Raw genomic sequence first — 57,671 nt, forward strand, 5'->3', positions numbered from 1 at the left:
ATCGACACCGAGCCTCTACAAGGTGAACCAGGCGGACAGCCAGCTATGGATGTTGAGCCTAATGAGAAGCCGGAAGCAAATCAGGGACAGCCGGAAGCCTCCGCCGAAGACGAGTTCTTTTCACAGGACGATTCACAGCAAAGCAAAGCGGCTTCCACCGAACCGGAAGAATTACTCGCTGTTAATCTCGGAGATCAAGCCGAAGTTTATGTTGATGCAAATGCGGCAGTCCGGAAGCAAATGCTGGTCAAACTCTCCAGCGGCTGGGGTGTCACTCAGTCCGACATGGAACGGTTGACGAGCAAAGGTTACGGACAGTGGACAAAGCAGGATCGCATCAAACTGCTTGAAGCTTATGTCCGAGTAGCAACAGGCGACTCCCCGGCTGACGTTTTCCCGACAAGCTAAACAAATCATCTACTCCTCACTTCACTATATAACGGGGGCGGCTTAGGTCGCCCCAAGGAAAGTCACGAAATGAAAATCAATATGACTATAGACCTTGGAGATCTTGGATTTGATGAAGACCTGTCTGTTGAAGAAATCCTTACTGATGAAATTAAAAAATCTCTTGTAAAGGAAGTAGCCAATAAATTCGGAGGAAAAGGGATCAGTGAATTAGTTTTTAAGCTTTCAGAACAGGTCGCAACTCAAGTTGAAAGCAACATGAGAAACAAAGCCGAATCTTTCATGTCCGAAGACATTGCACTCACAGACAAATGGGGAAAAGCCACCTTTATTGGTTCCACCGAAGATCTCATGCGGCTTAAATTTGATGAAGCTGTTTTATTCCCAGTTAACGGAAATGGAGTCAGGCTCGAAATGTGTTCTACAGCAGGAGCCGAAACTTGGATTCAGTGGAAGGTTAGAACGAGTGTAGAAGAACTCCTCAAGCATGAAATTTATAGTGCCAAAGAGATTATTTCCCGAGAGATAAAGGGAGAACTCCAGGACACGTTGGAAAGCTATAAAGACGGACTTCTTAAAAAAGAAGTTACCACCGCAGTTGAAAGAATATTGGCCCCATCTAACTAAGTCATGCTTAAACCTGGAACCCGCGTACAGATCAAGCCAACGGCCCGAAGACCAGGCTATTTAGCACAGGTTGACCGCCAAGATCCGCGCGGGTTCTGGATAGGATTTAAAATTCACAACGGGCGCATGAATAGAACAAGGCTCTGCATAATTAGACCTAAAAATGTAGCAGCCTTATTAACCGAAGCCGGACTCCGGTGTGTATTTGAGGAAGTGTTATGAGTAAATCCCCTGAAAAAGTTAGAATACCCGGAACAGGATACGAAATGGACCGTGATGGTCGCTGCCTTCGTAGAGTTGCATCCCCTGGCTATCCGGTTGGATACCAAAAAACACCGAGAAAAGAAGGCAACCAGTTTTGTTACACTTTCAGCCCTTCAGTATTTGGGAGTGCAAAAAAATTATACATAAAGCTGTTTAAAGAAGAACCTCCAAAGGGGTTTGGAAAGCTCCCGCATTACAATCAATTATCAAAAGAAGCCGCCGCGAATAACGAGAAACTTCTTACAAGGTTTACCCGTCCAGATAAATCCGAAACAATTGTAGCCCCAAGAATTTACACGAACCAACAAAGGCCGATTAAACGCATTTCATGTCTGCATAAAGATGAAGAATACATAGCCGCACTTAACTGTCGCCGTACAGGAATGACCACTAGCCACTGCCCGTTAGGTTAAGGAGAATAACCATGATGTTTAAAGTTGAAAAAGAAGAAGTCACACCAGAACAAAGAACACAAACTTTAAAAACCGCAATATATATCCACCTGGCTGCGCTTGTAGTGTTTGTTTTAGGAATTATTTTTAACAACGAAATTGTAACATATCCATTTATCGCAATAGAGTGGGCAGCGTTTTTTGTAGCAGCAGCCACACTGCCAAAGCCATCAAACGGGCTCTCTGTGGAGGAGAAACGAGCCGCAAGGATAATCGACAGCATTACCTTCATCGTTCTGATTTGTTGCTCGGCATGGTGGACACTGTTTGCTTTTAGCGGAAGCTGGATTTTTGGCACTCTAAGAGAAAAGAAGGAGGTGGGGAATGTCTAAATCTAAAATTCACCCAATCCCTTTCAACATCGAAATGGTCCGCGCGATCATGGACGGGCGTAAGACTCAGACCCGAAGACTTGTAATGCCCCAGCCAGAATGGGGGGATAGTAACGGACTGAGCTGTGCAGGATGGGCATGGCGTTCAAAAAACGAAGAATTGTCTAGTTGGCCTGACATCAACAGATTTAGCAACGCATTGAAAAAATGTGCTCCTTATCAAGTTGGCGACATTCTCTGGGTGCGGGAACCAGCAAAAGTTGTCCAAGTCAACGATTATGCTCCAGACGGTATGTCCCTTGTTATTAGATATCTCGCTGACAATGAAATTGCACAGGTAGAAGTTCCGGCAAGAATGTCTGAAATGTGGGAGATAAAGTATCGAGATAAATGGCCTGTTCCCGCATGGGTTGAAAAGTTCCAAGGTATCCCCAACGGCATATTCAAAGAGGCTTGCCGCACTTGGCGCAAGGTTACGGGTGTTCGTGTTGAGCGGTTGCAGGATATCAGCGGATTAGACGTTCTTGCCGAAGGCATTAATTCTCTTGTTCATCCAAACGCAAATTATTTTGAAGCAAGCCAGCATGATGCGTTTGAACGGATTTGGGACTCACTCGCCAAACCCGGAACACAATGGGCTGATGATCCGTGGGTGTGGGTTTATTGTTACGAGCCGTGTGGGATGCCGGAGGGGTTTCTTGATGCTTAACCTAACCCACACAGAACTAACCATACGTGCTGAAAAATGGCTGATCAACTCAGTAGGCTGCAACTTCGCTTTCCGCGAACTTGGATCATTCAGTTCTGAAATTCCCGATGCTATCGGCTGGCGTGAAGGATGGGTGTCTCACCTTGTTGAATGTAAAACCTCTCGTTCTGACTTCTTGTCTGACAATAAGAAGTGGCATCGCCGGAACCCTGATATGGGCATGGGCAGGTATCGCTATATGATGTGTCCCAAAGACATGATCAAGCCTGAAGAAGTGCCGGAAGGTTGGGGACTGCTCTACGTCCTTCCTAAAACTATCCGCAAAGTGAAAAAGGCTGAGACTCAAAAGAACAACCATAAAGCCGAAATGACCTTGCTTGTTTCCGCTCTGCGCCGTGTTCACCTGCGCGGGGATCTAGGCAAGATTTATGATTATGGGACGCTTGCGGAGGCAGTAAATGCTTAATCTCCTCCCCTTGTCCGGCTATCACAATACAGCCCCTGAAATAATTGTCGACTTGTTCGCGGGTGGTGGCGGAGCCAGTGCCGGAATGTCAATGGCCCTTGGGCGTGATCCGGACGCGGCAATCAATCATAACCCGCTGGCAGTGGCAATGCACACTGTAAACCATCCCGATACCGTCCATTTCACCGAAGATGTTTGGTCCGTTTCTCCCTCATGGGTGACGATGGGCCGTCCTGTTGGCTTACTTTGGGCCTCCCCTGATTGCACACATTTCAGCAAAGCCAAAGGCGGCGCGCCTAAACGTGATGATCGTATTCGTTCGTTAGCTTTAGTGCTTGTTGACAAATGGATTCCCGAGACTCACCCGCGCACCATCATCATGGAAAACGTGGAAGAGTTTACAACGTGGGGGCCGCTTAACTCCGTAACCAAACAGCCTATAAAATCTCAAGCTGGTGATACTTTCAGATATTTTATTCGCCGTTTGCGTCGTGCCGGCTATCGAGTCGAATGGAAGGAGTTACGCGCTTGTGACTATGGAGCCCCGACGATCCGCAAAAGGTTTTTCCTGATTGCCAAGAGAGCAGGTCAGCATATCGTCTGGCCTGAACCGACTCACGGCGATCCTAATAGCGCGGCTGTAAAATCCGGCAAACTTAAGCCTTGGAAAACGGCGGCGGATTGTATTGATTTCTCTTTGCCCTGCCCGTCAATTTTTGAGTCGAGCGCGGAGATTAAAGATAAGTACGGAATACAAGCAAGACGACCTCTTGCTGATAACACACTGCGCCGAATTGCAAAAGGCATTCAGAAATATGTATTCGATGCCGCTGATCCGTTCTTACTCACTTACTATGGACCAAAGACAGAAAACGATTTCAGAGGGCAGAATATTAATGAACCTCTCAGAACTCAGACCACTGAGAATAGGCACGCCTTGATTCAGCCGTTTCTTACTGAACATGCAAACGCATCGAGTCAACGGAACTTTGCGGCGGATTCTCCGCTGCGGACTCAGTGCGCGCAGGTCAAAGGTGGTCATTTTGCGCTGGTGTCTGCTTTCCTTGCAAAGCATTTCACCGGAGTTGTCGGCGCGCCCTTGGATGCTCCAGCCCCTACAGTTACAACTCGTGACCACAATTCGCTTGTGACAGCACATATTGAACGGTCTTTCAGTTGTTCAAGAGGTAATTCCGTTACGGCTCCGCTCGGTACAGTGACAGCCAATGGTGGTGGCAAATGCGCCCTTGTTGCTTCAAATCTCGTAAAAATGCGGGGAAAGAATATCGGCAGTGCCGTTGATACCCCGTTGCATACCGTTTCCGCTGGCGGGTTACATCATGCCGAAGTTCGCGCCTTTCTCTGTAAATATTACGGTCAGGGAGTCGGACAAGATTTAAGAAAGCCGATTCATACGGTCACAAGTAAAGAACATTTCGGACTGATCACGATTGCCGGACAAGATTACACAATAGCCGACATAGGAATGCGGATGCTTACGCCTCTTGAACTATTCAGGGCGCAAGGCTTCCCGGGCAGCTACATAATTGATCGCACTCCAGACGACAAGAAATTAACAAAAACCGACCAAGTGCGAATGTGCGGAAACTCAGTCTGCCCACCAATGGCGGCGGCTCTTGTTGCGGCTAATTGTGCGGATATGGTTCGGGTTGCGGAGGTGGTTAATGGGTAACGCCCACCTCCACCGCCAATTAATCAAACTAGGTGACATGATGGGCGACGGACTGCACCACGAGCCGGGCGGAAAGTGGATTGAGCGGGAATACCGGAAGATTTTAAAAGCTCTCGGTATTTTGCCCAAAACCAAAAGGCGCAACAATTCGAAAAAGATAAACGAATTGATGGTTGAGCGCACTGCGGCAGTCAAATGTCAATGCGGCGGAGAGTTAAAGCAAACTCGTTCCGGCTCTATGATCGGAGCGTGTGCGGAATGCGGGAATAAATACAAACTTTTGATTAGTAAACGTAAGAGTAAAACCAAGGGGACATTAAAATGAAAGAGCTTCAAGCTGTTATCAACGACAAAGTCAAAGCCATGATTTCTGATGGAACAATCGAAAAAACAATTGAAACCAGCGTTGAAAAGGCCGTCACTTCTGCTCTGGAAAGCCAGTTCGAATTTTATGGCTCCATCACTAAGCAGATTAAAGAGGCTATAGAAAACGGGCTTCGCATAAACACGAAAGACCTTCCTTTTGACTCATACAACGAGCAAATGCTTTCAGCCATAAAGGTCAAACTCGGTAACATGTTTCACGGTCAGGCATATGAGCATTTTTTGGGTCAAATTGACGACTTGCTGAAACCAGCTCCAACGGAACTTCCTCTTGACGATCTTCTCAAAGACATAGCCGCAATGTGGAAAACAGATGAACCGTGGAACGCTGACGATCTTGACGAATATATGACCGTGGAAATTAAACAGTGGGAACACTCAAGCCGCCTCGACGAAGACTGGACTATAAAGCTGTGGAAGAAAGAAAAAAGTTTTGTAGGTTCAGCTAGTGAAGATGTAAGATTATTCATACTTGGCAACAAAATACGCATCAGCTCAAACCACTGTTACAACCCCACCCGTTTCGACCCCGCAGAAGCGTATATTTTCAAACTCTACGCCGCCGGAACCACTATCACCGGCATAGCTGATTGTGATCCTGATGAGCTGGATCTTATCCTTAAAGACGAAGAATTTTAATTCCGCTGCGGCGGTGGGAGAATAAAATCATGAACTACATACCAAACCTAATGGATATAAACTTTTCAGTCCCGGCCCAACCTCTAAAAATTTTCAAGGGCTGGAAAGAGAAAACTTCTATCACTGCTCATGCAGCATGCTTCATTCATAAATCTGGACTAATTGTCTTTTCATCCGTTGACGACCTTCAGGACGGTGAAGGAAATGAATCTAAGTGGGTTCACTTGTCTTGTAGCCGCAAGGATCGCTTGCCCACATGGGACGATCTAAAAGGCGTGAAAAAAATGTTTCTCGGTGATGAGAAGGAAGCTTTACAAGTTTTCCCAAAGACTGAGGACTACGTGAATTTGCATCCATTTTGCTTGCATTTATGGGCACAGGAGCAGGAATAATGCTATTCTGCCTAACCCTAGTCTTCGCATTAGTCGGCATCGAGTGCTTTGTTCAAGCAACGATGTTAAATTCAAAAAACTTTGCGAGGTTCGGAACCGTTTTAGTTTTCTTGGCGGCTGTGTTTCTTGGGATTAGTTTTTTAATGGAGAAAGCTGGATTATGCTGATGACAATAACTGAAGTGGCGGATCTTCTCAGGACTACCCCCGGAGCTGCCCGGACTACTCTGGATAATTTAAAGCTCTGCCCTGTCAACTTAGGACAGGGCAGAGGAAAAGGGCTGCGGTGGTATCGCTCTGAAATACTTACAGCTTTAGACGACTCACGTAAAAGCACAACTCCCAAAAAAAGACCACCTAAAACGACTTCTCCTTTTTCCGGTAAAAGTATGTCTCAATTAATGGAGGAATTGACAAGCCCTCAGATGTCACAGTAGTTAGTAATAATGGCTATCAAGAAATTACAAAACAGGGCAAAACCATACCGCGTATACTGGCGAAATCCGTATTCAAAAAAAATTGAAACTACGCATTTTGAAACATCCAGAGAAGCAGAAGAACACGATAGCAAAGTAAAACATTGGCTCAAGTTTGAGCCGCAAAGATTCGCACCAGCAGAAGAATTGCCCGCCTCAGAAATAACCGTTGAATACATAGTATGGGCTTACCTGCAAGATCGGCAGTTAAAGCCTAAATCCCTGCGTGACACTATTTATCATCTGAAAAAAGTCCTGCCAGCAATTGGACACGTCTATATTTCTCAATTAGCAAAATCACATATGCGTGACCTGGTTAAATACCTCCGAGATCACGGATTAAAACCTAATGGTATTAACCGTAAAGTCAGCATCATTAAAGCCGCCCTAAACTGGGCCGAGAATGAAGAACTCATTGAGTTGAACCCGGTCAGAAATTTTTCATGTCCCAGAGGAACAGACGATCAAGTTCCGCCTCCGACACCTCACGAACTCAAAACAATTTTACAGGTAGCCCCTCATCACCTTCAACGAGTAATTATTCTGGGCTTGGCCTTCGGGGTGCGTGTTGGGGAGTCTGAGCTATTCAAGCTCACATGGGACGATGTTGATTTTCACACATGGAATTTGCGAGTGTGGAGTGCTGAAAAAAATAAAAACGCCCAATGGCGAGAGTTGCACATAAAAGAGTCTCTCCGCGCACTACTCAAGGATTGGCGTGAGCAGGATCGGGAAATTGGAACCCTTCATCTTATCAACTGGAAGGGCAAGCCTGTCACCACGATTAAAAGATCGTGGAAAACAGCCCTAAAAGCTGCTGGAATAACCCGCCGTATTCGCCCTTATGATCTGCGCCATGCTCATGCAACTGAAGCGCTTGCAAACGGAGCCGACATAAAAGCTCTTGCTGAAAATATGGGACACACAGACACATCAATGATCCACAAACACTATCAGCATGTGCTTATTAAACAGCGTAACGCCGCGTTAGAATCAGTTCCCGATTTGGTAATACTATCCGGTAATACAAAGGAAGGGGTTTTGGGGGATTTTAGTATTACCACGGAAGATAAAATTCAATAATTACAACATATAATAATAAGACCGCCGCCTTCGGGACGCAGAGACCGTGGGTTCGAATCCCGCCATCCCGACCAGATATTTCAAGGGCTTACGAAGGCAACTTCGTAAACCCTTTTATTTTTGCGAACCTATTGCTAACAACTAACAGGTCTGCATCAACACGTTCAATAAATTAAAAAGGAACTAAAAATGGAAATGGAGCTGACACCTATTTTTGTAGGATTTACCTTGGGTATATTATCATACGCTGTTACTAAATTATATGTCGATCCCATACTCAAATTTAGAAGTGTACTTTATCAAATTGACTCTACTTTATTCTATTATGCAAATTGCAAATTTTTAATTTCTGAAAAGGTAATCTCTGACAACAATCTAAGGGAAAATGAGAATAACAAAGTCAAAGAAGGCAAAAAAGAATTGCGTAAACAGGTAGGGAGATTAAGAGCTTCGTATCATGAAACTTGTTTCCTTTATAAATGGTGGCTGATTTTTTTTAAAATTGACCCAATAAAGACAAGCACTCTATTACTTCAATTTTCAAATACCCTAGAACCTACAAGCATAGACCATGAAACAAAAATCAGAAAGATGTTAAAAATACACCGGCTATAATTTTGTAACCTCTAAATAATGCTTAGATATCTTTTGCTTCAAGATAAAATGTCAAATCAAGTTACAACTTCTACAGTTAAGTGCCCGTCAACGACTATGAAAGTTTACCAGCTTGTATTGCAACGGGCTAAACGAGATGCGATGAAATCTTTGCCATCGTTGACTAAGGGAGACTAGGAGCTAAGCGTTAACAATAAAATTTTAGTATAATCTTTTTCAATTACGTCACGCATTTCATCCTTGCTAAGTTGCTCGCCACTAAGAAGTCCTCCGTAAGTAAAAATTCCCATTCTATAACTGTGCAAATTTATAACAAACAGAAAAACCTCTCTTGAAAAAAAATCCTCGATAAAATCATTGTTTTTATGCAAAAATTCTACCTCTTCTTCTTCTGGATCTCTATCTTCCATCACAGCTTTTGCAAACGATAAAATAGCCTCTTTTAATTTATTCTTTAATAAATGCTTCTCTCTTCTATATTTTTCCTCTTCTATGAGAACCTGTCTTTCAATAATTTTATTTTGTTGCTCTACTACTTTTTTTTGAGCACCCTGTATCCTATAAGTAAAAAAAGCTAAAATGGCAGTCAAGGTAGCAACAACAAGCGTTACACCATCACCAATCGAAAACGAGAAATTCCATTCTAAAACATTCCACGCTTTTTCAAATCCGTCCCAACTCAGCATTTAAATTCCCTTCTAAAATTTTGGTTTTATTACTAGCAAAATCAGAGATATACCAATGCAAATCAAAAGGGAATAATCGTGCCTAAATTTGGTAGCACAAACCGTAGCACAGTTTAGACTCATAAATATTTGAAATTATTAATCGACATTCACGTTCGGGACGCAGAAACCATGGATTTGAATCCCGCCATCCCGACCAGATATTTCAAGGGTTTACGGTTTAGGCTGTAAACCCTTTTTTACGTCCCCTACCTGCGCCGCCGTATACTGCCGATAAACAGCAAGGGCCATACAACTAAGCGGCAATGCCATAACCAGCCCGAGAAATCCGAGAAGCTTTCCCCACACTGACAGCGACAGCAGAATCATCCATGGTGATAGTCCAAGGCTTTCACCTTGAAGTTTTGGTACAAGCACAGCGTCCTGAATTATCTGCACTACCGCGAACACAGCCGCGACTCCGGCGAACCCGCCCCATAAATTTCCTCCGGTTGCAAGCGCACTTAATCCAGCGAACAGGAATGCAGGCACAAGCCCTGCTATTTGCAGATATGGCACCATATTAAGCAAACCTATGAGCAGACCTAACAATATTGCCAAGGGTAAATCTATGAGCATAAATCCTGCTGAAAACAGACACCCGATAATAAGCGCAATAAGTGCCTGCGTGCGGAAATAGCGATTTGTGATATTGGTAAATTCATCGACGAAAGAAGAGACCCGGGTACGATATTTTTCCGGCAAATGGGAACGCCAACTGCGAAGCTTCTCATAATCAGCCAGCAAAAAAACAAGATAGAGAATAATCACAAACACACCGGCAAGCGCGGCAAACACTTGCGCGGAGCCACTTACCAGATTCCAGATTCCGGGCAGGGCTTTCTGCGCTGCGGCATGAAGCATATTTGCCACACCGGATTCACTCAAAAATTGACGAACATCATCCTGTTGAGCAAGATCGGTCAAAAACTTCCAAATGTCTGCGGGTAGATATTCAGCAGCACGCTTTGCCGCAGCCGAATCATTAACAAGAATAGCAAACAACTTTCCGATATGACTCAGCTCCGAACCCACCATACTCATGGCTAAACATAAAAGTTTTCCTACAGGCACAATTATTACTGTCAGTGTTACGACCACCGCCGCCATCCTGTTTTTAATGATCCGGCCGGTCAATTCAACAAGCGGATTAAGCAAATATGCCAGAGTCAAAGCAACCGCAAACGGTAGCAGGACATCACTCAAAGAGGAAAGTAGAAGAACGGTAAGCCAGATAGAACCGGCCGCCAATGCCAGTCTGAACACGCGGTCAAAAGTGTACGGGATATCGTTTTGCGGCATTGATTACTTTCCTTTTTTTAAATTAGATTCCCGCCCATGCCGCAACTCATGAAGTCTTCTACCGGCACGATCAATCTCAGCACCCAGCGAGCGGATGTTCCAGATAAAAGCCGAGATATTGTTACGCCTTTCAAGCGGAACATCTTCAAAGTCACCACGAATTCGGGCATCACCGACAGTACGTATAAAATCGTTTACGGCCTTTTCAAAATCAGGAACAGGTTTACACTCATCGGGATGTAAAGCGTAACATTCAAGCCACGCATAATGATCCTGCGTCACCTGCAAAATATTTTTCATCCCATCAGCTATAGGTGAAAGCGGCCCGCCATAACCTCTGCGGATAATTGTCGACATGGCGGTCAGCAATCTGTGCATACGTGTAAAAACCCGTATTAAACGGGTAAGATTGTCACGTTGCCACCCCCGCAGCCCCGGTTCTGCCGCAGCCTCTCTAAATATCTCAGAACATTGATCAAGTTTTATAGAAGCATCAATACGAGTTGATACAAGATCACTTTCACTGACGCTGTCGTGAAGATATGAATCAGTCAGCTTTTCAAAATGAACCGCTTGTGTATGAACCAGTTCAAACATTTTTTTGCGCAGATTTTTACGCGCCATATTCGGCCACACCCCGAAAGAGGCCGCTATTCCGATTCCGACCCCGAGGACAGTATCAAGAATTCTTTCAAGCCCGAATTGCCACCCGTCGGTAAAAAGCATGCCAAGCAATAAAATAATTCCGGCTGTCAGGGCACATGAAAAAGCAGTATAGCTAAAAACCCGTAACAAAATAACTAGAAAAAAAGAAAGAGCAATCAGCGAAAGAAGCACAGTGTTAGCTGGATTCAAAAAAAGAATCCCCACCCCGAGCGCCGCTCCCAGCACAGTCCCCCACAATCTCCGCCAGCCGATACGCAATGTTCCGCCGACGGAAGGCCGCATCACAACAATGACACTTACAGGGAGCCATATTGCATGGCGTAAATCTAAAAATTTTGAGGCAACTACCGCTATGGTGATCGCTAAAGCAGCTCGTACCGCATGCTGAAACGGGATCGAATCCAGACGGAATTCCTGACGCAAGGTTCCAAATATGGCTTTAAACATTATTTGCCACCGCCTCTACAAACCCGGCACATCTCCTCGAATTCAAAACAGAGATTTCGGAGACCGTATAAAGCACCCCAAGCTTCAAGAAATTCGTCGCGCAACCCTTCGTCTTTTTTATACGCCCCCAAATCCAGCAACTCTCGCTCCAGTTCAGCAATTCCCGTATTTATCTCAGACAAATCCACGCCACCTTTTCCCGTAGAAAGATTAGCGGCAAGCACATCAAAAACAATGGAACTTTTCAAAGCGAGCTGTGAAAATTTTAAACGAAGCCCTGAAAAAATAGGACTATGCTCTGCAAACCGCCGACTGTTAGCAAGCCCGACAACAGCCTCGAGCATTCTGATAAGTAAAGCATACAAGGCGGACGGCCCTTCATATTTGCCCAGCTCTTTTACGGGATCAACATTCATAGCTTCCATGAACCTCCTGTAGCGCCTCAGCGAAGCAACAGATCTTTCATGAATCTCAGACAATTCTTCTTGATCCTTTTTGCCGCCGAGAGAACCGGCCACGCATCTGAAATAATCACCTATATCTGTTAAAGCCAAACCTCCGGCTTTAGACAAAACCTTTTCAGGACGCATGGGCCATAAATGAAAAAGAAAAAGGTAAGAAATGGTACTTCCGTAAAGCACATATCCTGAGCGGCAAAGCCCGATAATAATCGTCTCGGGAGAATTTAAAGCAATAAGATTAACGATAAGCACGCCTATTCCGATTGTCGCAGCGGACACTCCGACAACAGGTATAAAAAATACCAAAAAAGCCAGAATAAAAAGGTACACTTCCGAGATTATGGAATAGTTGGCGATAAAAGTAGAGACAGGCACAAGGCAGGCAACAATCAAGCAAAGCGTAGCCGCAACAATTTTGCGTTTTTTCAAAGTACTACCGGCCCTGAAAAGAACTACTATCACAGAACCGTAGACACACCATGGAAGAAATTGCCCTGTCACGCCCGAAAAATAAGCAATGGCAAGAGCCACGACGCACGCAACAACAGACTTAGCCGCATACCGTGTGATAAACAGACCAGGATCAATAGGCCGGATAAAAACTCTATAAAAGTCTGATATTACTTTATTCATTAATGATGCTATTAAAACAGCAAACCATTAACTGCAAGCACACAAAACAAGACGCCTGCGGAATAATCCACAGGCGTCTCTACTTTCAGTTCCGGCTCGTTACCGGTTTCCCCGGGAGGAGATATCTATAACAGCTTGTCTAAAAACTCGCTGATTCTCGGATGCAAAACCTTAGAAGAAAAGAATTCATCAGGAGTTCCCTTTGCAATAAAATCTCCCTGTTCCATAAAAATTACCGTATCCGCAACTTCGCGTGCAAATCCCATATTATGGGTGACGATTACCATAGTCATTCCTTCGTTTGCAAGCGACCGTATTGTGTCGAAAACTTCTCCGACAAGTTCAGGATCAAGCGCAGACGTAGGTTCGTCAAAAAGCATCATCTTGGGCTGCATTGCAAGCGCGCGGGCAATGGCGACACGCTGTTTTTGTCCGCCTGAAAGAGTCACTGGATAAACATCCGAGCGATCAGGAAGACCTACTTTATCAAGCATTTTATAAGCTGTATCTTTTGCTTCGGCTTTGCTTTTTTTCAATACAGTTATCTGCCCTTCCATCACATTCTGAAGAACTGTCATGTGCGGGAAAAGATTGAACTGCTGAAAAACCATGCCGATTTCAGAGCGTAAAGCACAAAGCTTTTTTTGAGAATCAAGTACTAGTTTATCGCCACGGGTTACATATCCACAAGGCTCTTTCTCAAATAAAATTTCACCGGAATCAATAGTTTCTAAAAAGTTCATTGTCCGTAAAAGAGTGGATTTGCCAGACCCGCTTGGCCCGACAATAACCACCTTCTCTCCGCGCTTAATTTTAAGGTCGATATGATTGACCGCAGTGAGAGATCCGAAAGATTTAACAACCTGTTTTAATTCTAAAATGGTTTCCATTTAACGCCTTTCGTATACCCCCACCTTGTATTCGAGTTTCTCGAAAGCAAAGGTGAACACGGTTGTAAAAATAAGATAAATAAATGCAGCAAGAACAAGCACAGTAATATTAAAATATGCGTTGAACATCTGGTCTGCCGCACGCATAAGCTCTACCATCGCAATGGTTGAAACAAGTGCTGTATCCTTGATGAGTGCAATAAATTCATTGGCAAACGGAGGAATGATTCTCTTATAAGTCTGAGGAATTATAACCCGGCGCATAGTCTGGGAGTAGGTCATTCCAAGAGCTTTAGCTGCTTCGGTCTGTCCATGATCAATTGATTCAATTCCAGCCCGGATGATTTCAGCAAGATATGCGGAATAGTTAATTCCCAGACCGATCAAGGCTGAAACAAGCGGGGATAAGGTAATCCCCATCGCCGGCAAACCGTAATAAATAAAGAAAAGTTGTAAAAGAAGCGGTGTGCCGCGAAAAAACCAGATAATAAACCAGCTTATGCCGGAAAAAGGCTGAATCTTGCTTATCTTACCCAGCGCAATGAGTAGTCCGCCGATAGGCGAAACTAACATTGTAAAAAATACGAGCACAAGCGTCATGGTCGCACCCTTAAGCAGCGACGGCAAAAAGCGCAGGCAGTCATCGACAACCTGACGCCATTGCGGACGGATAGACCTATCCACAGATGCTATAAAATTTTTAGCTTCAATATTATCGGGATAAACCGCAATAATCTCTTCGCTGTATTTTTTAGCCTTGCTCAGATCTTCAAGGGAAAAATTAAGCCGCGCAAGCTGCATGCGGGAATATACAAACTCACCGTCATCACCTTCCGGTCCGGGAGCAGGAATTTGCTCAAACAAAACCTGTGCCTGATCAATATGACCAAGCGACAGAGCATCACGCGCCTGTTTAAGAATCGCGTCGGACTTTTCTCCGGCCTCTGAAACAGCCGTAACCGTAAGGAGGGTAAACAAGAGAAAGAGCGAGGCCAAAAAAGCCCCGCTCTTTCCGAATTTATTATCTAAAGTAATCATTTTTTACCATTTAGCAGGATTGGTAATATCTTCACCGAACCACTTGCGGGAGATTTTACCCATTGTTCCGTCAGCAACCATTTCATCAATGGTAGACTGAACTTTTTCTTCAAGGGATTTATCATTCATGCGAAAAGCAATACCGAAAGGTTCGCTGGAAATGAATCCGGGCAGACCCATGTATTTTCCGGGACGGGTGGACATGTAATAACGGCCTGCAATGTTATCAACAACAACAGCAGAAATACGACCGGCTTCGAGGTCGAGGAATGCTTTAGGGTTGGTGTCATATTCACGAATTTCAACAGGAGCAGGTTTCAGACTCTTTGCAGCTTCCAAAGCAGGGGAACCTTTCTGAACACCAACGATTTTGCCACCGAGTTCTTTGGAAGACTTTACTTCTTTGTTACCCATAGCAACAACTGCAATCTGTCCGTCCATGATGTAAGGCTTTGAAAAAAGAACCTTAGCCTGACGTTCAGCAGTGATAGTCATACCATTCCAGATACAGTCAAATTTATTTGAATTGAGAGAGTGAATAACTCCGTCCCATGCGGTAGGCTGCCATACAATCTTGAGTCCGAGGCGCTTTCCGACTTCTTCTGCCGCATCAATATCAAAGCCGACAAGTTTGCCGTCATCAAGACGGAAACCCATTGGAGGGAAAGCATCATCAAGCCCGATTGCGAGCTTTCCGCTATCCTTAACTTTGTTCCATGAATCATCAGAAGCCTGAGCCATGACTGCGAAGGCCAACATCATAGCAACCATAAGAATTACTAATAATCTTTTCATGTTCACTCCTCAAAAATTTATTACGTTCCACATGATCAGGATAATTAAAAACATATCAAAAACACTTTCTATGTCTTTTTTAACAATCCTGAAGAGATGAACCAAATATCTTATGAACCATGAACATGCAAGGCTGAACAGGTGCAAAAAAACAACTTCGTTATATTTATAAGATTAAAATCACATTTTTTACTTAATTATTCCATCTGCACCATCAAAATACATTCCTTTTTACCAAATCAAGTAAAAAACTGGTTTTCCTTGTTAAAGCAGTTGCTAATCTTTTCAGCCGTGTGATAACTTATATACAACTTATATTCCCACTAGATATAATAAGGAGATTACACATGCCCAATCTTACTTCGTGGGGAAGCCGGGAAATAGAAAAACTTAAAAATGATATGGATAGACTCTTTGACAGTCTATGTGTGGATTACGGCATCCCTTCAGTTTGCGGAATAATTGACTGCACCCCCAGAACTGAAATGAAAGAACAGAATGAAACACTTGTGGTAAGAACCACCATGCCCGGTTTTCAGGCTGAAGATCTGGGAGTTTCTGTAACTGAAACGACTATGACTATTTCCGGTGAAAAAAAGGTTACCTTCCAAGGCGGCCGAAAAACCAACCATTTTAAAAAGACTATCCCACTTCCATGCCGGGTCGATCCGGAAAATGTAAGAGCCACATTTAAGGATGGAGTACTGGAAATAGTACTGCTCAAGTGCATCATTAAACCGCAAAAAACAATCTTCATAACCGCTGAATAGAATTCAATACGGAGATCAGTATGACTTCTACCCTTGAAAGCAGAGAACTCAAGCAGGAACAACTCCGATGGACCCTTGTTCCCGAAGAGCTACCCTTCAACTCGACAAAAGACCTTGAAGTAGACGAAGAGATCATCGGACAAAGCCGTGGCGTCGAAGCTTTTAAATTCGGAATGGGCATGCCCCTGAAAGGATATAATATTTTTGTAACCGGCCCGGCAGGAACCGGTAAACAGGCAACTGTCAAAAAACTTCTCAAGGACTTATCTAAATCAGATAAAAGCCCGGATGACCTTCTCTACGTAAATAATTTTAAAGCAACTGAATCGCCTATCCTTATCCGCATGGCAGCAGGCGAAGGTTCTGTTTTTAAAAAAGATATCCACGACTTTTTAGAAAATATCAAACGTGAAGTTCCTCAATTATTTGAAAGTCAGGAATACATCGCACGTAAAAATGAAATTATCGAGCTGCATGAAAAGCAGACCAGAGAATTCTTTCAAGGAATCGAAGATAAAGTGAAAGATTCCGGACTGGTCATTGTAAACATGCAAATGGGCCCCTTTCAACGCCCGGACGTAGTGCCGTTAGTTGACGGGGAACCGATGCGGATGATTCAGCTGGAAGAAAAGGTTGAAAAAGGGCGTTTTCCGCGTGAAGAATTTGACAGACTGAAAGAAAAACAAAAAGAGCTGAAAGATGATGTAGACAACATACTGCTACAAGTCCGCAAACTTCAAAAAGAGGTGAAAAAGAAAAGCGAAGAAGTAGACAAGATGATGTTCATGACTCTGGCTCAAGACCTGATCAGCTCGCTACAAGAAAAATATCCTGACGAAAAAATATGTAAACATTTTGATGATATGCTTGAGCATATGAGCGACGATCTTGAATCATTAAGAATGATCGGTAAAAAACCGCAACCGGGTGAAGGTGGAATGATGTTTATGCCGCCACAGGCAGAAGCTATTCTTCATCCTTATCAGGTAAATTTACTAGTGGACAACTCTGAACAAACCAGTCCTCCCGTAATTTTTGAAACCTACCCTACTTATCGGAACCTGTTCGGATCAATTGAAAGAGTGATGGACCGACACGGTGGATGGCGCACTGACTTTACGAAAATTCAGGCGGGTTCATTTATTAAGGCGAACGGCGGCTATCTGGTCATCAACCTCATGGATTCCATTGTGGAACCGGGAGTATGGCCCACCCTAAAACGATCGCTTAAAACTGAAAAAATAGAAATTCAGACCTTTGACCCTTATTACTTCATATCTCCGTCAGGGCTGAAACCTGAACCGATTGAAATGGACGTTAAAGTTGTTGTTCTAGGCGAACCGCACCTTTACCAATTGCTTCGTCATTATGACCCCGATGTTTCAAAAATATTCAAAGTAAGAGCAGATTTTGAAACATCTATGGACCTTGATAATGACGCGGTTACCGCTGTTTCAAGCTTCGTAAGCAATATGGTTAAAAAAGATAAACTGATGGATTTTGACCGCTCAGGTGTGGCCGCCATTATCGAACAATCAGTGCGAATGTCGGGACGGCAAGAAAAAATATCAACATCGTTTCCTTTGCTGGCAGACCTTATGGGAGAAGCAAACTACTTTGCAGGACGCAACGGATCAACATTCGTAACCTCTGACCATGTAGATAAAGCTATCAATGCCCACAGAAAACGCTCCAACCAAATGGAAGAGCGGCTTCAGGAAATGATCGACCGCGGTAGTATTTATGTTGATACCGACGGCGCAAAAGTCGGTCAGGTTAATGGACTGGCTGTATATTCACTCGGCGATTATTCCTTCGGAAAACCATCGCGAATCACAGCTGTGACCGCCATGGGTAAAGGAGGAATTATAAACATTGAGCGTGAGTCTGATATGTCCGGCCCCACTCATAACAAAGGAATATTCATTTTATCCGGCTTCTTAAGACAAAAATTCGCACAGGATAAACCTCTATCTCTCACCGCAAGTATCGCTTTTGAACAATCATATGGCGGAATTGACGGTGACTCAGCATCCTCAACCGAACTTTATGCCCTGCTCTCAAGTCTGGCAGATGTCCCCCTCCGTCAGGACATTGCTGTCACAGGTTCAGTTAATCAGAAAGGAGAAGTTCAGCCGATCGGCGGCGTGAACCAAAAAATTGAAGGGTTCTATCTGTGCTGCAAGCATGCAGGATTAACAGGCAAACAGGGAGTAATGATCCCCGAACCTAATGTTAAAGATCTTATGCTACGTAAAGACGTTGTCGAAGCCGTCAAAGAAGGCAAGTTCCACATCTGGTCGGTTGAAAACATCGCGCAGGGGGTTGAAATTCTGACTGGAATTCCAGCAGGAGAAAGCGATCCTGAAAATGGATATCCCGCTGATTCGATCTATGGCAAAGCTAACACCCGCTTGATTGATCTTGCCGAAGGACTAAAAAAATTCAACGCCCCAGATGATGAATCTAAAGAAAAGAAACTGTCTTCGGGTGGATGTTGTTCGGGATAAACCCGGCTCTTAAATTATATCTGATACAAATAAAGAGCCGCAGGTCAAATAAAGCCCTGCGGCTCTTTACCATACTGTCCTTCTAATCTATCTTGCCGATTCATCAGTAAAAAAAGGAATATAATATGCCAGATAAAACAGTTGGAATCGTTGCGGCTATGGAGCAGGAAGCAAAAGCTATTTGCCCTGTATCAGAAAAGAGTATGCTTGGAAGATTTGAACTGCTTTCAGGGATTTTACCGGGCGGAAATCTCTTTATGTGCATAATCTCAGGAATAGGAACTGAGCGGGCTGCGGAGGCGGCAAATCTACTTGCACAAAAAAAACCGAACCTGATACTCAGTGCCGGAGTTTCAGGAGGACTGGCTCGCGGAACATCTGCTGGAGATCTTTTAGCGGCTTCCACAATTCACTCAGAAATACCTGAGATTGAACCCTGGCATGAATCTGAACAGGATGCTGATACTCGTAAAGAACTCCTGCCGGCCTATAGACGAATTCCTTCCGGCCCCATGGTTACAGCCGCAGCTCCAGTGATGACACAACAAGAAAAGACTTCGCTCCACGACAAAACAGGAGCTCTTGCCGCAGATATGGAAAGCATTGCCGTGGCACAAGTTGCCGCAAAAGAAGGAATACCCTTCGCCTGTATTCGCGCTGTCAGTGACGCATCAACCAGAGCAATTCCAGCCGAATCTTTAAACGGAGTTACAGCCGACGGCAAAACACAACTGACTCCGATTTTAAAAGCAATTGCAAACCGCCCTTCCCTGATCCTTGAACTGATACCGATGGGAATGGATTATTCCAAGGCTCTTAAAAGCCTCGGTAAAATTTTTGTGTGAAAAAGAAGAAGAGCCTCCGGCGGCTTGAACCTTTTTGGGAAAAGTGTTCAAGACTCCCAAAACTTTTTAATAGGTTAGAAAGTCTAATAAAAAGAAACCTGTAATTACTACTTCAAATAAAAAATCCTCTCAAGCTTAGCTCCAGAGGATTTTTTTAATTAAAGTTAGCCCTTTGGCCGTCGGAGACAATTTAATCTAAATTTAAGCCCCTAAGAGCAAGCATTGCTCCTTTAATAGGACGCTTTACTGAATCGGCAACAGAGGTTGGTTCAAATCCGCAATGCACCATGCAGTTTGCACAGCGAGGATCGTTACCCACTCCGTATTTATCCCAATCAGTCTGTTCCATAAGTTCCTTGTAAGTTGGAACAAATCCGTCTTCAAGCAGATAGCAGGGACGCTGCCAACCATGCACGGAACGACAAGGATTTCCCCAAGGGGAACAGGAATAATCCTGATTTCCGGCGAGGAAATCGAGATAAAAGCTGCTGTGGCTGAAATCCCATTTTTTCCCTTTGCCGAGTCTAAAAATTTCGCGAAAAAGTTTTTTGCTCTGGTCACGAGTAAGGAAACTGTCCTGATCGGCTGCGGCTTCATAGCTGAACGCGGCTGAAAGAGTCATTCCATCAACACCAAGTCCGGTGAGGAAATCAAAGAACGCAGCTGCATTTTCAGGGGTCTGCCCACCGAAAAGAGTGGTATTCGTATTAACTCTGAACCCTTTGGATTTAAGCAATTTAATTGATCTGATTGCGGACTGGAATACGCCCTGCTTGCAGACAATATTATCATGCACTTCTTCCAAACCATCGAGGTGGATATTGAAAGTAAGATATGGACTAGGCTTAAACTGATTGATGCGTTCAGGAATAAGAATTCCGTTGGTGCAAAGATATACAAACTTTTTACGCCTGACTAATTCTTTGACAATAGCAGGAATTTCAGGATGCAGAAGAGGTTCGCCACCAGGGATTGAAACAATCGGTGCGCCGCATTCTTCAACTGCAGCTATACACTCGTCAAAAGACAAACGCTGGTTTAAAACTGATGCAGGCTGATTAATTTTTCCGCATCCTTTGCAACGCAAGTTGCACTGGAACAAAGGCTCCAGCATAAGAACCAACGGATAATGTTTATTCCCCTTAAGTGTCTGTGAAAGAATATATTTCCCAAGTCGAGCTATCTGTATTGCAGGAATTGCCAAAGTCCTATCCTCTTTGCCGCCCTAAAAACGGCGGGTTTATTATTTTTTAGCAGCAGGTGCTTTTTGACATGCGCCTACTAACTTCTCATATGTATCTGTTTTTAATGATTTCTTATCAAAACCTTTACTCTTTAAAGCCTGTGAAAAATGAGCACACGCTTTAGCTTTTTCACCATCTTCAAGCAAAGCAGCGCCGTATCCAAGGTGATTCAAATAAAAGTCAGGACTAATTTTTACAGCTTTCTCAAAATGAACTAAAGACTTACCGATATTTCCTACACTTAGTGGAGGAGAAGGAGCTTCTAAATAAAGCTCACCCAGCATACGGTCAGGTCCACCGAAATCAACTTCGGGAGAAAGCTTTTCAGCCAACAGTGCTTCTTGCTCCAAGACAGGCACAAGGTCAAGCCCACGCAAGGGCGAAAGTTGCGCCTCTTTACCAGCTAAAAACGCAGAAATATAATGTCCCACTCCGCTTTTAGGATTTTTCTTAAGATATGTATCGATAACTTTTCGCCCGGCAATAGCATCATCAGTTTTAGTAACTGTTCCACTTTCAAGCAACCAAGCATAACAAATTGCAGATTCAAGATTATCCGCATCCTTACTGCTGGCAGCAAGTGATTCAGCTTGTTTTAGGGTGCATGATTTCCAAAGAGAAACATCTTTTGTTTTATACTCAATCGTTGGGACTGTGGCAGTTGCACCGGTTTGAGCTGCACAACTGCAGATAAAACATCCTAAAATTGCGATCATCACGATGCGAAAGGATAAAATCATTTAAGCTCCTTATCAGCAGGTCCGAATCCGTTAGTCTGCAAAAGTTTCAGTAAACTTGCAGCCGCAGGATCGTCTTTCATATCAAGCAAAATCGCCTGAAGTCGAAAAGAATCATCAGTCACCTTGCCGAACCATACCACAGGACTGTTAGGAAGTTTCCCCGATTCGTAAACAACCTTCACACCGGAAAAACGATCCGTTCCGCTAAGCACCGAATACTGAACTGCGTTCAGACATACTCCGGCAGCCTTCCCTTTATTAACCCAGCGCAATTTACTGAGAGGCCTTGATGTCCCTTCAATTACGAGCTGATTTTCAACTTCATCTTTTTTAAAAAGGATTTTGCGGGATTCAGGAGTATAAAGCATAGAACCGAAAACAGTCCCTTTAATATCTTTCACAGAGTCCGGCCCGTCACACGGAGCCAGAATTCTCCAGACATCTTTATCAAGTCCCTGCGGCAAAGTGGATGCAATAGGGGTCATTATATATTTATCTGAGTAGCTAGTGAAAAACGTTAATCCACAAATACCCCATATCGGTTTATTCTCATCAAGATATTTAAGAGCAGGTTCCAATTCATTAAAATAAACACCGGTTGCAGGCTTACCAAGTTTTTCGGAAACATACTCTGCAAGTGAATCCATTACCGGCTGAGCATCTGCGGATGTTCCGGGCTGACCAGGCTCAATAATGACAAATTTAAATGATTCAGCCGCGCCAGCAGAAGAGACAGCACCCGCAACAGATAAAATCAAAATAAAAGTAATCGCTAATATTTTTCTTAACATTATAGATTTTTTCTCCCCTTAAACTGTTCGATCAGTCTGAAAACAGCAGGCAATATGACCATACATCCGACCATACAAGTTGCAGAGCCGACAACCATGATTCCGCCGAGGGAAGCAAGCCCTCTGTGATGAGCCAAAAGCAACCCGCCGAAACCAATCATTGTGGTACAAAAACTTAAGCCCACAGCAACAGGAGTACTCGTGTCGTAGAGTCGTTCACCTTTTGCAAGTTCTTTCCATCTGGCAAGAAAATGAACTCCGCCGTCTACTCCAATGGCGATAAGAACAGGGATCGCAAAGAAATTAGCTAAATTAAAACTTAATCCCGTCCCCCCCATCACTTCAAGTAACCAGAAAATACCTACAATCAAAGGAATAAGAGTAAGCAATACATAGCTTACACTGAATGAAGTAAAAAATAAAATTATTGATACCAATACAATTGTAAGCACGGCGGCTTCGGTGAATGTGTCACGCATAAGCAGTGAAGATTCAAGGACAACAACCGGAACGCCCGTAACTTCCGGATCAATTTTTCTAAGGTCCGCGACAAAAGATTTCAACAACTCAAAATCCCAGACATTGCCCACAGCAGCAATTTTAACCATAAAACTGCCGTCTCTACCTATATATAAAGAACGCAAATGTTCCGGCAGGTCGTCAGATTTTACAGAACGAACTTCTAAAATTTCTTTAATCCATTTGAATGAAGACGAAAGCTCACTTACCAAACGGGTCTGAATCGGCACAAGATTTTGAACAGCCGATGGATTTTTATCTATCAAAGCTATACAGGACGAAGCCTTATCCAAAAGATCTGAAACAAGCTGCAATTCTTCTTTCGCTCCGGCAGAAAACAACTTTTCCTCTATACCTTCGAGCGAATCCGTCAACTTTTCAAGTGAGCCTGAAACCTGATCAGACACAAGCGCCACAGGAGGTGCATTAAAATCCATGCCGTCTAAATACTTAGCTTCACCACGAAGAATCTGAGCCTTTTCCTTTTGACCTTCAGGCAAAAAATTCAAAATAGAATCAATCCTGCCCACCGAAGGAATATTTTTCAGTTGCTGCGTAAGAGCTGTAACGCTTTCTAGATCGGGCCTTGTCATAACCGCGAACCAAGTAGATTCGTCAGAGTCATTAATTAATTTATGTTCATACTCAACGGATTCAAGACCTTTTGCTTGAAGATCAAGCAGATTGTAATTAAATCCGGCATTCTTCAACCCCGGATAGGCAAGTGCCGACAATATCAAAGCGACAGCAAGAACTGATTTCGGGCGTGAAATAACCTTATCCATAAAGGGCATGGTCGCCATACGCGGATGAGATGAAGGGAAAAGATTACGTCTTCCGGCAATAAGCAAAAGTGATGGAAGAACCGTCAGCATGGAAATAAGACAGAAAATGATTCCGGTTCCACCAATAAGTCCAAGCTCGGCCAGCCCCACGAATTCCTGTCCTAACACGGCATAAAAAGCACATACGGAGGTTATTCCGCCAAGAAGAACACCCGGACCGGTATGCATCAATGATTCTTCAACCGCGTCTTCAGGCGAAAGGCCCGCAGCCGTACCCTCAACATATCGTAGAACAACATGAATACCGAAATCCACACCGATTCCGACGAGAACAAGCGCGAAAACAATAGATAAAAGATTAAGACTTCCCAGCGTTACCAGAGCAAATCCGAAAGTCCACGCCATGGCGCAAAAAAGGGAAAACATAACCAGCGCAGGCCTGAGCCAGCCATGAAGAACTATCATAAACAACAGCCCCACCAGCAGAACAGAGACAATTGAGGCAAGAGTCATATCGTCATTAGTGGTGATCATTTCATCAGCCGAAAGAACAGGCCGTCCGGTAAGTCCGGCGCTGACCTCTGGAAATTCTTCACGGGTCTGATTCAGAGAATCACGAACAACTTTAAGAGCCTGACCAATAACAGACATTGCCGCAAAATCTTTTTTAGGCAGAATACGCATGATCAGGAGTTTGCCGTTGCGGGTATAAAAATACTGCATTCCGGCTTTATCCAAATTCAACACAGGACCGGAATTTTCAGATAAAACAGTTCCCTTATTAAGGACACTTTCCATTTTTCCGACCAGCGAATCCAAAGCCCCCACCATGGGAATGAGCATTTCAGGATCAGCGGCTCCGCCCATATCTTTTTTACCGCTGAGCAGTTCCGCATTCATATCCAGAAACTTTGCCAGCCCCGGCCCATTGAACCATTCATTACCAAGCGGCCCTATATTGCGGGCAAGCTTAACAAAATCACGCAGTTCATCTTCCGAAGCAAACATCAATACGCCCGGCCCCATATCCCTTGCGGACATGGCATAATGAACTTCTCTAATTACATTAGGCTTTCCTTCAAGCTTCGATGCAAGAGATGAGGCAAAAAGAGCAGCCTGCTCCTTACCCTTATCTGTCCCGCCGGTCTCAATGACCACGAACATATATTCCTGATCGCCGAAATTCTTAATCTGCTCAAGATTTCGCTTCTGAAAAGGAAGGTCATGAGAAAGTAAATTATCCTGATCACTGTCCAGCTTAAGATACAAAGCGGAAGAAACTCCGCAAATAATAGCTAGAACAAGACCGCATATGACTATTGTTCCGGGGCAGGTGCGAACCATGCGCCAAATAACAAGAATCAAAAAATTCTGAATTTTTTTGAATATATCCACAGAAAATACGCCCGAAACTTTATAAAATATTCGGGTCTTTTCAATATGTTGAGAAGCGTCGGAAGCAGCTTTTAAACGAAGCTCAGACTACTAAGAAGTACGGGCTGTACGAATCCCCAGATCTTTAACGGTTTTCCAGCCTGAACCTGTGATTTTATGAGCTTCTTTCAGCACCGAGTCCATTGCTGCGAGAAACTTGTCTACGTCATCATCATTAATCATTAGCGGCGGAAGAATTTTAACAGTATCAAGACCGTGCCCGGCAACCTGACTTAAAATATCATGCTTCTCAAGCAACGGCATGGTTATCATCTGACAGAACAAATCATCATTCATTTTATGAAGCAGCTTCCAGCTTGCTTTAAGAGCCAAAGACTTTGGTTCGCCGAACTGCATCCCGATCATAAGTCCTTTTCCGCGAACTTCGGTCAACATTTCATACTTTTCAGCAAGTTCCCGCATTCCTTTAATAATACGCTCACCCAGTCTGTCAGCATTCTCTGAAAGTTTTTCCTGTTCAATTATTTCAATTGTTGCCAGTCCGGCTGCCATAGCAAGATCGTTCTGACCAAAAGTATTTGAATGAGCAAAACATCTTTCCATTGAATCAAAAATTTTAGCATGTATAGCACGGGTGGTAATAACAGCTCCAACAGGAATATAACCACCGGAAAGAGCTTTAGAAATTACCAATATATCAGGCTTAACACCCCAGTGGTCTACTGCGAACATTTTACCGGTTCGACCCATTCCGCACTGAACTTCGTCGGCAATCATCAAAGTGCCGTAACGATCACATAATTCACGCGCGCCTTGAAGATATCCATCTTCGGGCACAAAAACGCCCTTGCCCTGAACTGTTTCAAAGATAAAAGCACCGACATCACCACCGGAAAGAGCTTTCTCAAGAGCATCTAAATCATTAAAAGGAACTCCTGAACAGTCCGGCAGTAAAGGTTCATTTCTACCCCTGAACTCTTTATTACCATTCACAGAAAGCGCACCGAGAGTCAGTCCATGAAAAGCATGTTCACAATGAACGAGTTTATGGCGCCCTGTGGCCTGTCTCGCAAATTTAAGAGCTCCTTCAACCCCTTCCGTTCCGGAATTGGTAAAAAAGACAGCTTCAAGGTCGCCCGGAGCTAACTCAGCAAGCTTTTCAGCAAGCATTCCCGACAGCACTCCCAAATCCATTTGAACAAGACTGGCTGTTTTAGCATCAATAGTTTCATGCAGAACCTCAGCAACATGAGGGTGATTACGACCTATATTGTAAACTCCGAATCCCGCGAGAAAATCCAAAACTTTCTTTCCCTTTGCATCTGTCAGATACGCACCTTCGGCAGACACGTAATTCCGGTCATATCCAATTACTTCCAGAACCCTGACGAATTGAGGGTTAACATATTTACGATGAAGATCGTAAGACTCTGTAATTCTTGATTTATATTTACTAACAATATCAGAAATCATCGTTTTAAACTCCACTATAATTTTACTGTCATTTATTCTGTTTAAAGAGAATTATGGAAAATACTCTGCTTGCTCTCCGCGGTCAATGGCTTGCCACTAATTTTGATGCTTGACAACAAAGTTGCCAAAACCGCCTTTGACCTGTAGATTTATGCATATCATAACGACCTATAAAACAGGCTTAAATAAAAATCGCTGCCTGCAAAGGAGGCTACAAATAATGAGTAAAGTAGTAAGGGCTGAAACAGCCGGTTTTTGTATGGGAGTCGACCTTGCTCTCAACAAATTGGACTCACTAATTGAAAACAAGGACCGCGGATCTATCTATATTTTAGGACCGATCATTCACAACCCGCAGGTACTTGAAGAATATGAAAAAAAAGGCGTAATAACTGCCAATTCAGCTGACGAAATCCCCAGAGGATCTTTTGCTGTAATCAGAGCACACGGAGTTCCGCAAAACGTTGAAGAAGAACTTCGCGAAAGAGGCATAAACGTAATAGACGCAACATGCCCGAAAGTAAAAAAAGCACAGCTCCTTATTAAGCGTAACACTACTGACGGACGCATCCTCCTGCTTTACGGTGAAGACAGCCATCCTGAAGTTAAAGGACTTTTAAGCTATGCCCCCTCCGGCACGTGTCTCTTCGACAGCACAGAAGAGCTCAAATCTATCGAGTTGGATCCTTCAAAAAAATACTGTCTTGCAGCACAAACCACTCAAGACCGTATTATTTATGACGAAATAATTCAATACCTTGAAAGTAAAGGGCTTGATGTAATTGTGCTTAACTCCATATGTGACGCAACCCGCCAGCGGCAGGAAGAAGCTATAGCACTCTCCAGCAAAGTCGATCACATGATAGTTGTCGGCGGACGCATCAGCGGCAACACCCGCAGATTAGTTCAGGTTGTTGAAGCAACCGGAACAAAGTGTACTCATGTAGAAATAGCCGAAGAACTCCCCCTTAATGGGCTTAAAAATTTCAAAACAATAGGACTCACAGCCGGAGCTTCTACTCCCAAAAGGCTTGTCGACAGCATTCAGCAGATTCTTGAAGAGCTTTAATTAAGACCTATTTATTTCTACCTGTTAACAACAAAACAGCCCGCAATTTATATTAAAAATTGCGGGCTGTTTTAGTAACAATTTAAATTCAAACGGTTCTATACATCCCGCCCCTTATCAATCACTGCGGAATTCCATGTATAGTTTTTAAATCCCTGCTTAAAAAACAGGGAATATAAAACCGGACACAAAATCAGAGTCAGCACAGTAGCAAACATCAAACCGGACATAATGCAGTTTGCCATCGGCCGCCACATTTCGCCCCCTTGTAACGAGAGCGGAACCATTCCGATAATCGTAGTCGTCGCGGTCATAATAATCGGCCTTGCTCTTTCAAGGGAGGCAAGCACGATTGAATCAGCTAATTCAATACCCTTACCACGCTGCATTTCGATTCTATCTATCAACATAATCGCATTGTTAACAATAATTCCAAGCAGACTGATCATTCCCAGCATTGGCATAAATCCGAAAGGAGAATTAGTGAGAATCATCCCCGGCGTAATTCCGCACATCATGGGCGGCAACGTCAGAAGGATGATAAGCGGCCTTCTGAACGAGTTAAACTGAAAGATAAGGACAAGAACAAGCAGCCCCATTGCCAGAGGCATGTTGGCGTTAATTGATTCCTGACTCTCCTGACTCTTTTCAAACTCGCCGCCGTAACTGACCGAATATCCCATTGGCCATTCGGAAGATTTCATCATTTTTTCTATCTTCGGACGCACAGCATCAAGCGTTTGCAATGCGAAATATCCATCATACAGATCGGCCTTAACTGTCATTGTCCGAGTCTGATCTCTGCGGCGAATATCAGAAGGCTGCCAAACCAGTTCAGATGTGGCTATCTGACTGAGCGGTACACTTCTGCCGTCCTGATATGAATAGACATTTATACTTTCAAGCTTATCAAGTCTGTTACGAAAAGAATCTTCACTTCTAAGTACAATCGGAATATTAACATCACCCTCGCGATACGTAGAAGCCTGATAGCCGCTCATGCCTGATTGAAGGCTCATTGCGACATCAAAACTTGAAAGTCCTGCTTCACGCGCCTTATTCTGATCAACATCAACCACCATCTTTTTAGCCCACTGCCCCCAGTCATCCCAAATACGGGCAACTCCGGGAGTAGCTTCCAGCAAGAACTCAATCTTATCTCTTAATGCGTACAATGTTTTTTGATCTGGCCCGGAGATACGAATCTGAACAGGCGCTCCGACAGGTGGGCCGTTCATCAATTTTTTAAGGCTGAAATCTGCATCAGGGTAATTGCTTTTAAGTTCCGTGCGAGTTCTGGCTATAAGCTTATCCACATCTTCAATGGCTCTGGTGTTAACAATAAAAGTTGCCAGATTGTCATTGCGCTGTTCGAGGTTAAGCGGCAGATACCACCTTGGACCACCATGACCTATAAAGGTTCCGATACTATCCACCCCTTCATCTGCGAGCAGATACTTCTCAAGCTTTGCAACTTCCTCAGCTGTAGTGCTTATATCCGAACCGAAAGGCTGCCAGAAATCTATTGTAAACTGCGCTCTTTCATTAGGCGGAAAAAACATTTTCGGAACAAATTGAAATCCCCAGAAAGCAGCGATACATCCGACCAGCACCAGAGAAAGAAAAGCCGTGCGATGTTTTAGACAGAACAATAGTAAACTTCTGTAGACGTTATACATACGACCTGAAAATGTCTGAATTACTACTTTGGGCTTGAGTACATAAAAACAAAGCATGGGGATCATGGTCATGGATAAGGCCCATGAACATAACAGGGTCAATGTAACAACCACAAAAAGAGAAAAACAATATTCCCCAACCGTACTTTCAGCGAGCGGAATGGGAAGAAACGCAAAAATAGTAGTCAGAGAAGCGGCAAGAAGCGGCATCCAGAGTTCTGAAACAGCTCCGATAACAGCCTTCATTCGATCTTCGCCAGCCGCAAGCTTTACCAGAATAGCCTCTGAAACGACTACTCCGTTATCAACTAAAATCCCCAGTGATATTATCAAAGAAGCAATTGATATTCTTTGTAAAGCCACATCAAAAAACGGCATCAATGCTATACATCCGAGCATGGCCATCGGGACCAGCGACCCCGCAACAAGGCCAGTCCTGAATCCTGCAAATGCGAGAATAACTAAAACTACAAACAGAAAAGATTCAAGTAGATTGATCATAAAATTGTTAACAGCCGTTTCTACATATTCCGGCTGATACACGACAATATTATAATTCATGCCGTGATACAGATTCGCTGAAAGCTGATCAAGCTTTGCTGTGACTCTCTTGCCCAACTCCATGATATTATTGCCGTCTGCCATTGAAACGGCAAGCATAATGGCGGGAGCACCGTTATAACGGCTCATTACAGACGGCGGATCGGCAAAACCTCTGGAAACCTTTGTAACATCGGAAAGTTTCATGCTGGACTTCATGCCTTCAAGCCTCATTGAAAGGGAAGCAATGTCGTCTACAGACTTAAATTCTCCGGTCGGTTCAATGGAAATTCTGTCGGGCCCTACTTTGGATGAACCGCTCGGTCTTATGGAATTCTGATGATCAATCATCTGTCCCACGGCAAATGGGCTTACCCCTGCCGCAGCCATACGCGAGTTGGAAAAATCGATATAAATTCTTTCGTCCTGAAGGCCCCAGCGATCAACCTTCCCAACGCCTGAGACCATCAGCAATTCATCACGGGTATAATCCGCAACATCCTTAAGTTCACGATATGAAAAGCCGTCCCCCGTCAGCGCAATAATAATACCGAATACATCTCCGAATTCATCATTGATGACTGGAGTCATCGCCTCTGACGGTAAAGTCGGCTGAGCATCCGAGACTTTGTTACGCAGCTTCTGCCACATGGGATTCATATTTTTGATGGAAGCATAAAATTCCACTTCGATAATAGAAATCCCCGTCATTGACTGAGAACGGACTACTTTGACATCACCGATTTCACGAATTTTCTCTTCAAGTTTATCCGTGACAAGTTCCTCAACACGCTGAGGAGAAGCCCCGGGAAAACCGGTTATCACCACCCCGGTCCGGATAGTAAAATCCGGGTCTTCCGCCTTGGGAATATTCATAAAAGTCATTACCCCGCCCAGCGCTATGAGCAGGAAAATGGCAATCGATGTGCGATTATTTTCAATGCACCACTTTGCAATGTTCACGAAAGATCTCCGACTGTTTTAACCTTCATGCCATCCTTAAGAGAATGAACTCCACGCGTCACAACAGTCTCACCGGCCTTTAAGCCTTCTTTTATCTGAACACCTATAGGAGACAATGAACCGATATCAACCTTGCGCAACTTCACAATAGTACTATTTTCAACAACCCAGACATGGTTGCTGCCATCTGGATTACCTACAACAGCTGACGGTGGAACAAATATATGACTGCTTCCTGTGCGCCCGGCAAAATTGACATCCCCTGACATCCCGCTACGGAGAAGTTTATCAGAGTTATTCAGGTAAACCTTAACCGGAAAAGAAGCCCTCTGATTAGCTCCGATACCGACCTCCATGACAATGCCTTTCATAACTTTTCCGGGCAGCGCATCAAAAGTAACTTCCACATCTTCCCCTTCGCTGACTTGCGAAATCAAAGTATCAGGAAGTAATATACTCATCTTCATCTGCCGCCCTGCGTTAAAAACAATTACACCCTGTCCAGATTGAACATTTTGATGAATATTAACATTTACCTTGCTTACCCAACCATCAAAAGGAGCTATAAGAACTGTATATTTAAGTTTTTTACGGGCGATATCGAGCATCTTTGCCGTGGCATTCAGATGAGCTTCCTGAGATTTAAAGTCAGCAACGGCCTGATCCAGCTCACTCTTAGATATTACCTTACGGTCATAAAGCTGAGCAACTCTGTCCACATCGGCTTTTGCGCGGGTAAAATTTGCACGGACCTGTTCAAGCTGAGCTTCTATCTGATTAACTTCCAGCTCATAGTCAGCGGGGTCAAGCTGAGCGACAACATCACCGGCGCTGAATTTTCTGCCGATCTGGTCACCGGGAAAAGATATAATTTTTCCGCCTACACGAAATGAAAGTTCCGATTCAAGAGCATCTTCCGCAGTACCGGAAAAGGTCCATTGCCTGTCGGAAAGAGATTCTCCTACCTGCATTATTTTTACAGGGCGTATAATTTCCTCGACAGATCCCTGCTTAGTCTTGCATCCGGCAACAACTAAAAAACTCAAACACAAGACTGTAAGTATTACTTTATTCATTTTCACTATTCCTGACAGCCTACAAAGGAGACTGCTCTTCTACACAAAACTTCTGTGATTATTTCTATATTTTCAGGTGTATATTCATCCCAGCCAAGTCTTGTCATAAGTACCTTCGGATTAACAAACTTTAGAACCATTCCCATAAGGGCAGTACCTACAATCAATCGTTCTTCTTCAGAAACCTGACTCTCCATTGCAACGGCAAGAAGCTCTCCCAAACTCTCAAATGTCGGAGTAAAGAGATATTCATCAAGCATTGGATATAATTCACTCGGAGCAGCAAGCTCTCTTGTAATAATAAGTGCAGCCCACATCGTTTCCTGGCTTCCTGCCGATCGCCTGATAAAGAAACCGAAATACCATTTAACTAAATCACTTTTTGTAAATTTATTCTGTTTCACCATATCAACACGCTCACGCACTTCTTCCAATGATGGAAATATTTCGCTCCTGCGTTCAATCATACTTTGTAAAATAGCCTCATAAAGTCCAAGTTTACCGCCGAAATGATAACCGACCGTGGCAAGATTTATCTCCGCTTCCATAGCAAGATTTCGCATGCTCACGCCTCTGAAACCATTCAATGCGAACAACCTTGCTCCAACCAGCAAAAGCCGCTGGCGAGTCTCTTCCCCCCGTGACTTTTTATTCTTCGGTCCCTTGGATATATCAGCCATATTAAAAACCTCTTATTAATTTGAGTTAATAAAAGTTAACTACACGCCACTCAAAAGTCAAACGTTTGTTTAAAACTATTGTTTAAATACAGTAAATTACACACAACACATTATAAAATATGAATTAAAAAGAGTTGTCTCCAATCTTCAAATTAAACTTTCATTCTGCGATACAATAATTTATTTCAAAAATATAAACCGATAGATTATGAAGAAAGAAACAGGAGAATAATTATGACAGCACTGCTCGTTATCGATATGCAACAAGGCGTATTTGAAGGGAATAAAAAAAGATTTGATTCAGCAAATATTATTGAACGCATAAACCTGCTGATAGATTATGCACATCTAAAAAACATTCCAGTCATCTTTATTCGCCACCACACTCCGGCAGAAGATGATCTTAAATATGGCTCTGACGGCTGGCAGATTCTTCCCGCCATGCATAAAAAAGACTCAGACATAATCGTTGAAAAAACATGCTGTGATTCTTTCTGCAAAACTGATCTTGAAGAACAACTCAATAAGCTTGGTGTGAAAAAACTGATTGTAACAGGATGCTGCACAGACTTTTGCGTAGATACAACAGTTCGCGAAGCCGCCAGCAAAGGATTTGAAGTAACGGTAGTATCAGATGCACATACCACTGCCGAGAAACCATATCTTGAAGCAAAAATTATTATAGAACACCACAACTATGTATGGTCTGAGATGGAAACACTGCATCCAATTAATGTTCGCCCTGCTGCGGAAATAATCAAATAAATAAAGCCCCCTTAAAGCTTGCTTTAAGGGGGCTAAATATCAATTAAAACGCTATCTTATTAACTTACGCAGAATCAACTTATCCTTGTCGTTTCCAGCACTGCATCAATAGTTTTAAGCCTGTTTAATGCGCGATGCAGATGTCCGAGGTCGCGAACTTCTACTGTGAATTCCAGTAATGAAATACCATCCACATCAGACTTAAATGTGCCTGAATCAATATTCACGTCCTGCTCAGCCAAAACAGAACAGATTTTTGCAAGCAGCCCTTTGATATTTTTACAACGGATACTTATCTGCGCAGGATGAGAATCCTCTTCCTTTCCACCGGACCATGAAACGCTTAAGAGGCGTTCTTCCTCAAGGCTTTTTACATTCGGACAGGTTGCGGCATGAACAACCACTCCACGCCCACGACTGATATACCCAATGATAGGTTCACCGGGCAACGGAGTACAGCAACCGGCAAAACGAATAAGAACATTATCAACGCCTTCAATCTCAATTGAATTAGCGACATTCTGGCTCTTATCTTCATTTACATGCGGTTCATGGATCTCAGCCTCTTCCGGCTCACCCTCAATATTGTTGATTACCGCATAAAGCCGGCGCAAAACTTTCTTGGGAGTAATTCGCGAATATCCGATATTTGAAAGTAAATCATCAACATTTCCACATGAAAATTCATCCGCAAGCATGACAAAATAACCGTCTTTGACAGCTTTAGGGACATTAAGATTCATGCGGCGGCCTTCTTTCTCAAGCATCTCTTTAGCCAGACTGATAGAGTGCTCTCTTTCTTCAGTCCTGATGTAATGCTTGATACGGGTACGGGCCTTTGCAGTCTTTACAAACTTAAGCCAGTCACGACTAGGCTTACGTTTTTTATCAGTAAAAATTTCTACAGTGTCACCATTTTTAAGAGCTGTTGTCAGCGGCACAAGTCTGCCGTTAACTTTAGCTCCCGTACAATGATTTCCGACATCAGTGTGGATAGAATACGCGAAATCTACAGGAGACGCGCCATCCGGCAGTTCTTTAATATCACCGCCGGGTGTGAAAATATAAACTTCGTCATTAAACAGATCAAACCTGAGCGAGGACATAAATTCGCGAGGATCTTCAAGCTCACGCTGCCAGTCCATAATCTGCCTGAGCCATGAAAAACGCTCAGCATCTCTATTCTGTTTTGAAGAGCTAGTGCCGGATTCTTTATATTGCCAATGAGCGGCAACACCATATTCAGCAACCTTCTGCATTTCTTCAGTACGAATCTGAATCTCAATGCGCTCCCCTTCGGGACCGACAACGGTCGTATGCAAACTCTGATACATATTTGCTTTAGGAATAGAAATATAATCCTTGAAACGTCCTGCAACAGGCATCCACATGGAATGAACCAGTCCAAGGACTGCGTAACATTCCTTCACAGATTCAACTACGACCCTGAAAGCTATGATGTCATGAACTTCATCAAGTTCAAGTCCCTGACGCACCATTTTATTATAAATGCTATATTTATGCTTGGTTCTACCGTTAATAGAACCTTTGAGTTCGTTGCTTTCCAAAACGTCATGCAAAAGACCCAGCACTTTATCAACATATTCTTTACCCAGAGTATGCTGGCGTTCAAGGCCGTCGGTAATATTCTGGTAAATATCCGGTTTTAAATAGTAAAGACAAAGGTCTTCAAGATCGCGCTTAACCATGTACAGGCCAAGCCTGTTAGCAAGCGGAGAATAAATATCCAGTGTTTCCTGAGCTATTAAAAGCTGCTTGTAACTCTTCTGGAAATCCAGAGTACTCATATTGTGCAAACGGTCAGCAAGCTTAACCATAAGTACGCGAATATCTTCAGCCATAGCCAGAATCATTTTACGGATATTTTCTGCTTTCGCTATCGCTTTGGACTCAAAATCCATCATCCCTATTTTGGTCACGCCGTCGACAATATCCGCGACCTCTTCGCCGAACAGATCCGCAATTTCATCAATTGTTGTATCTGTATCTTCAACTGTATCATGAAGAAGACCTGCTGCAACAGTAGGTTCATCCATCCGCATATCAGCTAAAATCTTTGCAACATGAAGAGGGTGAGACAAATAAGGCTCACCTGAAAGACGCACCTGTCCTTCGTGAGCGCGCGCAGAGAACACATAAGCTCTCCGAATGAGATCCATATCAGGATCATCAATATAGGTACTGACTATATCAGTAATTTCATTAATTCTTATCATCTTATTGCTGTATCCTGAGCTTCTTCTGGGATGAGGTGGGTATCCACCAGCTGTTTGAATTGTAATCGAGTCCTGCGGGGGCAATTTTCAACCCTTTAATCCGGCTCTGATATATGGGAAGCGACATTTCTACGTAAAGAAAACAATACGGCTGCTCTTCGTGCATTATTTCCTGAATCCGGTCATAAATAACCTTACGCTCTGCCTGAGCTAAAGTTGTACGGCCTTTTTCCAAAAGTTCGTCAAGTTCAGCGTTACGGAATTTTACAAAATTAAGTCCACCGGGCACGGCCTTTGAAGAGTGCCATACATCATAAATATCTGGATCTTGAAGGATATTCCAACCAAGAATGGTTGCATCAAACTGCCCTTTATTAATAAACTCCTTAATAAAGGCGGCCCACTCAACTGTTCTTATCTGAACATCAATACCGACATCCTTAAGACGGTTCTGAATAATTGTTGCGGCCTTAATTCGCAAGGTATTTCCCTGATTTGTCAAAATAGTAAAAGCAAAAGGGATTCCTTCACGGTCAAGAATGCCATCTCCGTCTGTGTCTGACCAGCCAGCCTCTTTCAAAAGCTCTATAGCTTTCTCCGGGTGATACCCATACGGCACAAGCTTATCATTAAACACCCATGTACCGGGCTTATAAGGGCCGATTGCGGGGTAACCAAGTCCTAAAAGCACACCTTTAACTATTTCTTCTTTATTTATAGCATAAGAAATAGCCCGTCTCACGAGGACATCTTTAAAAAATTTACTTTCCGTATTGAAACCAAGATACACATAAGAAAAAGAAAGATACTTAAATTTCTGAAAATCTTTTTCCCAGCTTTTACCTACAGTCTGAAACAGATACTGCTGAGGAGTAAGCCCCATGCTGTCCAATTTTCCGGTTTTAAGTTCTAAAAACTGAGTTGAAAGATCAGGAATGATTCTGTAAACGATCTCATCAATATTAGGACGCCCCTCAAAATAATCCTCATTTGCCTCAAGTATAAGTCTCTGACCGGGAATCCATTCCTTAAGCTTATATGGCCCCGCCCCTATGGGTGCACGGGCATACCGAGTTTCAGTCAGTTTCTCATTTTCAAGCAAATGTTTGGGCAGAATATGATGCGCCCATGTTATCAGCGAGCGGGCAAAAACTTTATCATAAGTAACTTCAAATGAATACTTACCCGTAAGCTTAAATTCTTTGATATTCAGATAATCCGCAGCGTAAGCTGTTGGAGTATTAGGATCAATCATAAGTTTATACGTAAATTCAACATCTTCAGCAGTAAGAGGCACACCGTCAGTCCATTTTATATCATCACGCAGAGTGAATTTTAACAGCTTGCCATCATCAAGAACCTCAAAAGATTTTGCTGCCTCACCAACTAATTCAATATCTTTGTTGTACTTTAGTGGAGAAACAAATAACTTGCTTGCTACGGAATGGCTTGCACTGTCCGAAGACAAGGCCGAAATAAGATTTATCGGCTCCGCAAGAATCGGTTCAGTAAGCCTCCCACCGTAAACAGGCTCACTTTTTTCCGTGGACGTGACAGAACTTTCAAGAGAAGTCCCTTTTTCTGCATCCTGCCCGGGGGCTTGTCCGCATGAAGATAAAAATAAAAGACAGCCGGATAAGACAAAACAGACTACACTTTGAATCATGTTTTCCTTGTTTTTTTATAGAAAATATTTGATAAAATTAGTTAAACTGCTATGACTAAACAGTATGGACTAATGTGCTTAAAAAGCCAAGCAATGTGTGGTAACGGATTGACCAAAACGTTTTTTTACCTTACGGAAACACCGTAACAAGCAAATTCCAAACAACACTTTATTATAAACAATATCAACCATTATGCAATTACTTACTAAAGATAGAGTTCGGGGGTCCAAGTAAGGATGTCTCAAAATGAAGAAGCAGTCGTAAAAAAGATACTCAAAGATTTTGTGTCCAATACCGTTCCGGAATATATTCTGGACGGCTCTCGCACTATTGTAAATTCCGGCGGAGTACAAAAGCTAGATTTAAAAAAACGTGAACGCTACTGGGATGTGGACTCTTCCATTCAAGGCGATGACTTTCAGATATACACATCCGAACTGGGACTGAATCTGGCTGAAGAAAATATAAACCATTACTGCAATTGCCCGGATTCTTATTCCGGCGTCTGTAGACATGTCGGTGCCGCAGCTTTAAAACTTTTGCTGACACTTGATTCCGAAGAAGAAAAAGCGGAATCAAGCAAGCAGGCTGACTGGCGTCAAAATTTCAGATCATTTTTTTCTACAGAACTTGAACCTGAAGCAGGTAAACATTATATAATTTATCGCATGTACCCTGAACCGGAACGGCTTCAGGTGTCATTTTTCAGAGCCAGACAAAATAAATCAGGACTTTCACAGGTTCAAAATGAAGTTGATCTCGAAAGCATCATTGCAAATCCGGAATGGAGCGAAACATCTCCCAACCTTCCGCTTGTAGCCGAACAGATCGGCCATTATCTTGACTACCGCGGACACAGAGTTGATATCCCGGCAGGCCTTCATGCCTGGTTTTTCAGAGCCGTAAAAGATGAATATTACATTTTCCTGCGCGACACGGACATTCCCATCCGTATCGAAAGCCGGACTATGCAGCTTAAATTATCTCCGCAGCTTGCAGAAGAAGGTCTCAGCTTTGATATTCTGCTTTCCGATGAAGGCAAACCTCCGTTTTCTATTATGGATGATGATGAGGTCTTCTTTTATGGCAGACTACCGCTATGGGTATATTGGAAGCATGGATTCTACCCTGTCCAGACAACTTTAGACCCTAAACTTGTACAGGAAATGAGGATTCAGAATCCTTCAATTCCACCCGGAGATATTCCTGAATTTCTTGATCGGGTATGGACACAGATTCCTGTTTCCGACCTTTATGATCACGAAGAATTTCTTGAAAAAATGCAACCGTTCTTTGTTCCGGCAGGCTTCAATCCGAAGCTTTACCTGAATGAAGAAGGTAGCCTGCTGACCATCAGGATCGATAATATATATGAGACTGAGCATGGTGAAGTCAGCATGCCCGAACCTAATCCTGATCTGCAAACCGGCAGTTATAAAGATGGAGAAAAATCTTATCTGGTTCGTCGCGCTCAGGATGAAGAGGCTATGCTTTTCTCTGAACTCAGAGATATGGGTTTCCAGCCGAGAAACAATTCTACATGGTTCATGGAACAGGAAGCTGCAATCACATTCCTGCTTGATTTCTATCCGCAGCTAGTTGAAGCCTACAGAATTTACGGTGAAAAAAACCTTACACGCTACAAAGTAAGATTAACCAAACCGCAAATAGTTGCTGAAATAGATACGGATGATGACAATAAATGGTTCAACCTCGATATTACTGTCGAGTATGACGACCAGCGTGTTCCTATCGATAAAATATGGGAAGCATGGAGTCAGGGTAAACGTTATGTACAGCTTAAAGACGGCTCATACACAAGTCTGCCTGAATCTTGGCTCAAAAAACTGAGCCACAAGCTTAAAGCTCTCGGGTATGATCCGGACCAGCCTCCAAGGGCTACGTATGAACAATACGAAACTCCGATTCTGGACAAAATTATTGAAGATCTTCCTGACACCAAAACTGATGAACAGTTTGTCAAACTAAGGGAAAAAATTCATAATTTCGAAGAGATAAAACAGCTTGAACCTCCTAAAGGTCTCGATGCGACATTGCGTCCATATCAGCTTCAGGGCTTAAGCTACTTGAATTTCCTGCGTGAATACCACTTCGGAGGAATTCTCGCGGATGAAATGGGACTTGGTAAAACCATTCAGACCCTTTCTTTCCTTCTTTCGCTTTATGAAAGAGATATAAAAGGACCGAATCTGATCATTGTTCCGACCTCAGTTCTTCCCAACTGGGAGCGTGAAGCTAAGAAATTCGTTCCTCAGCTTTCAGTCTTGACTATCTACGGGTCCAGACGTGAAGAACTGTTCAAACAGATCAGCACATCCAACATCGTAATTACGACGTACGCATTACTGCGCAGAGATCTTGAAGAACTGCTCAAGCGGGAATACACATCTGTAATTCTCGACGAAGCACAGAACATTAAAAATCCGAATACCATTACCGCAAAATCTGTGCGTCAGTTAAAATCTGACATGAGACTCTGCCTTTCCGGTACTCCGATTGAAAATAATCTATTTGAACTATGGTCCCTGTTCGAGTTCCTTATGCCCGGATTCCTCAGTTCACAACACGCTTTCCAGCGCGGCATAATTAAACCGATCAAAGACGGTGACGAAGAGGCTCTTGATTACCTCCGTACCAGAGTTAAACCGTTCATTCTTCGCAGAACAAAATCTGAAGTGGCGAAAGACCTTCCGCCTAAAATCGAAACTGTTCATTACTGCGACCTCATCGAAGAACAGCGTGATCTGTACAATGCTCTGGCTAAACGCCTTAGAGATCAGGTTCTCAAAGATGTTGATCAAAAAGGTATGGCAAAAAGCCAGATGTCCATCCTTGATGCACTTCTCAAACTCAGACAGATCTGCTGTCACCCGAGACTACTCAAACTCGACATGCCCGGTTTTTCAACCAATCTTCCGTCCGGTAAGTTTGATGCCTTCAAAGACCTCATCTTTGATATAGTAGAAGGCGGACATAAAGTTCTTGTTTTCTCGCAGTTTGTGCAGATGCTTCATATCATCCGCTCATGGTTGACCATTAAAGAAATTCCTTTCACCTATCTTGACGGTTCCAGTAAAGACCGCTTCGAGCAGGTGGATAAGTTTAACGATACTCCTGAAATCCCGATCTTCCTGATCTCCCTCAAAGCGGGTGGAACAGGTCTGAACCTGACCTCAGCTGACTACGTTATTCATTATGACCCATGGTGGAACCCGGCTGTTGAAAATCAGGCAACTGACCGTACTCACCGTATCGGTCAAAAGAGACAGGTTTTTGCTTACAAGCTGATCTGTCAAAACACAGTTGAAGAAAAAATTCTTAAACTGCAGGAAATGAAAAAAAGTGTTGCGGACGCAATTATTCCCGGTCAATCAGCACTCAAGTCTCTCACTCGAGATGATCTTGAAATGTTATTTGAAATTTAGATTTCGCGTAACAAAATCGTCACAGAAAAACTTAATAACCCCGGGTTCTTTAAATAGAACTCGGGGTTACTTTTTTGATGAAACAGAGTACGGTGCAATCATTCAGCTTTTAACTTTCAGGAGATTCTAATGCTTACCGATGAAAAAATTCCTGTTATAGCCTTTGTCGATAACCCTGAACATTACCAAAAATCAGAAGTAACTAATGATCTTAATATAAAATATTGTGCAAGTTTAGACCTCTTCCTTAACGAAGTACTTGAAGAAAAATTTGCAGGACTGATTCTCGACATCCCAAAAGTAATGAAAACACCAATTTATGAACGCAATAGAATTTTCTCTATCAGCGCTGAAAGACCGTTAATAAGAACTAAAATTGAATCCAACAAAGCCGTTTTTGTCGACGATCCGTCAAATTTTAAACTATGTTGCAGAGAAAAAACCAGGTCTATGACCCGCATAAATGAAAGGGTAGAAGTTAATATTCCAATATTGATAAGCTCTGAAAATGATCCGGCAATGGCCAATAGTTTTAATGGAATTATCCAAAACATTTCTGAATCAGGTTGCTTTATTAATACAGATGTAGATCTTTTTGATCAGGATTTTATATATTTAAGATTCGACAATATTTCCAACAAACTACCTATATACGTAGGAATCCGCTGGACAAAATCAACAAAAGACAACTTAGAGGGAGTCGGTGTAAAATTCATAACTATGACAGAGGATCAATCTTCTGAGCTATTGACCAAATACATTAATCCCAACCTGAAAAACAACAATGCCAAAGACAGAAGCCACGCCACAGGCTAAATAATAATGAGGGATCATGATAAAAGTCCGCTCGTTTTTGATCCACATAGTAAAATTCGCAACACACCTTGCGTTGTCATCTGTACTTTTCAGCGGATGCGCATACTTCGGCAATCCCATCAATGCGGCCATAGAACTGAATAGTGAAAGACAATATGAACAAGCAGTACAGCAATTAAATCATGTAATTGAATCGGACGCATCGGCTATTACCAAAGCACAAGCTTTCATGCTTAGAGGAAAATCTTACATAAAATTACACGAATATAGATATGCATACCGCGACTTGCAGGTTGCATGGAAAGTATCATGCGACCTTTACCAGAATTCTCCGGATTATGAACTTACGCCTCCGAACTCCACTTCCAATTCATCTGAACCAAATCCCGGATCAACGTCTGCCGCCCCATTTCATCCAGCTCATGCCTGTGTAGAAACTATTCCGTTATTAATTGATGAACTAAAACCGTTCACAAGCGATTTCGCAGCCATAATGGCTACACAGGATGCTTCGGCAATCATTAAAAAGATGTTTCCGGAATTATTAAAAAAAATATCACAGTAGCATACGACCTAACACCTTACAAATATGCATTAAATTAAACAAAGACTTTCTGATAATATCATGTATTATAATAAGAAGAAGAACACTCTCAGTTTAAATCTCTTTGTATAGTTATTTTTTTTGATAAATAGTCAATAAATACAAGGGCACGACTGTTGAAAATTATATTTTGTTATTATTCGTATTGACATTTATTGCTACCGTCCATAAATGCCGTTTTCTGACAGTTGAAAAACACTTTGTTTTCCAACTACCCGGTACGGGAGCACCCCCGATTTACTTTTCATATGGAGGATTTATGAGTGACCCATACACTGGAAAGATGGACCGCTGAACGGTCTACAGAACTCTACGGCGTCCGCGAATGGGGCGCTGGATTCTTCGGCGTCTCCGATAATGGAGATCTTCAGGTTTCTGCCGACCCCGGTCATTTCGATCATGCGGTCAGCATACCGGAGATAATCGCCGGCATTCAAGAACGCGGATTGGGCATGCCTGTCCTTCTGCGCATCGAGAATATCCTCGACACCCAGATATCCCTGCTTAACGAAAGCTTTATTTCTGCCATCGGAAGCCTCGGCTACCGCGGGGCATATCTCGGGGCATACCCTATAAAGGTCAATCAGCAACAGCAGGTGGTAGAGGCCGTGACTCGTCACGGTAAAAAATACCATCATGGTCTTGAAGCCGGAAGTAAGGCTGAACTCATCGCAGCTATGGGCATGATGCGAGACACTGAAGCAGTGCTCATCTGCAACGGCTACAAGGATGAGGAATTCATAGACCTTGGTCTGCACGCAACCCAGCTCGGTTTCAAGTGTGTTCTGGTTGTTGAAATGCCAAGTGAACTGGCTCTCATCATCGAACGCTCCAAGACAAAAGGCGTAAAGCCTATACTGGGAGTTCGGGTCAAGCTTTCCTCACAGGCAAACGGCCTCTGGTCAGAGTCTGGCGGAGACCGTTCGATCTTCGGACTGAATGCAACCCAGATCATTGATGTAATTGATCGTCTGCGTGAAGCGGAAATGTTAGACTGTCTGCAACTGCTACACTACCATCTCGGTTCACAGATCCCCAATATCCGTGATATTCGCGGAGCTGTATCCGAAGCAAGCCGCGTGTATGCGGGGCTGGTCGGTGAAGGAGCTAATATGCGCTACCTCGACCTCGGTGGCGGTCTGGCAGTTGATTACGACGGAACTCAGACCAACTTCATGAGCAGCCGCAACTATTCTGTAAACGAATACTGCGTCGACGTTGTTGAAGGCGTAATGACCGTGCTTGACGAGCAGGAAGTGGATCATCCGATAATTGTCACCGAGTCAGGGCGTGCGGTAGTAGCATACTATTCAATGCTGCTCTTCAATGTGCTGGATGCCGCACACTTCGAACCGGAACCTCTGCCGGAGACGCTTCCCGAAGATACAAATATTCACATTCAACACTTATTTGATGCGTTGAAAACTCTGAACCTGCGCAATATTCAGGAATGTTTTAACGATATCCTGTACTACCGCGACGAAGTCCGGCAAGCATTCAGCAGCGGCAGGATATCCTTCAGAGAACGCGCCATGGGCGAAAATGTCTTTTGGGAGACAATCCGCCGCATAGCTATTCTGGCGAAAGATCTGCCAACTCTTCCTCATGAGCTGGAAGGTATCGGGCATGCTCTTTCAGACATATACTACTGCAACTTCAGTGTATTTCAATCTCTTCCGGATGCCTGGGCGATAGGTCAACTATTCCCCATTATGCCGGTGCATCGTCTGAACGAAAGACCTTCACGAGAAGGAATTCTGGCAGACATAACCTGCGACTGTGACGGTAAAATTGACAGGTTCATCGATAGTCAGGGCGTTAAAAAAACGATGCCTCTGCATGTCCTGAAGGAAAACGCCGAGTACTACCTCGGAGCCTTCCTTGTTGGGGCCTATCAGGAAACACTCGGCGATCTGCATAACCTGCTGGGTGACACAAATATCGTGACAGTCAGGATACGCGATAATGGCGAGTTCGACTTTGTCGGAGAGATGGAAGGAGACACGGTGGAAGAAATTCTCTCTTATGTAGAATACGACACCAAATACCTTCTGACCCGTTTTCGTGAAACTGCGGAGAACGCCGTACGCACAGGGAAAATAACCCCGGCACAGCGCAGAGAAATACTTCAAGCTTACAAAATAGGCTTGCAGGGATACACTTACTTCGAAAGATAAAACAAATGGTGTCCTCCGACAACGAGGACACCATATGAGGAGACAGTTATGTCTAAAGTTCTAATCATCGGTGCCGGAGGCGTCGGCAGTGTAGCAGTTCACAAATGCGCCCAGATTCCAGAAATTTTCACTGAAATACATCTTGCCAGTCGCACTAAGGCTAAGTGTGATGCTATCGCCGAATCCGTAAAAACACGGACAGGCGTCACCGTGCCCACATATCAGGTTGATGCGGACAACGTTCCCGAAACCGTAGAATTACTCAAAAAGATAAAGCCCGATCTTCTGGTCAATCTAGCCTTGCCGTATCAAGACCTCACCCTCATGGACGCATGTCTTGAGACCGGAGTTAATTACATGGATACGGCCAACTATGAGCCCCTCGACGAAGCAAAATTTGAATACAAATGGCAGTGGGCATATCAGGAACGTTTTAAAGAAGCAGGCCTGATGGCCCTTCTCGGCTCAGGTTTTGATCCGGGCGTTACCAATGTATTTGCAGCCCACGCTATGAAGCACCACTTCGATGAAATTCACGAACTGGACATCATCGACTGCAACGCAGGTGATCATGGACAGGCTTTTGCGACCAATTTCAACCCGGAAATAAATATCCGGGAAATCACCCAGCGCGGACGCTACTGGGAACGTGGCGAATGGGTGGAAACCGATCCTCTGGCATGGTCCATGAACTATGACTTCCCTGAAGATATCGGTGAAAAAAAATGCTACCTTATGTACCACGAAGAATTGGAATCGCTTGCCCTTAATATTAAAGGACTAAAACGTGCCCGTTTCTGGATGACATTTTCCGAGAAATACCTCACCCACTTAAAAGTGCTTGAGAACATCGGCATGACTTCCATTGAACCGATCGAGTACAACGGGCAGATGATTCAGCCCATTAAATTCCTGACGGCAGTTCTGCCTGAGCCGGGATCACTGGGACCGCTCACAAAAGGCCGCACCTGTATCGGTAATGTCATGAAAGGCATAAAAAACGGCAAGGAAAAGAAACTCTACGTTTACAACATATGCAGTCATGAAGCCGCATATAAGGAAGTAGGTTCTCAGGCCATTTCCTACACAACCGGAGTTCCTGCCATGATCGGTGCTATGATGATGCTCACCGGAAAATGGACCGGAACGGGCGTTTTCAACATGGAACAGCTTGACCCTGATCCTTTTATGGAAGCCCTTAATAAACACGGTCTGCCATGGAAGGAAGTGGAACTGTAGTGGACGGTCGCACCGAATTCCGCTTCAACCCTGCTGAAGTGGAAACTCCATCTTACGTAATCGACGAGGGCCTCCTTAAAAAAAATCTGGAGGTCCTCGCCTCAATAAAAGAACAGACTGGATGCAGGATTCTTCTTGCACTCAAATGTTTTGCCATGTTCAGCACATTTCCGATGCTTGCTGAAAAGCTGGACGGAGTATGCGCAAGCTCACCGCACGAAGCCAGACTCGGACGTGAAGAATTCGGTCGCGAAGTTCATACATTTGCCGCCGGATACTCCGAAAAAGACATCCGCGAGCTTTGTGAGACAAGCGATCACATCGTTTTTAATTCGTTTGCACAACTTGATAAATTCCGGACTCTTGTGAAGTCTCTCGCAGCCGGGCAGAAAAGAGAAATCGAAATTGCTGTCCGCATTAATCCGGAACATTCTGAAGGGGCAACCCCGATCTATGATCCTTGTTCTCCCGGTTCGCGTCTCGGCATTCGCAGAGCACACTTTGATCCTGACAACCTTGAAGGGGTAACAGGCCTGCACTGGCACAACCTCTGCGAGCAGGACGCTGACTGTCTGGAAAGAACCATTGAAACTGTAGAAGCAAACTTTGCCGACATTCTGCCGCGTATGTGTTACGTCAACTTCGGTGGAGGACATCACATAACAAAACCGGGCTATGATCTAAATCTGCTGGTAAAACTCGTCACCACTTTTAAGAAAAAATGGAATGTCGAAGTTTATCTGGAGCCCGGTGAAGCTGTGGCGTTAAATAGCGGATATCTCGTGTCTACAGTTCTGGACGTGGTTCAGGCTGACATGCCCATCGTTATCATGGACTCAGCTGTTCCGTGCCATATGCCGGATGTAATCGAGATGCCCTACCGTCCGCATATCGCGGGATCAGGTGAAGCGGGTGAAAAAGCATGGACATGCAGAATAGGAGGACCTTCCTGTCTGGCCGGTGATATTGCCGGAGAATACTCTTTCGATGCACCGCTCCAAACTGGGGACACTCTGGTATTTACAGACATGGCCATCTATTCAATGGTTAAGACTAATACCTTCAATGGCATTCAATTGCCCTCGATAACGCTTTACAAACCGAAATCAGACGAAATACACACAATACGTCGATTCGGTTATGAAGACTTCAAAAACCGCCTGTCATAGGAGAATGGCTAATGGCTACGCATTTTCTCGAAGGGGAAATCCCCAACGAAAACCCTGAAGAAGCATCTTTCCATATTATTCCAGTTCCTCTTGAAACTTCAGTTTCTTACGGTTCAGGTACCGCATTCGGTCCTGAGGCAATCATAGAAGCATCCACTCAGCTTGAACTGTGGGACGGCAAATCAGTTCCTGCTGATGACGGCATTCACACTGCCGAGCCTATTGATTGCTCAAAAGATATTTCTAAAACAATTGATGAGATAGAAGACGCAGTTGCCTACGCCGTAGAGTGTGAAGCTGTGCCTTTCATCCTTGGCGGAGAGCACACTGTGACAATCGGCGCATTACGAGCGTTAAAGCAAAAATATGGACGTTTCGGAGTCGTCCAGTTTGATGCACACGCTGACCTGCGCGACATATATGAAGGATCTCTCTACAGTCATGCCTGCGTTATGCGCCGGGCCAGTGAAGATTTGAAACTGCCCATTTTTCAAATCGGAGTACGCGCCCTGTGTTTAGAAGAAGTTGAATACCGTGAAAAAATGGAAATTTCACATCTTGATGCCCGCAAACTTCATCTGAGAGGAATTCCGAAAATCCTTCTTCCCACAGACTTCCCTGAAAAGATTTACATAACTTTCGATGTTGACGGACTCGACCCGTCTGTTATTCGTGCAACAGGAACTCCTGTTCCCGGCGGAATAAGCTGGCACGATGCCCTTACGTTGCTGGAACGTGCTGTTTCAAACAGAAAAATCATCGGAGCGGATGTGGTTGAACTTGCTCCCAGCGACGGTGACCACGGTTCTGACTTTGCCGCCGCACAACTGGTCTATCAAATAATGGGGCTCTGTCCGCTGGAAGATTAAAAAAAAGAGGGTGCAGATGCACCCTCTTTTTTTATTATCATTTATTAAAACTATATAATTAAAATGGAACTTCATCCATTCCGCTGGCTTCAGAAGGAAATGCAGGTCCAAGATCTTCATCCTGCGAACCGCCTCCCTGCTGAGGAGCATTGTTGTACTGATTCTGCTGAGGCTGTTGTTGACTCTGCTGCTGGTTATACTGACCAGCATTGTTCTGCTGGTTGTATTGACCTTGCTGATTCTGCTGGGACTGCTGATTCTGCTGGTTATATTGACCTTGCTGCTGTCCCTGACCACCACCATCACTCTGACGGCTGTCGAGACCTTGAACATTGGTAGCCTGAATCTTAGTAGTGTAACGATCCTGACCGTTCTTATCCTGCCACTTATCAGTCTGCAACTTACCTTCAACCATAACCAGACGGCCTTTGCTAAGGTATTTACTTACAAATTCAGCTGTACCGCGCCAAGCGACAATATTATGCCATTCAGTTTTTTCAATTTTCTGCCCTGAATTGCGATCTTTATATCCTTCATCAGTGGCAACTGAAAAATTCGCTACAGCCTGACCGGAGGTTGTATATGAAATTTTAGGGTCCTGCCCAATACGACCAACCAAAATAACCTTATTCATGCTTCCAGCCATTTGCGACTCCTTTATATTAAATATTCGTTATTATTTTATTTATTACTTATCTTTAACAGCTTTCTTTTCTAAATCATCAAGCAAATCTTCCAGCGCAAAACTGACCGTGTTAGCTTCAGTTGCTTTCCAATCACCAAGAGCATCTTCGATCTGCAACTTAAGATTAAAAGCCTTCCTTATGGACTCACCAAGAGTTTGTTCCTCTGTCTTTGACAGCATTCCCAGCTCAAGCTTATCCTTAAGATCTTCAACCAGTTCAATCACTCCATGAGGTCGGCCTTCCGCCCGAGGTTCAGCCCATGTCATAGCTACTAAAAAAGGCCAAGCATTCTCAACCTGAGATTCATCGTAAGTTTTAGCCATGACTCTTATTTGAAGTACATTTCCCATACTGACAATCCTCTCTGGTTTAAAAATAGAATGACTAGTCTCTTTCTTCCCACTCACTTTGAACGCGATTTACAACTTCCTGAATGTGCTTAAGCTGATCAGCAGGGCAAACTCCGATAAGAGCCTGACCAGCATCAACATTATCGCCGTTATGAAAATAAACAGCGTAAATAAGACCTTCCGGACCTGCATAATTCAAAGGAGTTTCTCTTTTCATGCGCGAAACAATAAAAAGCTCAAGCCCTTCGCGAACTTTTACGGAGCGTTCTCCGGAACCTTTAATCTTTGTATCGATTTCAGGGGTAAAATAATATTTAGCCTTTTCAGGTGCATTGAAAAGAAAAAGCGCTTTCTTCAAAATAAGCTGTATCACTTCTTCCTTAGAGAGAAAATGACGAATCTTAAGAAGAACTTCCCCTGCTTCAACAAACTTACCTTCAAGGTCATGTCTGATAGAAACAATTTCACCTTTTTCAGGAGCAGGTATATTTTTAGTATTTCTTTCTCTAGTTAACTTAGCGAGCACAGTTCCGGGCTTTTCTTTCCATTCTCCGGAAGGACCGCTGACTTTATCACCAACTTTAAGATCAGCAAACTCAACCTTTCCGGTATGCGGAACGGAAATTTCAACTTCTTCGTAAGGAGAAGCCTTAATCTCTTCAAGCAGCTCTTTAATATTCAACATTATATGAACCTCTGAATTATTTTCTGTTAACCGCCCTCTTTCGGGCAATAACGATTTTAACCTTCAACTGCGTAATATAACGAACAGTTTGAATACGTGTTTGACAATTTTATTCTAACAACATCTCTTCTTTAACTCACCGAAGGATTTTGGACAATCCGTAGATTTGTCAAAAAATTTTAATAATTTTAACATATCAAAACATCCCACTGGTAAGACACAAGAAAAACTCAATATCTACACACTGTTATTCAGTATGAGATTTTGAGTCTTTTGCAGAGACAAAGCAGATGGCTTTTTAAGGAAAGCCTGTTAACGGTAGTAGAGGTTTCTCCCCCCCATGGTCAAGAGGGATTGATGCACATTTTTACTCATTTCCCTGCGATCCCATATTCCTTGTATGTGCCCTCTGGCAAGTGCATTCCACGCAATATGATAATTGGGGTGAACATTCATGCCTATTGTTTCACTAATTACGCGAGGCCCGGCAAATCCGATACGTGAAGATCTTATGCCGAACTGATATGGTGAACATCCTAGAAAACTTGCTACGGACCCGCCATAAGAATTGGTATCATACACAACAAGATAAAGCCCCCCGGCGTCCATATATCTGCGCACTGCCATTGTGCAACGCGGCATCTGCATAACGCCGTGAGTTCCTTCCTGTATTCTTATCCCGGCAGTTCCATGAACGTATGCGATAAGAGGTAATTGCTTACGCTGCGCGCGTTCAGTCGCGCGAATAATCTTTTCACCTTCCGCGGCTCCTATGGAACCACCTCTGAACGGAGCGGCAATGCAGATTACAACAGCATTAATATCTTCCATACGGGTTTCAAAAGTTATGCACGAAGAACGAAGCCCGGTCTTTTTACGAATCTCATTAAGTTTAAGATCAAAACCTTCATAATCAAGAGGATTAGCTGATTCTATACCTGAATTAAATTCAAATCCTTCCGCATAATTGAAAACATTATAAAGGTACCACTGATATTCCATGGGGAAATGATGACCGCAAGTACTGCACACTCCACCGAAATCACCAAAAAGATCAGGGCCCCACAGGTCTAGACATCCCTCTTCTGTTGAATTGGGACAGGTCAATGTTCTATCTGCCGTACTTTGCGGACTTCTATATTTCCACTGCCCCTCTTCAAGACATGGCCCACCGCAGGGACCGGAAAGACAAAGAAGTTTATCCCGCATTTCTCCGGATAGATTGCTTTGAGAAGAACTTTCCCCATTTCCATTTTTAAGCAGACGTGATGTTCTGTTTTTAATCAGATGGGCCTCGGACTGGATTCCCTCCACTCCCTGCTTGGCAAAACGGACCACACGACCAATCATATTATACAAAACCCATGACCTAGTGGACCACGCCACTCCCTGCAAAGCAGATCCCATCTTAAGAACAAGTGAACGATTATCCATATAAGCCGAAGTGGAAAGATTTCTAAACTTTTCATGACGCCGTTCAATCAGTCTGGTTCGCGCTCTGCCGCTTAAATCCCAGCGCATAAAAAGATCTTCTTCGCTATTTTTATGGCGTAAAAATGTTGCCCTGAAAGGCTTCTTCCATTTGGCAGAAATACATGCTTCATTAGTGGCGCGGATAATCTCAGATCTTAGCTTTCTAAAAAAATCGTAATTATGAGGCCTTGCACCCAGAACAGGCTCCCGAATAATTCTGTCCACGTACCCCAGTCGGAGGTTATCTTCGGCAGTAATGCAAAGCCTGCGGGCACAGCGGGTAATCAGTTCTTCACTGACGCGCTCGCCTCTGTGCAGATTAGCTTCAATTGCAGCGGCACCTTCAGGAGAAATAACGGAATAATACCCATGTGAAAGCATCAGCCTGCGGTCGGCAAGACCAATAGCCTCCGCACCGCCTGACCCTCCTTCCGAAATTACTGCCACGATGGGAACATTTATACGGCTCATTCCGTAAATATTTTTTGCTATCTGCTGCGCGGCCCCCGGATACTCTTCAACTGGATACGAGCCCGGAGTAAAAATATATGTATGAATGGGAATGCCTTCCGCCTCAGCAACTTTCATATAGTGCAAAGCTTTAGCGTTCCCCCATGGCTTAACTGAGCCGCCGTTGCGAAATTCCTGCCCGTGCCCCTTTTCCTGACCGATAACCATCACAGGCTGATTCACAATTTTATTGCCGACCCTTCTGGCGATACAGGCCTGCGCGATAACCATTGCCGGATCAATACTGAACTCACCAAGCCCGCCAAGTTCCGTGTAGTTATCGTAAACATTTTCTAAAATATCTGTCAGGCAAATCCGCTGCGGATGACGCACAATACGGACCCTGTCCATCGGAGTAAGCTCTTTCTCAAGTTTAGCTTCAAGAAAACTGAACAAGTCTTCAAGTCTGACAAGCTGACGTTCTAAATCTTGATGGGAAATTTTTGAGCGCAACTCATTACATTCACTAAGCTCAGAACTGAGCATAGCGACATTTACATTTTCCTGATTTTTGAAAATGTCTTTAATGTAATTTAGTCGTTTAATCAGCGCATCAATGCGCTTATCAGTATTCATTTACGCCCTGATTAAGTTAAGCTTTATAAAAATATTGGCTAAAATTCCAATATGCCGGAGGTCTTCTCTTTCAAATAAGCAATATTGGATTGCAACTTCTGCCCTGACCGGTCAGCCCCCTGCAATTCCAAACCTTCAAGAAATTCAACGCCTCTTTCTCGGACCTGTTGCAGTGAGTCTCCCCGGACAATAGCAAGAGCCAGATTGGGGTCGAATTCAGTCGGAATTTCATATTCACAATCAGTCGGAACCTGTGTGTAAACTTTTAGCCAATCCTGCTCGTTCCAACCGAATTTTGTAATAGTGCCAACCCACGGAGCAAAATTTCTATCAGGATTTTCAGCAATAATCCGATATTCCAAAGCAAGACCGTTCAAGAAAACATTATTCTGAGAGTATCCTAACTCCGCGCCAAGTCCCAGCCGAACCTGCTCACGAACGATATCCACATCATATCCATGAACACTCGCAATTGCAGATGAAACCCCGTTTTCCACCTGAATCCGGGTATTAACTTCCATAAGAAAAGGTTCACCTCGGGGAGTTACAATCCATTCCCATGTACCCACATTGTCATAGGAAACTTCCTGCGCCATCGAAAGAGAATGTTTAGTAATGCGCTCAAGCACATCAGCAGCATTGAAAATATAATGAATACCTTCAGGAGCAAATCCCGGAGCAACTTCAATTCGCTTTTGATTACCACTGCTCTGGACAGAACAGTTACGAGTTCCGAAGTGAACATGATTTTTGCCGGACCGTTCAGAAACAATCTGGACTTCAAGATGGTTAAATCCATAAATACGCTGCTCGATCAACACGCCTTCATCATTAAACTGTCTTTTAGCGTAATTACGTATCCGCCTGAAAACAGAACGGAATTCATCCTGATCGGTAACCTCCTCAATTCCCATTCCACCTCCACCAGCAGAGGCTTTAACCATAATTGCAGCGGCCTTGAACCCCTGCTCTTTTTGAAATGAAAATAGACTGTCAGCAAATTCAACAGCCTCCAATTCATTATAAATAGGTCTGTCAGAACCGGGAATTGTTGGAACCCCGAGACTGCGGGCAAGGCGTTTGGTATTGATTTTGTCGCCCAGTTCACGGATTATCCACCATGAAGGGCCAATGAAGATAAGCGGATTTTCTCTTTCAACAACGCGGCGGGCAAAACGGAAATCCTCAGCAAAAAAACCATAACCGGGATGGATAGCAGTAGCACCGCAGTTATCAGCTACACTGAAAATTTCATTGGCATCACGGTACGAATTAATACGATAAAGCCCGCTTTCTCCGCCGTTATCGCTGGCAAAACGAACATGCCCGCTATCACGGTCTGCTTCGGTATAAACGCATGTAAAACGCTGTTTAAGCTCAATACAGGCTTTAGCTATTCGAATCGCTATTTCACCTCTATTCGCTATAAGTACCCGATGTTCTTCACTATACACAGTTTAAAACCACCACCTGATAATAAAATTTTGGCCTGCTTTAATCAGGATGCGCCTTTCTTTTTGCGCAACAGAATCATTCGCTTCTGAATTTCAAGAACAAGCTTATCCAGTCGAGCTTCCTGATACTTATCAAGGCCGATAAAAATACACCCCATCAACCCTTTTCCGATATCTCTGACAATCTCAAGGGTAATTCCCAGAAGAATCCCTTTTGAACCCAAAAGAAGATCCACTTCGAGCGGTGTTCCAACCTCAAAAACATCATTTCCAGAAGTAAAAGCCAATCCGTTTACACTGAAATCTTTAACGCTAAAAGGATCAGGATAACCCTTGATTCTTATAGCAAGCCCTGGGACACTTGTCCGAAATGCTCCCCTAGCCTTATTTGAACTCTCGTAAGATAAATCCATCTCACTACCATCCTCGGTTCAACTGGTTAATACCGTTGACATCAACAGTCACATCATCAAGGCCCGGTCATTATTTTATCCAGAACAAATTCTACACGCCTGTTACGCTGGCGGTTCTGCGAAGAATTGTTCGGCACAAGAGGATCCATTTCACCCAATCCTGTAGCAGTGAGTCTGTTAGGTTTTATACCAAGCTTCATCAGATACCTAAGAACGTTAACGGCCCGCAAAGAAGAAATTTCCCAGTTATCCTTAAGACGACTGGCCGATCCGGGTTGAGTGTCGTCAGTATACCCCTTTATGTTGATATACTGATCCGGGTGCTGAATAAAAAAGTCTTTCATTGCAGCGATAGCAACCCGCCCTTTTTTGCTGAGAGTTACTTTTCCGGGACTAAATAAAACATCCGACGGAAGTTTTAGAACAATCTTTCCGTCCTCGAATTTGGCGCTCATTATCCCCTCAACCCCTTTAGTGGTCTGGAGATACTTAACGTCTTCATAAACTTTCCGCTGAGCTTTAATAATCTGCCTGCGAGTAACAACCTGATTGAGAATAGCTCCGGCTTCCTCACGCGCAACTTTGCTTGTAGCTACTCTATCGAGCTTTCCCTTAATAGCTTTAGTCACAGACTGAAATGTCAGATCAAATTTTTTGGCGTCAATCTCAGACATAGAATAAAGCAAAATGAAAAAGACAAGCAGAAGCATGCATAAATCAGCAAAAGTGGTTATCCACTCATTGGAATCATCTTCATCTTCTTCAATGTCATCCGGCAGAATAGAAGAATTAAATTCTTTACCCATGACTTACTCTCCCGTTCTATCTTTAGGAGCCAGAAAAGAGGACAATTTTTCATAAACAAGTCTGGGATTATTATTTTCAAGGATAGATTTAGCTCCTTCAAAAATAATTTCCAGATGTAATTGTTCTTGAAGAGTTCGGGCTCTAAGTTTGGCGCCGATAGGGATAAAGAGTACGGTTGCTAGAGCCGAACCGTAAAAAGTAGTCAAAATAGCAACGGCCATTGCAGGGCCGATAGATTTCGGATCTTCAAGATTTGAAAGCATCTGCACAAGCCCGATAAGCGTTCCAAGCATACCGAAAGCAGGAGCTAGCCCCGCAAGACGCTTATATACATCGTGTGCTATTTTGTGACGCCTTTTCATAGCGGATATTTCGATTTGAAGAGTCGTGCGGATAAGTTCAGGATCAGCATTATCAGCAATAAGCTGACAGGACTTCCTTAAAACCACATTTTCTGTCTGGACATTCTCAAGAGCGATGAGTCCTTCACGTCTGCTGATTTCAGCAACCTTGACCATAATGTTGACGACTTCATTGACCTTAACTTTTCTTGAAGAAAAGGCCTTGAATCCGGCAATTACGGCTTGGATGACTTCCTCGAAAGGAAACGCAACGCAAATAGAGGCAAGAGTGCCGCCGATAACAATCATCATACCGGGAAGATTGATAAAAACATCAACAGCCCCGCCCATGAAAATTGCACCGATAACAAGAGAAAGCCCGACAAGCATCCCGATTAAAGTGGAAAAATCCATAGAATCCCATTCTCTTTTAAGTTAGTAGTGATCAGGCCGACACGATAAACATGCCCTGCATGCGTCCCTGTAAATCAACCCTAAAACTACGAGTTTGAAACTATGACCTCCCCCGACCTAACAACTTCTATTACCAGTCATATACTAGAAAAGATAGATAATTTTCAAGTTGGAACCACCGGAATAATTCTCGGTTCAGGACTTGGCGAAGCAATCACAAAATTAGACGACGCAATTGAAATTCCATATTCGGAAATCCCCGGCCTTCCGCAATCAACGGTAAAAGGCCATAGCGGGCGCTTAATATATGGTTTTATGAACAAAAAACCCGTTCTCGTTTTCAGCGGCAGATTTCATCTTTATGAAGGTTACACTGCGGCTGAAGCCTGCCTGAGCATCCGCATAATGGGCACCCTCGGAATTAAAAAAGTATTTTTAACCAATGCAGCCGGAGCTATCAACCCCCAATTTGATGCCGGCGACCTGATGCTTATCACTGACCACATTAACTTTACAGGACAATCTCCGCTCACAGGACATAACTATGAAGAATGGGGCTTAAGATTCCCGGATATGAGCAAAGTTTATTGCGAAGAGCTTCGTACCACAGCTCTTGAAGCGGCAAAAGCCGTATCCGTCCGCCTTGAACGGGGTGTATATATTCAGCTTTCAGGCCCAAACCTTGAAACTCCGGCAGAAACCCGCATGTTCAAGCTTTTAGGAGGCGACGCTGTCGGCATGTCTACAGCAATTGAAGCTGTCACAGCCGTTCATATGGGAATGAAAGTAATGGGTATAGCCTGCCTGACCAATAAGAATCTACCTGACTGTATGGCTGAAACAACGCACGAAGGTGTGATCGAACAGGCTTCAAAATCATCTGCGGCCATGTCTGCACTTATCCGTGAAATTATTTCCCGTATTAATTAAATAAGATACCTGCGGAGTCATTAACTCGACCTTTTGATACAGTTTTTGCCATCTTTCAGAATAAATATTTATTTAATACTCTGGCATAACGCATCTTTTACTGCGTGGCATTACCGTTGCATCAAATTGAGCGACAGATTACTCACGCAATATTTATATGTCTGAAAACGGAGAGTTTTTCATGATGGGCAAAAAATTTATCATAATTCTGACAGCTGTTATACTGATGTCCGCTTCTTCTTGTGCAAAACAGCAGCAGGATACTATGAATTATCTTGGGAAAAGGCCCACCACCGGTCCCTTTTTCGCAGAGGACGGAACTCCTTTAATAGAAATTAACTACCGCGCAGGAGACAAGATAGCCGCTCAGCTTGAAGAAATACTTCCTCCCGGATCACCTATTACTGTTATGGTCTTCCGTCTGCGGGGCAGTACCCTACAGACAGATTTTGCGCAGATTTCAACGGAACAGGTGGCATCACGCATAGCTCAGAAAGGATATGCCATTGTTGCCGACAGTTCACGCTTTTCAATGGCAGCAGTAGATGAAGATACAGCGCCTCCTGAAAAATGTATTCTTGCCGGGTCTTACTCTGTAGGGCCTGAAATTATTTATATGACTGCGGCGATTTCAACCGTTGATGATGGTGAAATTATGGGCTCGTGGGACTGGACTGTTCCACTCAATGCCAAGACAAGATCGCTTCTTCCCATTAAAGATGACGGATCCATAGTCCCTCTGGTCAACACTTCCGGCCCGCTGAAAAACTCGGCAGGTTCTCAAAACAACTACCAGCCAAGCTATTCTCCGCAGCAAGGCAACAGGCTTCCGGGATTTGAACAAAATATCCTTGAATAACTTTCAAAACATACAACACAAGAATGCCCTTCACTGTTAATCAGCGAAGGGCATTCTTGTGTTTAAAACTATTCAGAAAATATTAGCGAAGATAAACTACGACCTGATCCCGCCCTTTTCTTTTGGCTTGATACAAAGCATTATCCGCAGCTTCGAGAAGCTGGTCAAGTTGCTCAACACCAGAGTAACTGGTTACCCCGATACTGGTTGTGACCTTTTCACCATGAGCAAAATGCTGACCGGAAATAACTTCCCTGATTTTATTTAATAGCAACTTTGCAGCCTCAATTGATGTCTCAGGCATGACCATAACAAATTCTTCGCCCCCGATCCGGGCAAAAATATCAGTATTTCTAATTCTGCTGCAAACCAGTCTGGAAAATTCCTTCAAGACTTCGTCTCCGACTCCATGTCCGTAGGTATCATTGATAGCCTTGAAATAGTCTAAATCAAAAATTGCAATTGATAATGGATGCTTATAACGCTTACTTAAATGCATAATTTTTTTAATTTCAGCCGAAAATCCGTGCCTGTTAGGAAGACCGGTAAGCTCATCAGTCACCGCCATTTCCTTCATAACATTAAAGTTATCATTAAGCTTGCTGCGCA

The 57,671-nt window shown here is 43.6% G+C and carries 53 protein-coding genes (1 of these 53 running past the window's edge); 27 read left to right on the forward strand and 26 right to left on the reverse strand.

Annotated features, from left to right (window positions below):
- From JEY82_RS14595 to JEY82_RS14655, 13 genes are all read left to right on the forward strand, one after another.
- A partial coding sequence (locus tag JEY82_RS14595; protein ID WP_304086857.1) for a hypothetical protein occupies positions 1-408 on the forward strand: 408 nt, incomplete at its 5' end.
- Positions 409-477: 69 nt separating this feature from the next.
- Entirely contained in the window at positions 478-1,035 is a 558-nt protein-coding gene (locus JEY82_RS14600; protein WP_304086860.1) for a hypothetical protein, read from the forward strand.
- 218 nt (positions 1,036-1,253) lie between these two features.
- Entirely contained in the window at positions 1,254-1,712 is a 459-nt protein-coding gene (locus tag JEY82_RS14605) for a hypothetical protein (RefSeq protein WP_304086862.1), read from the forward strand.
- An 11-nt stretch (positions 1,713-1,723) separates the two neighbouring features.
- Entirely contained in the window at positions 1,724-2,083 is a 360-nt protein-coding gene (locus tag JEY82_RS14610) for a hypothetical protein (RefSeq protein WP_304086864.1), read from the forward strand.
- Entirely contained in the window at positions 2,076-2,792 is a 717-nt protein-coding gene (locus JEY82_RS14615) for a hypothetical protein (RefSeq protein WP_304086866.1), read from the forward strand. Before JEY82_RS14610 ends, JEY82_RS14615 begins: the two co-directional genes overlap by 8 nt.
- Complete coding sequence (locus JEY82_RS14620) at positions 2,785-3,258, forward strand: hypothetical protein (protein ID WP_304086869.1); 474 nt, start codon at positions 2,785-2,787, stop codon at positions 3,256-3,258. Before JEY82_RS14615 ends, JEY82_RS14620 begins: the two co-directional genes overlap by 8 nt.
- Entirely contained in the window at positions 3,251-4,951 is a 1,701-nt protein-coding gene (locus tag JEY82_RS14625) for a DNA cytosine methyltransferase (protein ID WP_304086871.1), read from the forward strand. The genes JEY82_RS14620 and JEY82_RS14625 overlap by 8 nt, the downstream gene beginning before the upstream one ends.
- The gene (locus JEY82_RS14630) at positions 4,944-5,276 is read left to right on the forward strand and encodes a hypothetical protein (protein ID WP_304086874.1); all 333 of its coding nucleotides are present in this window, start codon (positions 4,944-4,946) and stop codon (positions 5,274-5,276) included. Before JEY82_RS14625 ends, JEY82_RS14630 begins: the two co-directional genes overlap by 8 nt.
- Complete coding sequence (locus JEY82_RS14635; RefSeq protein ID WP_304086875.1) at positions 5,273-5,974, forward strand: hypothetical protein; 702 nt, start codon at positions 5,273-5,275, stop codon at positions 5,972-5,974. The genes JEY82_RS14630 and JEY82_RS14635 overlap by 4 nt, the downstream gene beginning before the upstream one ends.
- A gap of 29 nt (positions 5,975-6,003) precedes the next feature.
- Positions 6,004-6,366, forward strand: a complete 363-nt coding sequence (locus JEY82_RS14640; RefSeq protein ID WP_304086878.1) for a hypothetical protein — start codon at positions 6,004-6,006, stop codon at positions 6,364-6,366.
- A 160-nt stretch (positions 6,367-6,526) separates the two neighbouring features.
- The gene (locus JEY82_RS14645; protein WP_304086880.1) at positions 6,527-6,802 is read left to right on the forward strand and encodes a hypothetical protein; all 276 of its coding nucleotides are present in this window, start codon (positions 6,527-6,529) and stop codon (positions 6,800-6,802) included.
- A gap of 9 nt (positions 6,803-6,811) precedes the next feature.
- A complete protein-coding gene (locus JEY82_RS14650; protein WP_304086883.1) occupies positions 6,812-7,924 on the forward strand; it encodes a site-specific integrase in 1,113 nt (370 codons plus the stop codon).
- 189 nt (positions 7,925-8,113) lie between these two features.
- Entirely contained in the window at positions 8,114-8,539 is a 426-nt protein-coding gene (locus tag JEY82_RS14655) for a hypothetical protein (RefSeq protein ID WP_304086886.1), read from the forward strand.
- Between the two features lie 173 nt (positions 8,540-8,712).
- On the opposite strand, the gene JEY82_RS14660 is transcribed toward JEY82_RS14655, so the two are convergent.
- From JEY82_RS14660 to JEY82_RS14690, 7 genes are all read right to left on the reverse strand, one after another.
- The gene (locus tag JEY82_RS14660; protein ID WP_304086888.1) at positions 8,713-9,225 is read right to left on the reverse strand and encodes a hypothetical protein; all 513 of its coding nucleotides are present in this window, start codon (positions 9,223-9,225) and stop codon (positions 8,713-8,715) included.
- 213 nt (positions 9,226-9,438) lie between these two features.
- Positions 9,439-10,566 (reverse strand): AI-2E family transporter, encoded by a 1,128-nt coding sequence (locus JEY82_RS14665; protein WP_304086891.1) that lies wholly within the window; start codon positions 10,564-10,566, stop codon positions 9,439-9,441.
- Positions 10,567-10,569: 3 nt separating this feature from the next.
- Entirely contained in the window at positions 10,570-11,679 is a 1,110-nt protein-coding gene (locus tag JEY82_RS14670; protein WP_304086893.1) for an FUSC family protein, read from the reverse strand.
- Positions 11,679-12,773, reverse strand: coding sequence for a hypothetical protein (locus JEY82_RS14675; protein WP_304086895.1), 1,095 nt, complete (start codon positions 12,771-12,773; stop codon positions 11,679-11,681). The genes JEY82_RS14670 and JEY82_RS14675 overlap by 1 nt, the downstream gene beginning before the upstream one ends.
- A 125-nt stretch (positions 12,774-12,898) precedes the next feature.
- Positions 12,899-13,663: an amino acid ABC transporter ATP-binding protein gene (locus JEY82_RS14680; RefSeq protein WP_304086898.1), complete on the reverse strand. Its 765-nt coding sequence runs from the start codon at positions 13,661-13,663 to the stop codon at positions 12,899-12,901.
- Positions 13,664-14,701 (reverse strand): amino acid ABC transporter permease, encoded by a 1,038-nt coding sequence (locus JEY82_RS14685; protein WP_304086901.1) that lies wholly within the window; start codon positions 14,699-14,701, stop codon positions 13,664-13,666.
- Positions 14,702-14,704: 3 nt separating this feature from the next.
- The gene (locus tag JEY82_RS14690; protein WP_304086904.1) at positions 14,705-15,496 is read right to left on the reverse strand and encodes an amino acid ABC transporter substrate-binding protein; all 792 of its coding nucleotides are present in this window, start codon (positions 15,494-15,496) and stop codon (positions 14,705-14,707) included.
- Between the two features lie 347 nt (positions 15,497-15,843).
- Between JEY82_RS14690 and JEY82_RS14695 the strand changes: the two genes are divergently transcribed.
- From JEY82_RS14695 to JEY82_RS14705, 3 genes are all read left to right on the forward strand, one after another.
- Complete coding sequence (locus tag JEY82_RS14695; RefSeq protein ID WP_304086907.1) at positions 15,844-16,266, forward strand: Hsp20/alpha crystallin family protein; 423 nt, start codon at positions 15,844-15,846, stop codon at positions 16,264-16,266.
- Positions 16,267-16,286: 20 nt separating this feature from the next.
- Entirely contained in the window at positions 16,287-18,776 is a 2,490-nt protein-coding gene (locus tag JEY82_RS14700) for a Lon protease family protein (RefSeq protein ID WP_304086910.1), read from the forward strand.
- Positions 18,777-18,901: 125 nt separating this feature from the next.
- Complete coding sequence (locus tag JEY82_RS14705; RefSeq protein WP_304086912.1) at positions 18,902-19,621, forward strand: phosphorylase; 720 nt, start codon at positions 18,902-18,904, stop codon at positions 19,619-19,621.
- A gap of 190 nt (positions 19,622-19,811) precedes the next feature.
- Here the strand turns inward: JEY82_RS14705 and hpnH are convergent, their stop codons facing one another.
- The 5 genes from hpnH to JEY82_RS14730 form a co-directional block, all read right to left on the reverse strand.
- On the reverse strand, positions 19,812-20,825 hold the full coding sequence (hpnH, locus tag JEY82_RS14710; protein ID WP_304086915.1) for an adenosyl-hopene transferase HpnH: 1,014 nt from the start codon (positions 20,823-20,825) through the stop codon (positions 19,812-19,814).
- 39 nt (positions 20,826-20,864) lie between these two features.
- Positions 20,865-21,605 (reverse strand): hypothetical protein, encoded by a 741-nt coding sequence (locus JEY82_RS14715; protein WP_304086918.1) that lies wholly within the window; start codon positions 21,603-21,605, stop codon positions 20,865-20,867.
- A complete protein-coding gene (locus JEY82_RS14720; protein ID WP_304086920.1) occupies positions 21,602-22,396 on the reverse strand; it encodes a PhnD/SsuA/transferrin family substrate-binding protein in 795 nt (264 codons plus the stop codon). The genes JEY82_RS14715 and JEY82_RS14720 overlap by 4 nt, the downstream gene beginning before the upstream one ends.
- A complete protein-coding gene (locus tag JEY82_RS14725) occupies positions 22,396-25,095 on the reverse strand; it encodes an MMPL family transporter (RefSeq protein ID WP_304086921.1) in 2,700 nt (899 codons plus the stop codon). The genes JEY82_RS14720 and JEY82_RS14725 overlap by 1 nt, the downstream gene beginning before the upstream one ends.
- A gap of 90 nt (positions 25,096-25,185) precedes the next feature.
- Complete coding sequence (locus JEY82_RS14730) at positions 25,186-26,568, reverse strand: aspartate aminotransferase family protein (protein ID WP_304086924.1); 1,383 nt, start codon at positions 26,566-26,568, stop codon at positions 25,186-25,188.
- A 220-nt stretch (positions 26,569-26,788) separates the two neighbouring features.
- Between JEY82_RS14730 and ispH the strand changes: the two genes are divergently transcribed.
- Positions 26,789-27,637 (forward strand): 4-hydroxy-3-methylbut-2-enyl diphosphate reductase, encoded by an 849-nt coding sequence (ispH, locus tag JEY82_RS14735; RefSeq protein WP_304086926.1) that lies wholly within the window; start codon positions 26,789-26,791, stop codon positions 27,635-27,637.
- 98 nt (positions 27,638-27,735) lie between these two features.
- Here ispH and JEY82_RS14740 read toward each other — a convergent pair whose 3' ends face one another.
- The 3 genes from JEY82_RS14740 to JEY82_RS14750 are packed head-to-tail and all read right to left on the reverse strand — an operon-like array spanning position 27,736 to position 32,575.
- Positions 27,736-30,819 (reverse strand): efflux RND transporter permease subunit, encoded by a 3,084-nt coding sequence (locus tag JEY82_RS14740; protein ID WP_304086929.1) that lies wholly within the window; start codon positions 30,817-30,819, stop codon positions 27,736-27,738.
- Positions 30,816-31,895: an efflux RND transporter periplasmic adaptor subunit gene (locus JEY82_RS14745; RefSeq protein ID WP_304086931.1), complete on the reverse strand. Its 1,080-nt coding sequence runs from the start codon at positions 31,893-31,895 to the stop codon at positions 30,816-30,818. Before JEY82_RS14745 ends, JEY82_RS14740 begins: the two co-directional genes overlap by 4 nt.
- 5 nt (positions 31,896-31,900) lie before the next feature.
- Positions 31,901-32,575, reverse strand: coding sequence for a CerR family C-terminal domain-containing protein (locus JEY82_RS14750; RefSeq protein ID WP_304086934.1), 675 nt, complete (start codon positions 32,573-32,575; stop codon positions 31,901-31,903).
- A 234-nt stretch (positions 32,576-32,809) separates the two neighbouring features.
- Here JEY82_RS14750 and JEY82_RS14755 point away from each other — a divergent pair, with 234 nt between their 5' ends.
- Positions 32,810-33,340, forward strand: coding sequence for a cysteine hydrolase family protein (locus JEY82_RS14755; protein ID WP_304086936.1), 531 nt, complete (start codon positions 32,810-32,812; stop codon positions 33,338-33,340).
- 74 nt (positions 33,341-33,414) lie between these two features.
- Here the strand turns inward: JEY82_RS14755 and JEY82_RS14760 are convergent, their stop codons facing one another.
- Positions 33,415-35,577, reverse strand: coding sequence for a bifunctional (p)ppGpp synthetase/guanosine-3',5'-bis(diphosphate) 3'-pyrophosphohydrolase (locus JEY82_RS14760; RefSeq protein WP_304086939.1), 2,163 nt, complete (start codon positions 35,575-35,577; stop codon positions 33,415-33,417).
- Between the two features lies 1 nt (position 35,578).
- Positions 35,579-37,243: a peptide-binding protein gene (locus JEY82_RS14765; protein WP_304086941.1), complete on the reverse strand. Its 1,665-nt coding sequence runs from the start codon at positions 37,241-37,243 to the stop codon at positions 35,579-35,581.
- Between the two features lie 237 nt (positions 37,244-37,480).
- Between JEY82_RS14765 and JEY82_RS14770 the strand changes: the two genes are divergently transcribed.
- From JEY82_RS14770 to speB, 7 genes are all read left to right on the forward strand, one after another.
- A complete protein-coding gene (locus tag JEY82_RS14770; protein WP_304086944.1) occupies positions 37,481-40,690 on the forward strand; it encodes a DEAD/DEAH box helicase in 3,210 nt (1,069 codons plus the stop codon).
- 129 nt (positions 40,691-40,819) lie between these two features.
- Positions 40,820-41,506, forward strand: coding sequence for a PilZ domain-containing protein (locus JEY82_RS14775; RefSeq protein WP_304086946.1), 687 nt, complete (start codon positions 40,820-40,822; stop codon positions 41,504-41,506).
- Between the two features lie 16 nt (positions 41,507-41,522).
- The gene (locus JEY82_RS14780; protein WP_304086949.1) at positions 41,523-42,071 is read left to right on the forward strand and encodes a hypothetical protein; all 549 of its coding nucleotides are present in this window, start codon (positions 41,523-41,525) and stop codon (positions 42,069-42,071) included.
- Between the two features lie 302 nt (positions 42,072-42,373).
- Positions 42,374-44,287 (forward strand): biosynthetic arginine decarboxylase, encoded by a 1,914-nt coding sequence (gene speA / locus JEY82_RS14785; RefSeq protein ID WP_304086952.1) that lies wholly within the window; start codon positions 42,374-42,376, stop codon positions 44,285-44,287.
- Positions 44,288-44,335: 48 nt separating this feature from the next.
- Positions 44,336-45,526 carry a saccharopine dehydrogenase family protein gene (locus JEY82_RS14790; RefSeq protein ID WP_304086955.1) on the forward strand — a complete coding sequence of 397 codons (1,191 nt, stop codon included), beginning with the start codon at positions 44,336-44,338 and terminating at the stop codon, positions 45,524-45,526.
- Positions 45,526-46,695, forward strand: a complete 1,170-nt coding sequence (gene nspC / locus JEY82_RS14795) for a carboxynorspermidine decarboxylase (protein ID WP_304086957.1) — start codon at positions 45,526-45,528, stop codon at positions 46,693-46,695. The genes JEY82_RS14790 and nspC overlap by 1 nt, the downstream gene beginning before the upstream one ends.
- An 11-nt stretch (positions 46,696-46,706) precedes the next feature.
- Positions 46,707-47,564, forward strand: coding sequence for an agmatinase (gene speB / locus JEY82_RS14800; protein WP_304086960.1), 858 nt, complete (start codon positions 46,707-46,709; stop codon positions 47,562-47,564).
- Between the two features lie 58 nt (positions 47,565-47,622).
- On the opposite strand, the gene JEY82_RS14805 is transcribed toward speB, so the two are convergent.
- The 8 genes from JEY82_RS14805 to JEY82_RS14840 all read right to left on the reverse strand — a co-directional run bounded on the left by JEY82_RS14805 (position 47,623) and on the right by JEY82_RS14840 (position 55,273).
- Positions 47,623-48,210 carry a single-stranded DNA-binding protein gene (locus tag JEY82_RS14805; protein ID WP_304086963.1) on the reverse strand — a complete coding sequence of 196 codons (588 nt, stop codon included), beginning with the start codon at positions 48,208-48,210 and terminating at the stop codon, positions 47,623-47,625.
- A 42-nt stretch (positions 48,211-48,252) separates the two neighbouring features.
- A complete protein-coding gene (locus tag JEY82_RS14810) occupies positions 48,253-48,600 on the reverse strand; it encodes a hypothetical protein (protein ID WP_092162354.1) in 348 nt (115 codons plus the stop codon).
- Positions 48,601-48,634: 34 nt separating this feature from the next.
- Positions 48,635-49,285, reverse strand: coding sequence for a biotin attachment protein (locus tag JEY82_RS14815; RefSeq protein WP_304086968.1), 651 nt, complete (start codon positions 49,283-49,285; stop codon positions 48,635-48,637).
- A 312-nt stretch (positions 49,286-49,597) separates the two neighbouring features.
- On the reverse strand, positions 49,598-51,844 hold the full coding sequence (locus JEY82_RS14820; protein ID WP_304086970.1) for a carboxyl transferase domain-containing protein: 2,247 nt from the start codon (positions 51,842-51,844) through the stop codon (positions 49,598-49,600).
- A 38-nt stretch (positions 51,845-51,882) separates the two neighbouring features.
- Positions 51,883-53,298 carry a biotin carboxylase N-terminal domain-containing protein gene (locus JEY82_RS14825; protein WP_304086973.1) on the reverse strand — a complete coding sequence of 472 codons (1,416 nt, stop codon included), beginning with the start codon at positions 53,296-53,298 and terminating at the stop codon, positions 51,883-51,885.
- Between the two features lie 44 nt (positions 53,299-53,342).
- Positions 53,343-53,711, reverse strand: a complete 369-nt coding sequence (locus JEY82_RS14830; RefSeq protein ID WP_304086976.1) for a PilZ domain-containing protein — start codon at positions 53,709-53,711, stop codon at positions 53,343-53,345.
- Positions 53,712-53,767: 56 nt separating this feature from the next.
- Positions 53,768-54,517, reverse strand: coding sequence for a flagellar motor protein MotB (locus JEY82_RS14835; RefSeq protein ID WP_304086979.1), 750 nt, complete (start codon positions 54,515-54,517; stop codon positions 53,768-53,770).
- A 3-nt stretch (positions 54,518-54,520) separates the two neighbouring features.
- The gene (locus tag JEY82_RS14840) at positions 54,521-55,273 is read right to left on the reverse strand and encodes a motility protein A (protein WP_092162348.1); all 753 of its coding nucleotides are present in this window, start codon (positions 55,271-55,273) and stop codon (positions 54,521-54,523) included.
- Positions 55,274-55,375: 102 nt separating this feature from the next.
- Between JEY82_RS14840 and JEY82_RS14845 the strand changes: the two genes are divergently transcribed.
- Both JEY82_RS14845 and JEY82_RS14850 read left to right on the forward strand, forming a co-directional pair.
- The gene (locus JEY82_RS14845; RefSeq protein WP_304086983.1) at positions 55,376-56,203 is read left to right on the forward strand and encodes a purine-nucleoside phosphorylase; all 828 of its coding nucleotides are present in this window, start codon (positions 55,376-55,378) and stop codon (positions 56,201-56,203) included.
- Positions 56,204-56,384: 181 nt separating this feature from the next.
- Positions 56,385-57,062 carry a hypothetical protein gene (locus JEY82_RS14850; protein ID WP_304086986.1) on the forward strand — a complete coding sequence of 226 codons (678 nt, stop codon included), beginning with the start codon at positions 56,385-56,387 and terminating at the stop codon, positions 57,060-57,062.
- A gap of 82 nt (positions 57,063-57,144) precedes the next feature.
- On the opposite strand, the gene JEY82_RS14855 is transcribed toward JEY82_RS14850, so the two are convergent.
- Positions 57,145-57,671, reverse strand: the 3' end of a protein-coding gene (locus tag JEY82_RS14855; RefSeq protein WP_304086989.1) for a diguanylate cyclase. The gene runs 646 nt beyond the window's last position; the window shows 527 of its 1,173 coding nt (coding positions 647-1,173); the start codon falls outside the window, past its right edge; the stop codon is at positions 57,145-57,147.

It is taken from the genome of Maridesulfovibrio ferrireducens (assembly GCF_016342405.1).
GTDB lineage: Bacteria > Desulfobacterota > Desulfovibrionia > Desulfovibrionales > Desulfovibrionaceae > Maridesulfovibrio > Maridesulfovibrio ferrireducens_A.

Excerpts from the sequence above, each read along its gene's own strand:
- JEY82_RS14600 (WP_304086860.1), top strand. The coding sequence starts at position 478 with ATGAAAATCAATATGACTATAGACCTTGGAGATCTTGGATTTGATGAA.
- JEY82_RS14605 (WP_304086862.1), top strand. The coding sequence starts at position 1,254 with ATGAGTAAATCCCCTGAAAAAGTTAGAATACCCGGAACAGGATACGAA.
- JEY82_RS14610 (WP_304086864.1), top strand. The coding sequence starts at position 1,724 with ATGATGTTTAAAGTTGAAAAAGAAGAAGTCACACCAGAACAAAGAACA.
- JEY82_RS14615 (WP_304086866.1), top strand. The coding sequence starts at position 2,076 with ATGTCTAAATCTAAAATTCACCCAATCCCTTTCAACATCGAAATGGTC.
- JEY82_RS14620 (WP_304086869.1), top strand. The coding sequence starts at position 2,785 with ATGCTTAACCTAACCCACACAGAACTAACCATACGTGCTGAAAAATGG.
- JEY82_RS14625 (WP_304086871.1), top strand. The coding sequence starts at position 3,251 with ATGCTTAATCTCCTCCCCTTGTCCGGCTATCACAATACAGCCCCTGAA.
- JEY82_RS14630 (WP_304086874.1), top strand. The coding sequence starts at position 4,944 with ATGGGTAACGCCCACCTCCACCGCCAATTAATCAAACTAGGTGACATG.
- JEY82_RS14635 (WP_304086875.1), top strand. The coding sequence starts at position 5,273 with ATGAAAGAGCTTCAAGCTGTTATCAACGACAAAGTCAAAGCCATGATT.
- JEY82_RS14640 (WP_304086878.1), top strand. The coding sequence starts at position 6,004 with ATGAACTACATACCAAACCTAATGGATATAAACTTTTCAGTCCCGGCC.
- JEY82_RS14645 (WP_304086880.1), top strand. The coding sequence starts at position 6,527 with ATGCTGATGACAATAACTGAAGTGGCGGATCTTCTCAGGACTACCCCC.
- JEY82_RS14650 (WP_304086883.1), top strand. The coding sequence starts at position 6,812 with ATGGCTATCAAGAAATTACAAAACAGGGCAAAACCATACCGCGTATAC.
- JEY82_RS14655 (WP_304086886.1), top strand. The coding sequence starts at position 8,114 with ATGGAAATGGAGCTGACACCTATTTTTGTAGGATTTACCTTGGGTATA.
- JEY82_RS14660 (WP_304086888.1), bottom strand. The coding sequence starts at position 9,225 with ATGCTGAGTTGGGACGGATTTGAAAAAGCGTGGAATGTTTTAGAATGG.
- JEY82_RS14665 (WP_304086891.1), bottom strand. The coding sequence starts at position 10,566 with ATGCCGCAAAACGATATCCCGTACACTTTTGACCGCGTGTTCAGACTG.
- JEY82_RS14670 (WP_304086893.1), bottom strand. The coding sequence starts at position 11,679 with ATGTTTAAAGCCATATTTGGAACCTTGCGTCAGGAATTCCGTCTGGAT.
- JEY82_RS14675 (WP_304086895.1), bottom strand. The coding sequence starts at position 12,773 with ATGAATAAAGTAATATCAGACTTTTATAGAGTTTTTATCCGGCCTATT.
- JEY82_RS14680 (WP_304086898.1), bottom strand. The coding sequence starts at position 13,663 with ATGGAAACCATTTTAGAATTAAAACAGGTTGTTAAATCTTTCGGATCT.
- JEY82_RS14685 (WP_304086901.1), bottom strand. The coding sequence starts at position 14,701 with ATGATTACTTTAGATAATAAATTCGGAAAGAGCGGGGCTTTTTTGGCC.
- JEY82_RS14690 (WP_304086904.1), bottom strand. The coding sequence starts at position 15,496 with ATGAAAAGATTATTAGTAATTCTTATGGTTGCTATGATGTTGGCCTTC.
- JEY82_RS14695 (WP_304086907.1), top strand. The coding sequence starts at position 15,844 with ATGCCCAATCTTACTTCGTGGGGAAGCCGGGAAATAGAAAAACTTAAA.
- JEY82_RS14700 (WP_304086910.1), top strand. The coding sequence starts at position 16,287 with ATGACTTCTACCCTTGAAAGCAGAGAACTCAAGCAGGAACAACTCCGA.
- JEY82_RS14705 (WP_304086912.1), top strand. The coding sequence starts at position 18,902 with ATGCCAGATAAAACAGTTGGAATCGTTGCGGCTATGGAGCAGGAAGCA.
- JEY82_RS14715 (WP_304086918.1), bottom strand. The coding sequence starts at position 21,605 with ATGATTTTATCCTTTCGCATCGTGATGATCGCAATTTTAGGATGTTTT.
- JEY82_RS14720 (WP_304086920.1), bottom strand. The coding sequence starts at position 22,396 with ATGTTAAGAAAAATATTAGCGATTACTTTTATTTTGATTTTATCTGTT.
- JEY82_RS14730 (WP_304086924.1), bottom strand. The coding sequence starts at position 26,568 with ATGATTTCTGATATTGTTAGTAAATATAAATCAAGAATTACAGAGTCT.
- ispH (WP_304086926.1), top strand. The coding sequence starts at position 26,789 with ATGAGTAAAGTAGTAAGGGCTGAAACAGCCGGTTTTTGTATGGGAGTC.
- JEY82_RS14745 (WP_304086931.1), bottom strand. The coding sequence starts at position 31,895 with ATGAATAAAGTAATACTTACAGTCTTGTGTTTGAGTTTTTTAGTTGTT.
- JEY82_RS14750 (WP_304086934.1), bottom strand. The coding sequence starts at position 32,575 with ATGGCTGATATATCCAAGGGACCGAAGAATAAAAAGTCACGGGGGGAA.
- JEY82_RS14755 (WP_304086936.1), top strand. The coding sequence starts at position 32,810 with ATGACAGCACTGCTCGTTATCGATATGCAACAAGGCGTATTTGAAGGG.
- JEY82_RS14760 (WP_304086939.1), bottom strand. The coding sequence starts at position 35,577 with ATGATAAGAATTAATGAAATTACTGATATAGTCAGTACCTATATTGAT.
- JEY82_RS14765 (WP_304086941.1), bottom strand. The coding sequence starts at position 37,243 with ATGATTCAAAGTGTAGTCTGTTTTGTCTTATCCGGCTGTCTTTTATTT.
- JEY82_RS14770 (WP_304086944.1), top strand. The coding sequence starts at position 37,481 with ATGTCTCAAAATGAAGAAGCAGTCGTAAAAAAGATACTCAAAGATTTT.
- JEY82_RS14775 (WP_304086946.1), top strand. The coding sequence starts at position 40,820 with ATGCTTACCGATGAAAAAATTCCTGTTATAGCCTTTGTCGATAACCCT.
- JEY82_RS14780 (WP_304086949.1), top strand. The coding sequence starts at position 41,523 with ATGATAAAAGTCCGCTCGTTTTTGATCCACATAGTAAAATTCGCAACA.
- JEY82_RS14790 (WP_304086955.1), top strand. The coding sequence starts at position 44,336 with ATGTCTAAAGTTCTAATCATCGGTGCCGGAGGCGTCGGCAGTGTAGCA.
- speB (WP_304086960.1), top strand. The coding sequence starts at position 46,707 with ATGGCTACGCATTTTCTCGAAGGGGAAATCCCCAACGAAAACCCTGAA.
- JEY82_RS14805 (WP_304086963.1), bottom strand. The coding sequence starts at position 48,210 with ATGGCTGGAAGCATGAATAAGGTTATTTTGGTTGGTCGTATTGGGCAG.
- JEY82_RS14810 (WP_092162354.1), bottom strand. The coding sequence starts at position 48,600 with ATGGGAAATGTACTTCAAATAAGAGTCATGGCTAAAACTTACGATGAA.
- JEY82_RS14815 (WP_304086968.1), bottom strand. The coding sequence starts at position 49,285 with ATGTTGAATATTAAAGAGCTGCTTGAAGAGATTAAGGCTTCTCCTTAC.
- JEY82_RS14820 (WP_304086970.1), bottom strand. The coding sequence starts at position 51,844 with ATGAATACTGATAAGCGCATTGATGCGCTGATTAAACGACTAAATTAC.
- JEY82_RS14830 (WP_304086976.1), bottom strand. The coding sequence starts at position 53,711 with ATGGATTTATCTTACGAGAGTTCAAATAAGGCTAGGGGAGCATTTCGG.
- JEY82_RS14835 (WP_304086979.1), bottom strand. The coding sequence starts at position 54,517 with ATGGGTAAAGAATTTAATTCTTCTATTCTGCCGGATGACATTGAAGAA.
- JEY82_RS14840 (WP_092162348.1), bottom strand. The coding sequence starts at position 55,273 with ATGGATTTTTCCACTTTAATCGGGATGCTTGTCGGGCTTTCTCTTGTT.
- JEY82_RS14845 (WP_304086983.1), top strand. The coding sequence starts at position 55,376 with ATGACCTCCCCCGACCTAACAACTTCTATTACCAGTCATATACTAGAA.
- JEY82_RS14850 (WP_304086986.1), top strand. The coding sequence starts at position 56,385 with ATGATGGGCAAAAAATTTATCATAATTCTGACAGCTGTTATACTGATG.